This is a genomic window from Sorangium sp. So ce363 (assembly GCF_051520435.1).
GTDB lineage: Bacteria > Myxococcota_A > Polyangia > Polyangiales > Polyangiaceae > Sorangium > Sorangium cellulosum_B.
This window is the reverse complement of record NZ_CP150333.1, coordinates 4,242,230-4,299,100: the sequence shown is the minus strand read 5'-3', so window position 1 is coordinate 4,299,100 and position 56,871 is coordinate 4,242,230. Positions and strand designations below refer to the sequence as shown.

General features: G+C 70.1%; 53 protein-coding genes and 2 pseudogenes (2 of these 55 only partly in view). 20 read left to right on the top strand and 35 right to left on the bottom strand.

The features are described 5' to 3' along the window. The 4 genes from WMF12_RS16440 to WMF12_RS16425 all read right to left on the bottom strand — a co-directional run. Positions 1-883, bottom strand: the 5' portion of a protein-coding gene (locus tag WMF12_RS16440; protein WP_437872475.1) for a beta-ketoacyl synthase N-terminal-like domain-containing protein. Its footprint begins 179 nt before the window's first position; 883 of the gene's 1,062 nt are visible here — the first part of the coding sequence; the start codon lies at positions 881-883; the stop codon falls past the left edge of the window. Continuing rightward, entirely contained in the window at positions 880-1,911 is a 1,032-nt protein-coding gene (locus WMF12_RS16435; RefSeq protein WP_437872473.1) for a DUF2169 family type VI secretion system accessory protein, read from the bottom strand. Before WMF12_RS16435 ends, WMF12_RS16440 begins: the two co-directional genes overlap by 4 nt. A gap of 64 nt (positions 1,912-1,975) precedes the next feature. Next, complete coding sequence (locus WMF12_RS16430) at positions 1,976-3,433, bottom strand: YkgJ family cysteine cluster protein (protein ID WP_437872472.1); 1,458 nt, start codon at positions 3,431-3,433, stop codon at positions 1,976-1,978. Positions 3,434-3,547: 114 nt separating this feature from the next. Continuing rightward, positions 3,548-4,849: a DUF1566 domain-containing protein gene (locus WMF12_RS16425; RefSeq protein ID WP_437872471.1), complete on the bottom strand. Its 1,302-nt coding sequence runs from the start codon at positions 4,847-4,849 to the stop codon at positions 3,548-3,550. 563 nt (positions 4,850-5,412) lie between these two features. Between WMF12_RS16425 and WMF12_RS16420 the strand changes: the two genes are divergently transcribed. The 3 genes from WMF12_RS16420 to WMF12_RS16410 are packed head-to-tail and all read left to right on the top strand — an operon-like array spanning position 5,413 to position 9,079. Beyond that, positions 5,413-6,432 carry a sugar-binding protein gene (locus tag WMF12_RS16420; protein ID WP_437872468.1) on the top strand — a complete coding sequence of 340 codons (1,020 nt, stop codon included), beginning with the start codon at positions 5,413-5,415 and terminating at the stop codon, positions 6,430-6,432. Positions 6,433-6,464: 32 nt separating this feature from the next. Beyond that, the gene (locus WMF12_RS16415; RefSeq protein ID WP_437873860.1) at positions 6,465-7,967 is read left to right on the top strand and encodes a sugar ABC transporter ATP-binding protein; all 1,503 of its coding nucleotides are present in this window, start codon (positions 6,465-6,467) and stop codon (positions 7,965-7,967) included. Then, the gene (locus tag WMF12_RS16410; protein ID WP_437872467.1) at positions 7,964-9,079 is read left to right on the top strand and encodes an ABC transporter permease; all 1,116 of its coding nucleotides are present in this window, start codon (positions 7,964-7,966) and stop codon (positions 9,077-9,079) included. Before WMF12_RS16415 ends, WMF12_RS16410 begins: the two co-directional genes overlap by 4 nt. Positions 9,080-9,362: 283 nt before the next feature. Here WMF12_RS16410 and WMF12_RS16405 read toward each other — a convergent pair whose 3' ends face one another. Next, on the bottom strand, positions 9,363-10,367 hold the full coding sequence (locus WMF12_RS16405) for a hypothetical protein (protein ID WP_437872466.1): 1,005 nt from the start codon (positions 10,365-10,367) through the stop codon (positions 9,363-9,365). Positions 10,368-10,481: 114 nt separating this feature from the next. Here WMF12_RS16405 and WMF12_RS16400 point away from each other — a divergent pair, with 114 nt between their 5' ends. After that, positions 10,482-11,558, top strand: a complete 1,077-nt coding sequence (locus tag WMF12_RS16400; RefSeq protein WP_437872465.1) for a glycosyltransferase family protein — start codon at positions 10,482-10,484, stop codon at positions 11,556-11,558. 129 nt (positions 11,559-11,687) lie between these two features. On the opposite strand, the gene WMF12_RS16395 is transcribed toward WMF12_RS16400, so the two are convergent. Both WMF12_RS16395 and WMF12_RS16390 read right to left on the bottom strand, forming a co-directional pair. Further along, entirely contained in the window at positions 11,688-11,945 is a 258-nt protein-coding gene (locus WMF12_RS16395; RefSeq protein ID WP_437872464.1) for a hypothetical protein, read from the bottom strand. Positions 11,946-12,049: 104 nt separating this feature from the next. Beyond that, positions 12,050-12,841, bottom strand: coding sequence for a Stp1/IreP family PP2C-type Ser/Thr phosphatase (locus tag WMF12_RS16390; RefSeq protein ID WP_437872463.1), 792 nt, complete (start codon positions 12,839-12,841; stop codon positions 12,050-12,052). 57 nt (positions 12,842-12,898) lie between these two features. Between WMF12_RS16390 and WMF12_RS16385 the strand changes: the two genes are divergently transcribed. Both WMF12_RS16385 and WMF12_RS16380 read left to right on the top strand, forming a co-directional pair. Continuing rightward, positions 12,899-14,284, top strand: a complete 1,386-nt coding sequence (locus WMF12_RS16385; protein WP_437872462.1) for an aldehyde dehydrogenase family protein — start codon at positions 12,899-12,901, stop codon at positions 14,282-14,284. A 104-nt stretch (positions 14,285-14,388) separates the two neighbouring features. Next, entirely contained in the window at positions 14,389-14,817 is a 429-nt protein-coding gene (locus WMF12_RS16380; RefSeq protein WP_437872461.1) for a VOC family protein, read from the top strand. Between the two features lie 132 nt (positions 14,818-14,949). On the opposite strand, the gene WMF12_RS16375 is transcribed toward WMF12_RS16380, so the two are convergent. From WMF12_RS16375 to WMF12_RS16365, 3 genes are all read right to left on the bottom strand, one after another. Then, a complete protein-coding gene (locus WMF12_RS16375; protein WP_437872460.1) occupies positions 14,950-17,655 on the bottom strand; it encodes a hypothetical protein in 2,706 nt (901 codons plus the stop codon). A 305-nt stretch (positions 17,656-17,960) separates the two neighbouring features. After that, on the bottom strand, positions 17,961-18,572 hold the full coding sequence (gene rpsD, locus WMF12_RS16370; RefSeq protein ID WP_437552965.1) for a 30S ribosomal protein S4: 612 nt from the start codon (positions 18,570-18,572) through the stop codon (positions 17,961-17,963). Positions 18,573-18,739: 167 nt separating this feature from the next. Next, positions 18,740-19,522 carry a class I SAM-dependent methyltransferase gene (locus WMF12_RS16365; protein ID WP_437746570.1) on the bottom strand — a complete coding sequence of 261 codons (783 nt, stop codon included), beginning with the start codon at positions 19,520-19,522 and terminating at the stop codon, positions 18,740-18,742. A 445-nt stretch (positions 19,523-19,967) separates the two neighbouring features. Here WMF12_RS16365 and WMF12_RS16360 point away from each other — a divergent pair, with 445 nt between their 5' ends. Continuing rightward, the gene (locus WMF12_RS16360) at positions 19,968-20,510 is read left to right on the top strand and encodes a PadR family transcriptional regulator (RefSeq protein WP_231864867.1); all 543 of its coding nucleotides are present in this window, start codon (positions 19,968-19,970) and stop codon (positions 20,508-20,510) included. A gap of 17 nt (positions 20,511-20,527) precedes the next feature. Here WMF12_RS16360 and WMF12_RS16355 read toward each other — a convergent pair whose 3' ends face one another. The 4 genes from WMF12_RS16355 to WMF12_RS16340 form a co-directional block, all read right to left on the bottom strand. Beyond that, entirely contained in the window at positions 20,528-21,058 is a 531-nt protein-coding gene (locus WMF12_RS16355) for a GNAT family N-acetyltransferase (protein WP_437872459.1), read from the bottom strand. A 131-nt stretch (positions 21,059-21,189) separates the two neighbouring features. Beyond that, complete coding sequence (locus WMF12_RS16350; protein WP_437872458.1) at positions 21,190-22,323, bottom strand: UTP--glucose-1-phosphate uridylyltransferase; 1,134 nt, start codon at positions 22,321-22,323, stop codon at positions 21,190-21,192. A gap of 256 nt (positions 22,324-22,579) precedes the next feature. Further along, complete coding sequence (locus WMF12_RS16345) at positions 22,580-23,530, bottom strand: Uma2 family endonuclease (RefSeq protein WP_437872457.1); 951 nt, start codon at positions 23,528-23,530, stop codon at positions 22,580-22,582. A gap of 97 nt (positions 23,531-23,627) precedes the next feature. Further along, positions 23,628-25,157 carry an O-antigen ligase family protein gene (locus tag WMF12_RS16340; RefSeq protein WP_437872456.1) on the bottom strand — a complete coding sequence of 510 codons (1,530 nt, stop codon included), beginning with the start codon at positions 25,155-25,157 and terminating at the stop codon, positions 23,628-23,630. A 260-nt stretch (positions 25,158-25,417) separates the two neighbouring features. On the opposite strand from WMF12_RS16340, the gene WMF12_RS16335 reads away from it, so the two are divergent. Beyond that, entirely contained in the window at positions 25,418-26,023 is a 606-nt protein-coding gene (locus WMF12_RS16335) for a polysaccharide biosynthesis/export family protein (RefSeq protein ID WP_437872454.1), read from the top strand. 177 nt (positions 26,024-26,200) lie between these two features. Further along, complete coding sequence (locus WMF12_RS16330) at positions 26,201-27,379, top strand: hypothetical protein (RefSeq protein WP_437872453.1); 1,179 nt, start codon at positions 26,201-26,203, stop codon at positions 27,377-27,379. A 97-nt stretch (positions 27,380-27,476) separates the two neighbouring features. Here the strand turns inward: WMF12_RS16330 and WMF12_RS16325 are convergent, their stop codons facing one another. Further along, entirely contained in the window at positions 27,477-28,013 is a 537-nt protein-coding gene (locus WMF12_RS16325) for a VOC family protein (protein ID WP_437872452.1), read from the bottom strand. A gap of 123 nt (positions 28,014-28,136) precedes the next feature. Between WMF12_RS16325 and WMF12_RS16320 the strand changes: the two genes are divergently transcribed. Together WMF12_RS16320 and WMF12_RS16315 are read left to right on the top strand one after the other, a co-directional pair. Beyond that, the gene (locus tag WMF12_RS16320) at positions 28,137-29,156 is read left to right on the top strand and encodes an AraC family transcriptional regulator (protein WP_437872451.1); all 1,020 of its coding nucleotides are present in this window, start codon (positions 28,137-28,139) and stop codon (positions 29,154-29,156) included. A gap of 515 nt (positions 29,157-29,671) precedes the next feature. Then, a complete protein-coding gene (locus WMF12_RS16315; protein WP_437872450.1) occupies positions 29,672-30,442 on the top strand; it encodes an SDR family NAD(P)-dependent oxidoreductase in 771 nt (256 codons plus the stop codon). Positions 30,443-30,633: 191 nt separating this feature from the next. Here WMF12_RS16315 and WMF12_RS16310 read toward each other — a convergent pair whose 3' ends face one another. The 18 genes and pseudogenes from WMF12_RS16310 to WMF12_RS16225 all read right to left on the bottom strand — a co-directional run bounded on the left by WMF12_RS16310 (position 30,634) and on the right by WMF12_RS16225 (position 47,647). Beyond that, entirely contained in the window at positions 30,634-30,954 is a 321-nt protein-coding gene (locus tag WMF12_RS16310; protein ID WP_437872449.1) for a hypothetical protein, read from the bottom strand. Positions 30,955-31,496: 542 nt separating this feature from the next. Continuing rightward, complete coding sequence (locus WMF12_RS16305) at positions 31,497-32,267, bottom strand: transposase (protein ID WP_437872448.1); 771 nt, start codon at positions 32,265-32,267, stop codon at positions 31,497-31,499. Positions 32,268-32,669: 402 nt separating this feature from the next. Then, the gene (locus WMF12_RS16300; protein ID WP_437872447.1) at positions 32,670-32,852 is read right to left on the bottom strand and encodes a hypothetical protein; all 183 of its coding nucleotides are present in this window, start codon (positions 32,850-32,852) and stop codon (positions 32,670-32,672) included. Continuing rightward, positions 32,849-33,934, bottom strand: a complete 1,086-nt coding sequence (locus tag WMF12_RS16295) for a hypothetical protein (protein ID WP_437872446.1) — start codon at positions 33,932-33,934, stop codon at positions 32,849-32,851. Before WMF12_RS16295 ends, WMF12_RS16300 begins: the two co-directional genes overlap by 4 nt. A gap of 685 nt (positions 33,935-34,619) precedes the next feature. Next, positions 34,620-34,787, bottom strand: coding sequence for a hypothetical protein (locus tag WMF12_RS16290; RefSeq protein ID WP_437872445.1), 168 nt, complete (start codon positions 34,785-34,787; stop codon positions 34,620-34,622). A gap of 140 nt (positions 34,788-34,927) precedes the next feature. Further along, positions 34,928-36,241: an IS3 family transposase gene (locus WMF12_RS16285; RefSeq protein WP_437872444.1), complete on the bottom strand. Its 1,314-nt coding sequence runs from the start codon at positions 36,239-36,241 to the stop codon at positions 34,928-34,930. Beyond that, positions 36,238-36,489, bottom strand: a complete 252-nt coding sequence (locus WMF12_RS16280; RefSeq protein WP_437872443.1) for a transposase — start codon at positions 36,487-36,489, stop codon at positions 36,238-36,240. The genes WMF12_RS16285 and WMF12_RS16280 overlap by 4 nt, the downstream gene beginning before the upstream one ends. A 230-nt stretch (positions 36,490-36,719) precedes the next feature. Continuing rightward, complete coding sequence (gene ltrA, locus WMF12_RS16275; protein WP_437851711.1) at positions 36,720-38,027, bottom strand: group II intron reverse transcriptase/maturase; 1,308 nt, start codon at positions 38,025-38,027, stop codon at positions 36,720-36,722. Positions 38,028-38,915: 888 nt separating this feature from the next. Then, on the bottom strand, positions 38,916-39,245 hold the full coding sequence (locus tag WMF12_RS16270) for a hypothetical protein (RefSeq protein ID WP_437872442.1): 330 nt from the start codon (positions 39,243-39,245) through the stop codon (positions 38,916-38,918). A gap of 122 nt (positions 39,246-39,367) precedes the next feature. Next, positions 39,368-40,792 carry a cytochrome P450 gene (locus WMF12_RS16265; protein ID WP_437872441.1) on the bottom strand — a complete coding sequence of 475 codons (1,425 nt, stop codon included), beginning with the start codon at positions 40,790-40,792 and terminating at the stop codon, positions 39,368-39,370. Between the two features lie 29 nt (positions 40,793-40,821). Then, on the bottom strand, positions 40,822-41,493 hold the full coding sequence (locus tag WMF12_RS16260; RefSeq protein ID WP_437872440.1) for a TetR/AcrR family transcriptional regulator: 672 nt from the start codon (positions 41,491-41,493) through the stop codon (positions 40,822-40,824). A gap of 102 nt (positions 41,494-41,595) precedes the next feature. Further along, positions 41,596-41,724 (bottom strand): annotated as a pseudogene (locus tag WMF12_RS16255) (hypothetical protein); the annotation flags it as partial. 6 nt (positions 41,725-41,730) lie between these two features. Beyond that, positions 41,731-43,125, bottom strand: coding sequence for a transposase (locus WMF12_RS16250; protein WP_437872439.1), 1,395 nt, complete (start codon positions 43,123-43,125; stop codon positions 41,731-41,733). A gap of 1,031 nt (positions 43,126-44,156) precedes the next feature. Further along, entirely contained in the window at positions 44,157-44,306 is a 150-nt protein-coding gene (locus WMF12_RS16245) for a hypothetical protein (RefSeq protein ID WP_437337454.1), read from the bottom strand. Between the two features lie 146 nt (positions 44,307-44,452). Beyond that, complete coding sequence (gene ltrA / locus WMF12_RS16240; RefSeq protein ID WP_437872438.1) at positions 44,453-45,643, bottom strand: group II intron reverse transcriptase/maturase; 1,191 nt, start codon at positions 45,641-45,643, stop codon at positions 44,453-44,455. 266 nt (positions 45,644-45,909) lie between these two features. Then, complete coding sequence (locus WMF12_RS16235) at positions 45,910-46,494, bottom strand: IS630 family transposase (RefSeq protein WP_437872437.1); 585 nt, start codon at positions 46,492-46,494, stop codon at positions 45,910-45,912. After that, a complete protein-coding gene (locus tag WMF12_RS16230) occupies positions 46,424-46,876 on the bottom strand; it encodes a helix-turn-helix domain-containing protein (RefSeq protein WP_437872436.1) in 453 nt (150 codons plus the stop codon). Before WMF12_RS16230 ends, WMF12_RS16235 begins: the two co-directional genes overlap by 71 nt. A gap of 444 nt (positions 46,877-47,320) precedes the next feature. Further along, complete coding sequence (locus tag WMF12_RS16225; protein ID WP_437872434.1) at positions 47,321-47,647, bottom strand: hypothetical protein; 327 nt, start codon at positions 47,645-47,647, stop codon at positions 47,321-47,323. A gap of 189 nt (positions 47,648-47,836) precedes the next feature. Here WMF12_RS16225 and WMF12_RS16220 point away from each other — a divergent pair, with 189 nt between their 5' ends. The 3 genes and pseudogenes from WMF12_RS16220 to tnpB form a co-directional block, all read left to right on the top strand. Further along, positions 47,837-48,193, top strand: coding sequence for an ArsR/SmtB family transcription factor (locus tag WMF12_RS16220; RefSeq protein WP_437872433.1), 357 nt, complete (start codon positions 47,837-47,839; stop codon positions 48,191-48,193). A 37-nt stretch (positions 48,194-48,230) separates the two neighbouring features. Further along, positions 48,231-48,704: an SRPBCC family protein gene (locus tag WMF12_RS16215; RefSeq protein WP_437872432.1), complete on the top strand. Its 474-nt coding sequence runs from the start codon at positions 48,231-48,233 to the stop codon at positions 48,702-48,704. A 179-nt stretch (positions 48,705-48,883) separates the two neighbouring features. Continuing rightward, positions 48,884-49,060, top strand: a pseudogene (gene tnpB, locus WMF12_RS16210) (IS66 family insertion sequence element accessory protein TnpB); the annotation flags it as partial. A 309-nt stretch (positions 49,061-49,369) separates the two neighbouring features. Here tnpB and WMF12_RS16205 read toward each other — a convergent pair. Next, positions 49,370-49,927, bottom strand: coding sequence for a dihydrofolate reductase family protein (locus tag WMF12_RS16205; RefSeq protein WP_437872430.1), 558 nt, complete (start codon positions 49,925-49,927; stop codon positions 49,370-49,372). Positions 49,928-50,794: 867 nt separating this feature from the next. Then, entirely contained in the window at positions 50,795-51,418 is a 624-nt protein-coding gene (locus WMF12_RS16200) for a hypothetical protein (protein WP_437872429.1), read from the bottom strand. Between the two features lie 376 nt (positions 51,419-51,794). Here WMF12_RS16200 and WMF12_RS16195 point away from each other — a divergent pair, with 376 nt between their 5' ends. The 6 genes from WMF12_RS16195 to WMF12_RS16170 all read left to right on the top strand — a co-directional run. Continuing rightward, positions 51,795-52,367 (top strand): Kelch repeat-containing protein, encoded by a 573-nt coding sequence (locus tag WMF12_RS16195; protein WP_437872427.1) that lies wholly within the window; start codon positions 51,795-51,797, stop codon positions 52,365-52,367. A 392-nt stretch (positions 52,368-52,759) separates the two neighbouring features. Then, on the top strand, positions 52,760-54,217 hold the full coding sequence (locus WMF12_RS16190) for an ATP-binding protein (protein ID WP_437872424.1): 1,458 nt from the start codon (positions 52,760-52,762) through the stop codon (positions 54,215-54,217). Positions 54,218-54,478: 261 nt separating this feature from the next. Then, the gene (locus WMF12_RS16185) at positions 54,479-55,042 is read left to right on the top strand and encodes a DUF99 family protein (protein ID WP_437872423.1); all 564 of its coding nucleotides are present in this window, start codon (positions 54,479-54,481) and stop codon (positions 55,040-55,042) included. Beyond that, entirely contained in the window at positions 55,029-55,727 is a 699-nt protein-coding gene (locus WMF12_RS16180) for an RNA ligase family protein (protein ID WP_437872422.1), read from the top strand. The genes WMF12_RS16185 and WMF12_RS16180 overlap by 14 nt, the downstream gene beginning before the upstream one ends. Further along, positions 55,724-56,866: a non-canonical purine NTP pyrophosphatase gene (locus WMF12_RS16175; RefSeq protein ID WP_437872421.1), complete on the top strand. Its 1,143-nt coding sequence runs from the start codon at positions 55,724-55,726 to the stop codon at positions 56,864-56,866. Before WMF12_RS16180 ends, WMF12_RS16175 begins: the two co-directional genes overlap by 4 nt. Next, positions 56,863-56,871, top strand: partial view of a nucleotidyl transferase AbiEii/AbiGii toxin family protein gene (locus WMF12_RS16170; protein ID WP_437872419.1) — the 5' end (the start) only. Its footprint extends 723 nt past the window's final position; the window shows 9 of its 732 coding nt (coding positions 1-9); its start codon is at positions 56,863-56,865; its stop codon lies beyond the right edge, outside the window. Before WMF12_RS16175 ends, WMF12_RS16170 begins: the two co-directional genes overlap by 4 nt.

The following is a 56,871-nucleotide window of genomic DNA, read 5'->3' as shown; positions in this document are numbered from 1 at the left end:
GCGGATCGCAGAAGAGCTGCTGCGTACGCACCGACGCGGCCTGGAGCTCGAAATGGCGGAAGGTCTCGAAGGTGATATCGGTGAGCACCCAGCCGGCGCGCAGCCCGCGCTCGGCGAGCGGCGCGAGCGCGGCGCGGAGCGCGGCGGTGAGGCCCGTGGCCTGGAACGCGGACTCGTCATTGTCCGGGCGGGCCCTCTCATGCGCGGTGGAGAGGCCGACGATCTGCCCGAGCTCGCGGAGGAGCGCGCGCCGCGCGACGTCGGGGCGCGTGAGGACCACGAAGGCCGCGCACTCGCCGGGGACGAGGGCGTCGAGGTTGTCCGGCCGGAAGAGCCGGCCCGCGGCGTCGAGCGCGGCGATACGCGCGGGGTCGTAATCGGTGTGCACGCCGCCGAGCAGCGCCGCGTCGATCGTGCCTCGCGCGAGCGCGTCGCACAGCTCCGGCAGCAAGAACCCCGGCGCCGCGGGGCCGCGCGTCGAGACCTTGACCGCGATCTCCGGCGCGCACCCGTACGATTGCGCCCGCGCGGCGAGCTCGGCGGCGACCCGCTGCGCCGGGGCCTCGCCGCCCGGCGGCCGCTGCCCGAGGTGCTCGTCGAGGCACAGGCCCATCTGCATGCGCAGCCCCCGCGCCGCGGGGCCGAGCTTCTCGAGCGCCTCGCGGAGCGCGCGCTCCGCGAGCAGGACGGCGCGCGCCGCGCCCGTGACCCGCGGATCGAGCGTGGGCAGGAAGCACATCGTGACGGGCTCGCCCTGCCCGTCCACGAGCGGCGACTCGCGCATCGCCGCGGCCGAGGCGCGGTGGGAGAACGCGGTGTCGATCGAGCGCAGCCCGACGGGCGTGACCGCGCCCGCGGCCACCATGACGGCGAGGGGCCTCACGCCCGCCCCCGCTCGCGCACGATCACGCGCGCGTCCTTCATCCGCCGGGGCGCCTTGACGTGCGCGCGCCAGACCATCTCGACGGCCACCGGCTTCTGCGGGCCGGTGGCGTAGAGGTCGACGAGCACGGTGTCGAGGTGGGGCGCGAAGGCGACCGGCGCGCGATCCTTCACGTGGAACTCGATCTCGACCTGCACCTTCGGGAGCTCGAAGCTGAGCGCCCCCTCGGGCGTGAGGTTGAGCGCCCGCACCGGCTCGCCGCCCGCGAGCGGCGGATCCGCGATGAGGCCCGGCGAGGCGCAGAGGTTGAAGCGGTGGTCGAAGTCCTCGGGCAGGAGCGGCGCGCGGTTCTCCCGCCACGCGGCGTCGTACGTCCCGGCATACCCGCGGCGCGGCTCCCAGTGCCGGCCGACGGCCCCGATCCCCGCGGGCGGCGGCGCAGACTTCGCGGTCCGGATCGGGTACGAGGGATCCTCGATGGCCGGCGCCGGCTGGTGGGTGAGCGAGGCCGGCGCGCGCGTGACGCCCGTGCCGATCGGGTTGCGCGGCTCCTCGAGGGGCGCCGCGGGATCGTCGTCGTCCCGCCCGCCCCAGGCGTGGTCGTAGCGCATGTCGATCTGCTCGATGGGCGCCGGCGCGGTGAGGGCGGCGCCCTTGTCCACCCAGAGCCGCTTGCCGAACACGACGAGCGATTTCTTGAGCGGGCCGACCTCGACGCGCACGTCGAAGGAAGGCACGGCCTTGCCGTTCGGCGCGTACGCCGTGGCCACGAAGATCACGTCGGTCGCCGGCTTGAACAGGCAGACGTCGGCGGGGTACGCGACGCTCTCGGGCTTCTTCTCCTCCCAGGGCAGGTCGGCGAGGCGGACCCCGCGCGTGCGCTCGGGGGGCGCGAGCTCGAGGCTGCCGTCGCCCTGGAGCTCGAAGCTCGCCTTGACGATCGTGACCAGCTGCTCGCCGTCCCGGTCGACGAGCAGCTGTGGGTGCGCGGCGAAGTCCGTCTTGTTGTCGAGCGGGGGCTGGCTCATCGCGGACGCATTATCGACAGGATCGGAGGCGATGTCTCTCCGAGTTCGACGGTGGCGCGCGCGATCACCCGGCCATGGCCGCCTCGGCGGCGTAAGCGTCGAGGCCGTGGCCGCGCAGCGCCGCCTCCACGAGCGCGATCGGCTCGGCGCAGGCCGGGTCGTCCGCGCCCTCCCCGGCGACGACCGCCGGCAGCGCCCGGGCCACGACGAGCCGCACGGCGCGATCGCGGAGCGCCAGCGAGAGCGGCAGCGCCCCGAGCAGGCGGTGGCCATGCAAGGCCGCGCGGAGGGCGAAGCGCTCCCGGTCGGGCGCGCGCACGGGCGAGAGCAGCAGCGCAGCGAGCAGGTCGGGCTCGCCGAGCGCCAGGGTCGCGTCCGCGATCCACCGCGTGGCCCTCCGGGCGAGGTCCCGCTCGCTCCGCCAGGCGGCGTCCTCGCGCGCCCGCCGCGCCGCGCGGCCGTGGAGCGCGGCGAGCCAGGGCGCGAGCGCCGCCGGATCCAGCGGATCGGGCCGCTCGAAGCGCGCGATCGCCCCCTCGGCGAGGCCCTCGACCTCGAGCGCGGCGGCGAGCGAGAAGAGGCCCGCGGCGACGTCGGGCGGGGGCGTTGCCGCGGCGAGGCGCCGCGACCAGGCGACGACCTCGGCGCGGGAGGCGGTCGCGCCGGGCGCCACCTGCGCGCGGTCCGGCAGCCGGGCGACGTCGATGCGCTCGTCCAGATCCCCCCGCGTGACGAGCCGCGGATCGAGCAGCGGCGCGCCGCCGGGGCGGCCAACGCTGGCCAGCACACAGGCGCACTCCACGGCGACCGAGACGCGCACCGACTCGCCGTCGTCGATGAAGCTGGTCGGGAAGGTGCGGCACCCGAGCGGCTTGGCCTCGGGCCCGCCCTTCGCGTGGAGCGAGCAGCGCCCCTCGCCCTCGAGGTAGGCGCACCGGCCGTCCCGCATCGCCACGACGGAGGCCGCGCACGGCCACGTCCCGCGCTCCGGCGTGAAGACCCGCTCGTGGCGCGCGCCCCCGCTCAGCACGTCGGGGCGCAATGCCCGCGCCCGCGCGGCCTCCTCGGGATCGAAGAGGATCGAGGCGTAGATCCGGCAGCAGCTCCCGCGGCCGTCGCAGTGCAGGCTGAAGTCGGGCAGCACCTCCAGCGGGCGCTCGCGGGGATCGCGCTCCCCCGGGTCGAGCGCGGGCGCCGCGGGCGCCACGGCGCTCCAGGGCCCCGCGTCCTCGCCGGCGTCATCCGCTCCCAGCAGCCCCGCGGCGTGGAGCTCTGCGAAGAACGCCTGCGCCGCGGGCACACGCGCGTGTGCGCCCTCGCGGGCCGCCGCGATGACGATGCCCTCGACGTCGCGCGTCCCGTCGGCCGCGGAGAGCAGGACCCACTCCCGTGGGCCGAGCTGCAGCAGCTGCCCGGTGCGGGCATCGTGGAGGATGACGCGCTCCTCCTCGCCGACCAGGTGGCGCCGCGCGAGCACGTGGGCGGCGAGGCGAGGGCGCGCCGGCGGCGTGCTCGTGCTCACCCGAGCCAAGCTATCCGACGCCGGCGGCAGCGCGCCACCGAAACGAGGCGCCGCGGCACCGGCCGTCGCCGCCGCGCTCTCCCCGGGCGGAGCGCGACGGCCGCGGGGGCGCCCTCAGCGCACGCACTTCACCCACGCGGCCGTGAAATGGTTCCACTTGCCGCTCTCTCCGGCGTTGAACCCGGTGAAGCCATCGTCGAAGTTGAGCGCCCAGGCCGCCGAGGCGTTCCCCACGGCCGCGTGGGAGCTCCAGTACCAGTCGTTGCTGCGGGCGCCGTACTGCGTGTCGGGGAACATCGTGCGGTTGATCGACGGCGCCACCTGCGCCTCGTCGACCAGGGTCGCGAGCTCCCGGATGCTGGGCAGGCGCCACGTGTGGCCGTTGAGATCGAGCGTCGCGCAGTAGCTCTCCGCCTCGGTCCAGGCGAGCGTGGCCGGCGAATACCCCTGCTGCCAGACGAGGCCTGTGTACATGTCCATCACCTCGCCGGGCGACACGACGGCATACTGGTCGGGCGGGGCCACGGCCGGGCTGCTCGGCGCCTCGCCCTCGCCGTTGCCTCGCACGCAGCGCAGGCTCGCCGCGGTCGCCTTGGAGTAGGCGTTGCTGACGATCCCGTCGCTCAGGTTGAAGGCCCAGGCATAGTCGCGCCCCGCGCCGGCGCCGGCCTGCCGGATGGTGAGGATCCAGTCGGACGACGTCTTGTGGAAGCCCCCGCGCGCCCCCGGGAACGCGCCCCTGTCGATGGCCGGGCTCCGGGTGAAGTCGACGATCGACGTCATCTCGATGCGCGTCGGAAGGCGCCAGTCGGAGAACCCGCCGAGCGTCAGGTCGTCGCAATAGCCGATCGCCTGCTCCCACGTGTACGCCTCGGAAGGAGGGGTCTCTTGCCATTCGAGGCATGTGACCTCGTCGCGCACCACGCCGCCCCCCACATCGGTATAACTCGCGGGGTTGGGCAGGCCGCTGCCCGCCGGGTTGGGCATGGGCCAGCACGCCCACTTGTGCGTCCCGCAGGCCGCGGCCCTGCTGCACCGTTCGGGCGCTCCGCCCGCGCCGCCGCTGCCCGGGCCACCGCCCTCCCCGGCCGCTCCGCCGTCCCCCGGCGCGCCGCCGCTCGCGGTGCTCTCCGCGCCGTCGCCCTCCCCGCCTGCTCCGCCGTCCCCCGCTGCGCCGCCGCTCGCGGTGCTCTCCGCGCCGCCGACCCCGGCGCCCGTCTCCGAGGCTCCGCCTGTCGCGAGCGCGCCGCCCGTCCCCCACCCGCCGCTCCCCGCGATCGCATCGGGGTCGCCGCCCTCCTGACCGCACGCCGCGGCCGCGAGCACCACGCCGAGCGCCACCCCCGTCCGGGCACGCGCCGCTGGGACGGACATCACCCAGGTCGCGTCGACGACCCACCGCTTGCTTCGATTCACAGGCACCTCCGCGCGCTCAAGCCAATGCCGCAAGACAAATATGTTCGAACCGCACCAACCTATCACACGCTGCGCGAGGGTCGCCAAAGCACGTACCGGAAGAACGGCAACTTCCTGCCAGTCGACAGAAATCGCCCAGCGCCGTCATCTCAGCGCGTGCTCGATGTGCTGAGTCGCAGACCCTGCGCGCCTTCGGCAGGCGCAACGCCCCTGATCGCACCGGGCGACCGCGCGTTCCCGTGCCCTGACAATTCTTCGATCAGCCTTAACCCGTGACGTCCCGCGCGCAGAGCACCCACCGATCGTAGTTGACACCGAAAATGTGAACGTTCACAGTGCATTCCCGCGGGCGTCCTTTGTCCTCCAGATCCATTCCGATGGTAGAGACCGAGGAGTGGTTCGGCCTCCAGGGACGCGGAGGGTAGACCCCAGCCACCGGGGCGCACTGTGGGAAGAACGCGCCGCCAGCTTTGCGGCAGATCACGGGGACAACGGCCGGGTAAGGGCGACGCCACGCGTGATGTCGACACGTTCTTGAGAGTGAATCAGCAAGGAGACCAGCCGTGAAAGAGACGAAGTCCTGGGGCAAGGGTTGGGCGGCCGTGGCGCCCTTCCTGTTGGCGCTGCTCGCGATGACGGGGTGCAACGAGAAGAGCGAGGGGACGGGCGCCGCGCCAGCCGAGGGGGGCGGCTCGAAGCCGAAGATCGTCAAGCTCGCCTTCGTCACCAACAACGCGTCCGAGTTCTGGAAGATCGCCCAGGCGGGCGTCCGGAAATATGAGCAAGAGAGCAAGGTCCAGGTCGACGTGAAGATGCCGTCGAACGGCACCACGGAGGAGCAGAACCAGATCCTCGAGAACCTTTCGAGTCAGGGCTACGACGCCATCGCCGTGAGCGCCATCGCGCCGGCCGATCAGGTCCCGGTGCTCAACAAGGTGGCCGAGAAGAGCAAGCTCATCACGTTCGACTCGGACGCCCCGGCGTCGAGCCGACTGCTCTACATCGGCACCAACAACCACGAGGCCGGCAAGGCGCTCGGCGCCCACATCGTGAAGCTCCTCCCGGACGGCGGCAAGATGGCCGTGTTCGTCGGCACGCTCTCCGCGGACAACGCGAAGCAGCGCCTGCAAGGCATTCAGGACGCGATCGCCGGCAAGAACATCGAGATCGTCGACAAGCGCGAGGACAACACCGACCGCGCGAAGGCGCGCTCCAACGTGGAGGACATCATCAACGCGCACCCGGACCTGAAGCTCGTCGCAGGCCTGTGGTCTTACAACGGCCCCGCCATCGCGGCGGCCATCGAGGCGCTCGGGAAGAAGGGCAAGGTCCTCGCGGCGGTGTTCGACGAGGAAGAGGAGACGCTCACCGCCATCGAGAACGGCACGATCTCGGCCACGGTCGTCCAGAAGCCGTTTCAGTTCGGTTACCTGGCGAGCAAGTGGGCGCATGAGCTCTCGGTCAAGCCCGGCACGGCGATGGGGCAGATCCCGGCCAACAAGAGCATCGACACCGGCATCGACGTGATCGAAAAGACCAACGTGGCGACCTTCAAACAGCAGCTCGCCGAAATGAAGAAGTGAGCGTGACAGCGTCCGCTCCGGATCTGCTCGCGATGCGCGCGATCACCAAGCGGTTTGCCGGCGTGGTCGCGCTCCAGGGCGTCTCTCTCTCGCTGAAGCCGGGCGAGGTGCTGGCCCTCATGGGCGAGAACGGCGCCGGCAAGAGCACGCTCATGAAGATCCTCGGGGGCGCCCTGCAACCCGACGAAGGCGAGATCCGCATCGACGGGAAGAACGTCGCCATCGAGAGCGTGCGCGCCGCCAAGCGCCTCGGCATCGCGCTCATCCATCAGGAGCTGATGCTGGCGCCGAACCTGGACATCGCGGCCAACATCTTCCTCGGCAACGAAGGCGGCGCGACAGGGCTGCTCCTCCGTCCGCTGCCGAAGGGCGACATGGCCGCCCGCGCCAGGGAGCTGCTCCTGCGCGTGGGCTTGCGGCTCTCGCCCTCGACCCCGGTGTCCGCGTTGACCGCCGGTCAGATGCAGATGGTCGAGATCGCCAAGGCGCTCGCCCTGAGCGCGCGCATCCTCATCATGGACGAGCCGACCTCGTCGCTCACGAGCGGTGAGTCCGAGCATCTCTTCGGGATCATCCGCAAGCTCCGGGCGGACGGCATCGGCATCGTCTACATCTCGCACCGCATGGAAGAGGTCATGACGCTGGCGGACCGGGTGACGGTCCTGCGCGACGGCCGCCACGTCGGAGACCTCACGCGCGCGGGAGCGACGCGCGAACGGATCGTCTCCATGATGGTGGGCCGCGAGCTCAGCGCGCACTACTTCCCGGAGAAACGGCCCCGTACATCGACCGAGCCCGTGCTGGTGGTCGAAGGGCTCGTCGTGCCCGGCGCGCCCGCGCAGATCTCCTTTTCGGCCGGACGCGGGGAGATCCTCGGCTTCGCCGGCCTGGTCGGCTCGGGCCGCACGGAGCTCATGCAGACGATCTTCGGGGTCACGCCGGCGCTCGGGGGACGCATGACGCTCGAAGGCAAGGAGTTTGCTCCTCGAAAACCCAGGGACGCCATCGACCGCGGCGTGTACCTGGCGCCGGAGGATCGCAAGCGCCACGGCCTCGTGCTGCCGCTCAGCGTCGCAGAGAACACCTCCCTGCCCGACATCGGCAACTACAGCCGCTGGGGCTTCCTGAACAGGGAGACGGAGCGCCGGGTCGCCGAATCGGAGGTGGAGCGCTTGAGGACGAAGACGCCCGGCATCCGTCAGCCCGTCGTGAACCTCTCCGGCGGAAACCAGCAGAAGGTGGTGCTCGGGAAATGGCTGGCCATGAACCCGCGCGTGCTCATCCTGGACGAGCCGACGCGGGGCATCGACGTCGGCGCCAAGGCCGAGATCTACCGCCACATGACCGCCCTCGCGGATGAAGGCATCACGATCTTGATGGTCAGCTCGGACATGGAAGAGATCATCGGAATGAGCGATCGCGTCGCCGTCATGCACGAGCGGCGCATCAAGGGCGTATTGCCGCGGGAACGGCTCAGCCAGGAGCGGATCGCGACCTTGATGACGGGCCACGCCGACAAGGAGGATCTGTCGTGAGGCGCGAGCTTGGGATGACCATCGCGCTCGTCGTGATGTGTCTGGGCCTCTACATCTCGAACCCGGATTTTCTCGGGCAGTCGAACTCGATCAACACCCTGCGGCAGATCTCGATGCTCGGGATCTTCGCGATCGGCATCGGGTTCGTCATCATCGCCGGCGGCATCGATCTGTCGATCGGGTCCGTGATCGGCCTGACGGGCGTCCTCATCGCCAAGCTCTCGTCGAGCCAGCTCGGCGGCCTGGGTTACCCGTTGTGGATCGGCATTCCGGTGGCGCTCGGCGTGGCGCTGCTGTTCGGTCTCGGCCAGGGCCTCTTGATCACGCGGCTCAAGCTGCAGCCGTTCATCGTCACGCTCGGCGGCATGTTGTTCCTGCGCGGCGTCTCGCAGACCATCGCCGGGGGGGGCACGCTGAGCCTCGGTGGCTCGCCGCTGCTCACCCTCGCGAACGGCGGGCTGCTCAAGAGCGGGAGCGACGCGCTCGTCCCGTATCCGCTGCTGATGTTCCTCGCCGTGAGCGGCGTGGCGGCCTACGCGCTGCACTTCACGGTGTTCGGCCGTTACGTTTACGCGATCGGCGGCAATCGCGACGCGGCCGAGTACTCCGGTATCAACGTAAAGCGGGTGGAGACGTCTACCTATGTGATCTCGGCGGGCCTCGGCGGCGTGGCCGGCGTCTGTTACGCGTCGTACATCGGGCAGATGTCGCAGCAGGTCGGCATCGCGTACGAGATGTACGCGATCGCCGCGGCCGTGCTCGGCGGCTGCTCGCTTCGCGGGGGTGAAGGCACGGTGCTCGGCATCATCATCGGCTCCGCGGTGATGCGCGTCATCGACAACGGCATCAACATGTTTCAGCTGCCGTACGAGGACGCTGACCGCATCCAACGCATCTGGCGCCTGGACCCGAACTGGACCTTCATCATCATCGGCGCCGTGATCCTCGTCGCCGTGATCCTCGACCAGATCGTGCACATCGTGCAGACGAAACGGCGCATCCGGCATGCCTCCGCGGGCGCCGCCGAGGCGGCGCCGAGCCTGCAGGCGGCCGTGGCGGTCAGCGCAGCGGAGCCGCCTGCCGCGAGAGCGCCCGATCGCGAGAGCGTCTGAGCTTTCCGGCGATGGGGGACGAACCGCCAGGTCGCCAGGAGCGCCCCGCCCTGACCCTCAGGGAAGTCGTTGCCTCCTCAGCCCGGCGGTCCGGCCCGAGCGGCGCCGGAGCTCGTGACCCCTGTCGCCCGCCCCGTCTCGGCGCCATGACGGGGCCATGTCAGTGCACACGAAGAAGACGTCTATCGGCCTGTCCGGCAACAGCAGGCCGAAGAACAAGAACAAGCGGCATCACTGGAAGCGCTACCGCGGCCAGGGCAAGTCACACCACGGGTGATCGCCGTCAGGGCGAGGTGAGCCGGCGAGCGCAGCCCGCCGCCCGACCCACGAGCGCGGCGGCCGCGATCACGCCGCGCGCCCGCAGCGTCTCCCGCGGCAACCTCACCTCGGCCGGCGGCGCGACAAACGCCTCGAGCCAGGCCTCGGCCGGCGGCCGCGCCAGCACCCCGCCGAGGTCGAACAGCGAGAGATCCGGGACCCCGGCCGCCACCGCGGCGGCCACGTCCTCGCGGAGCTCGGCGACCGAGCGGTAGACCGGCTCGTCGCCGAGCGCGCCTTTGCCCACGGCGCCCAGCGAGGCGCCCGCCCTCGGACCGAACCGCCGGGCGGCGGCGCGGCCCCCCCAGGCGAGCAGCGCGAGCGCGTCCTCCCGGCCGAGCGCGCCGCGCGAATACCCCTCGAACAGCGACGTGTACAGCATCGCGCCGACGCGCCCCCACGGCGGCGCGGACACGGGCGTCCCGAGCAGCCGCTCCCAGCCGCGCGCCGGCCCGTCGGTCAAGACGAGCGGCACGATCGCGGCCGAGGTCGCCACCCCGCGCGCGTGCACCGCGCCCGCCAGCTCCACGTACGCGCGCTGCGCCTCTTCCCACCGCGGGCTCGCTCGCGCTCCCCGCGGCCCACCGCCGAGCAGATCGAGCGCGCCGCGCCCCCCTGCGAGCGCCCGCCGCACCGCCTCGATCGGCGGCTCGAGATCGAACACGACCTCCGCCGCGGCCAGGCGCCGCGCGTCGAGCGCGTCCAGCAGCCGCGCGACGAACGCGCCGAACGCCGCCGCGTTGCCGGCGCTCGCCCAGCGCCCGTCCTCGTCCGCGATCATCGGCCACACCGCGACCGCCACCCCCGCGTCCGCGCACGCCGCCACGAGATCCGGCAGCCCCGCCGCGGTCTCCGGCCGCACCGCGATCGAGAGCTCCAGCGCATACCTCCGCAGCAGCGCGAGCGTCCCGGGCGCCCGCACCACCTCGAGCGGCAGCAGCTCGCTCCAGATCCGGCGGCGGGGCGTCACGCCCGCCGCCCGCGCCGCGGCGCCGCCTGCGCTCGGCCGCCGCACGCGCCGCCCGCGCCGCGGCGCCGCCGTTTCCTTCCGAACGCCCCAAAGCCCCCGCTACACTCGCGCGTCATGAAGATCCTCTATGGCGTCGTCGGCGAAGGGATGGGGCACGCCATGCGCTCGCGCGTCGTGATCGAACACCTGCTCGCGCAGGGACACGAGCTCGAGATCATGGCGTCGGGCAGGGCGACCGACTTCCTGTCCAGGCGCTTCGCGGGGGTGAACCGCATCCACGGGCTCCACATGATCTACGAGGAGAACCGGGTCCGGCGCGGCAAGACGCTCTGGTCCAACGTGCTCTCCGGCGCGACGGGCACGCCGAAGAACATCGCCGCGTACTTCGAGCTCATCAAGGACTTTCGCCCCGAGCTCACCGTCAGCGACTTCGAGTCGTGGACGTACCTCTACGCCAAGCTCCACCGGCTGCCGATCCTCTCGGTCGACAACATGCAGATCATCAACCGGTGCACCCACGACGCGGAGATCCTCGCCGGCCACGAGGCGGGGTTCCAGCTCACGCGCGCGTTCGTGAAGAGCAAGCTGCCGTTCTGCAACCATTACGTCATCGCCACGTTCTTCCGCCCGCCGGTCCGCAAGCAGGAGACGACGCTGGTGCCGCCGATCCTCCGCCCCGAGATCATCGCCGCGAACCGCCGCCCCGGGGAGCACCTGCTCGTCTACCAGACCGCCGAGGGGAACGACGCGCTGTCGGCGACGCTCGCGAAGACCGGGCTCGAGTGCCGCATCTACGGGATGCGCCGGAACATCACGGAGGAGCAGGTCGAGGGCAACCTCCGCTACCGCCCCTTCAGCGAGGAGGGCTTCATCGACGACCTCGCGTCGTGCCGCGCCGTCATCGCCGGCGGCGGGTTCACGCTGATGGGGGAGGCGGTCTACCTGCGCAAGCCGATGCTCGCCGTCCCCCTCGGCCGCCAGTTCGAGCAGGTGCTCAACGCCCGCTACCTCGAGCGCGAGGGGTTCGGCCGCGGCGCCGATTCGCTGGACGAGCCGGCCGTCGTCGCGGATTTCGTGAAGGCCATCCCGGCCTGTGAAGAGAAGCTCGCGGGCTACTCCCAGGACGGCAACCGGCAGCTGTTCGAGGTGATGGACGGCCTGCTCGATCGCGCGCACGCCGGCGTGCTCTGAGCGCGGCGGCCGGCGCGCCGCGCTCGCGGCCGGCGCGCCGCGCTCGCGGCCGGCGCGCCGCGCTCGCGGCCGGCGCGCCGCGCTCGCGGCCGGCGCGCCGCGCTCGCGGCCGGCACGCCGCGCCCTCCCCTACTTCGGCCTGCAGGCCTTGAGGTCCGAGCCGGTGATCCCGTTGCACTCCTGGTCCGCGGGGCAGTCCGTCTGCTCGACGCACGTCTTCAGGCACTCGAGCGCCGCGCTGTCGTCGGGCTTGCCGCAGACCGAGCCGTCCTCACACTCGCCCTCCGCGCCCTCTTCGTCGCACGCCTCGCCGAGCGCCGCGCCGCCACAGCCCCACGCGAGCAGCGCGCCGACGAAGAGCCCCATCCCGATCCACCTGGTTCGCATGCATGACCTCCCTTGTCTTCAGCCCACTTGCAGGCGGCAGGGGCGCGGCGCCGCTCACGTGATGACGCGGCGTGCTCCCGGCTCCCTCCGCACGCAGCCCGATGCTACCGCACGCTGCGGCTCTTGACGCCCTGGCGCTGGCTCCACGACGCCGATGCCGTCTCCTCGATCCGGATGAGCACGGCGGTGATGTTGTCGCGGCCACCGTTCTCGTTGGCGCAGTCGATGAGCTTGCCGCACGCGTCGGCGAGCACGGCGTTGTCCTCGACGATGCGCGCGATCTCGCGATCGTCCACGAGCCCGTGGAGGCCGTCGGAGCAGAGGAGGAACACGTCGCCCGCCTCGACGCGCTCCGCGCGCAGGTCGATGTCGACGCTGGGGCCGATGCCGAGCGCCCGCGTGATGACGTTGCGGGGCAGGTAGGCGAGGTCGCGCTCCGTGAGGTCGGGCCGCTCGAGGAGCGCGTCCGCGATGAGCGAGTGGTCGCGGGTCAGCTGCGAGATATCGCCGTTGCGGAGGAGGTAGCAGCGGCTGTCGCCGGCGTGGGCGACGTAGAACTTCCGCTCCCGCGGCGAGAACGCCGCGGCGACGACCGTGGTCCCCATCCCGCGGTAGAACCGGGAGTCGTCGGCGTGCGCGAAGATGCGCGCGTTCGCGTACGTCACGGCGGCGCGCAGCCTGTCGCCGGTCGACGCCTTGCGCCGCTTGCCGTTCGCCTCGCGGAAGTAGCCGGCGATGGCGCTCGCGGCGATCCGGCTCGCGACCTCGCCGGCCTCGTGCCCGCCCATGCCATCCGCGACGACGTAGACGTTGAACTCGGGGAGGAGGATGTATCGGTCCTCGTTGTGGACCCGCTCCCTGCCGACGTCGGATAGACCTGCCGCGGTGGCGCGCATTCGCCCCGAGTCTAGACGACGCTTGGCCCCCCAGGGAACTGGGTTAATCTCCCCGCCATGTCCGACCTCGTGATCGACAACCCGTATACCCTCGAGGAAGCCGTCCGCCGGCCTCTTGCAGACGAGGCCGCCGTCGACCGGCTCCTCGACACCGCGACCGCCGCCGCGCGGCGCTTCTCGCGCACATCCATCGCCGAGCGCGCCGCCCTGTGCCAGCGCGCGGTCGAGCACATCGAGGCCAACACCCCGTCGATCGCCGCCGACATCACCCGCATGATGGGCAAGCCCCTGCGTCAATCCCGCAATGAAGTCGCGGGGATGGCCAAGCGAGCCCGGCACATGATCTCGATCGCCGAGGGCGCGCTCGCCGATGTGATCCTACCGGAGCTCCCCGGGCTCGAGCGGCGGATCGTGCGCGCTCCGCTCGGCGTGGTCTTCAATCTCCCCGCCTGGAATTATCCGCTCCTCACCGCCGTGAACGTGGTCATCCCCGCGGTGCTCTCGGGCAATGTGGTGCTGCTCAAGCACTCGCCGCGCTCGCCGCTCTGCGGAGAGCACTTCGCGACGGCGTTCGCGGAGGCCGGCGCGCCGCCCGGCCTCGTCCAGGCCTTCCACTGCGACCACGCCACGTCCGAGCGCATCGCGTCGGACCCGCGGGTCAACTTCGTCGGTTTCACCGGTTCCGTCGAAGGCGGACGCCGGATCTATGCGGCCACATCGAAGAAGGTGGCCGTCGACGCCGGCCTGGAGCTCGGCGGGAAGGACGGCGCCTACGTCGCGGCCGACGCGGACCTGGAGAAGGCGGTGGACGGGATCGTCGACGGCGCCTGTTACAACGCCGGACAGAGCTGCTGCGCTGTCGAGCGCGCGTATGTGCACCGCGACCTCTATCCGAAGTTCGTGGAGGCCGCGCTGGAGCTGATGAAGCGTTACGTCCTCGGCGATCCGACCGACGAGCGGACGAACCTGGGTCCGATGGCGCAGCCTCACGCGCCGGCGTTCCTGGAGGCGCAGGTGAAGCAGGCGCTCTCCCGGGGGGCGAAGGCGCTCTGCGGCGGTCGGGCGACCCAGGTCGACGGCCGCGGCCGCTTCTTCGAGCCGACGCTCCTCGTGGACACGGCGCCCGATCTCGACGTGATGCGCATCGAGTCGTTCGGGCCGGTGCTGCCCATCGTGCCGGTCTCGTCCGACGAGGAGGCGCTCGCGCTGATGAACGACAGCGATCTCGGGCTCACCGCGTCGGTCTGGACGCGCGACCGCGAGCGCGCCGCGCGGCTCGCGCGCGAGCTCGACGTCGGCACGGTCTACATGAACCAGTGTGACACCCTGGATCCGGCGCTCCCGTGGACGGGCGCGAAGAACAGCGGCAAGGGCGCGACGCTCTCGACGCTCGGGTTCATGCACCTGACGCGGCCGAAGTCGATCAATTTCAAGATCGGCTGAGCTCGCGGGCGCGCGGCGCCAACACCGCGTCGCGCGCAGCCCGCGAGCCGATGAGCTCGAATGAGTCTGCTTGCACCGGGGGCGATGTGCGGTATCCCGAGGCGATGGAAATTCGAGAGATCTATCGCGGGCGCCTCATCGATCATGTTCAGCTCGTCGTGGCCGACCTAGCGGCAAGCAAGAAGTTCTATCGGGCCGTCTTCGAAACGATCGGGATCCCGATCGGAGGCGAGGCCGACGATTACTTCTGGGCCGACGAGCTCTTCATCTCGAGCGTGGACTCGCCGGCCGCGGCCGGCGTGACCACCGGCCGGACGCACCTCGCCTTCCAGGCGAGCGACCGTGCGACGGTCGATCGGTTCCACGCCGCCGCGGTCGCCGCGGGCGGCAAGGACAACGGCGCTCCGGGCAAGCGCCCGTACCACCCCGGCTACTACGCGGCGTTCGTGCTCGACCCGGATGGGAACAACATCGAGGTCGTCCACCACGGCACGGCGAACAGGTCGTCGGACGCGGTAAAGATCACGTTCTGATCGCGAAGATGTCGCGAGAGCGTTGAAGAACCGACAGAGAATCGATTGAAGTCGGCACGGGCGCCAGCGCACCACCGCTGCTCCTCCCGCGCTTCTTTCCCTGCGTCCCTCTCGGCGCCTCCTCGCTTCTCCTCAGACCGACTGCCCCGCTGGCTCGCCGTCGATACAGACCCGCTTCCTGGCGACGGGCCTCGGCGCCACGTCATTCAGGACCACCCCGAGGATGCGGCGATCGCCGAGCTGCTCGGCGGCCCTCGTCAGCGACGACGCCCGGGTCAGCGAGGCGCGCGCGACGAGGACGATGCCGTCGGAGGCGTCCTCGATGACGTTGGCGTCGCCCGAGCCAAGGACCGGAGGGCCGTCGATGACGACGTAATCGTGGTAGCGCCGCAGCGTGCGCATCGCGGCCTCGAAGTGGACCGAGTGGAGCGCCGCGGGGTAGCTCGCCTCGGGCGATGGCTCCGCGAGCACCGAGAGCGACTGGCTGACGGCGATGACGCCCAGCGGGCGGATCTCGCCCGCCATCCGCCGCCGGAGCTGCTCCGAGAAGCTCGCGTGCGCGGGCAGCCGCAGGCCGAGCGTCGCCGCGACGCGGGGGCACGCGAGGTGGCCGTCGACGAGCAGCACCCGGGCGCGCTCGGCCTCGGCGAGCGTCATCGCGAGGCGGACCGCGAGCGCGGTCTTGCCCTCGGCCCGGCCGGGGCTCACCACCGCGACCGCGAGCGGCTCGCCCGCCCGCCGCTGATCGAGCCGGTGCCGGAGGACCCGGAGCGCCGCGAGCGCGGGCGCAGGCGCCCCCCGGAGCAGCTCGAACACGCCGTGCCCCTCGGGATCGAGATCCGCGCCGATGATCTCCACCTCGGGCCCGTCGAACGCGGGGCCGCCGGCGCGCGCGAACGAGCGCACGCCCACGCAGGCGAGCGGCGCCTCGGGCGCGCTCCAGGACGACCGGTCGATCCCCTCGCAGTCGCCGAGGTCGAGGCCGTCCCGGAGCGTGTCCTCCGGGGCGGCGCCGGCCGGAGCGGCCTCTTCCGACGCGCCGGGCGGCTCTGCGCCGTGCCCGAGCCCGCCGGGCGGCTCGGGGCCGTGCCCGAGCCCGCCGGGTCCAGCCGCGCCCGGTCCAGCCGCGCCGGGCGGCTCCGTGCCGTAGCCGGGCGGCTCCGTGCCGTACCCCGGCTCGCCGCGCGGCTCTGCGTAGTACGCGGGCACGATCGTGCGCTCGCGGAGCGGCGGGCGCGCCGGGAGCTCCGGCATCGCGGCCAGCAGGGCTGGGCCGCCGAGCGCGTGGATGTCGCCGCCGTCGTAGAGCGTGTCGTTGAGCAGCACCCGGGCCCCGGCGACGCCGAGCGCGAAGAAGAACGTCACCGCGGCGCCCGCGAAGAAGACGCGGCCCCGCCCCCGGTCAGGGCGGCTCGGCAGGTAGGCCTGGTCGAGGACGTCGAGCTCGGTCTCGCTCTTGTTCTCGGCGGCGTCCGCGGACAGGTCCGCCGCCCGCTCGTTGGCCTGAACGGTCTTCAGGTACTCGCGCGCCCGCTCGAGATCGAGGCGGAGCCGGTGCCACTCGGTCTCGAGCTCGATCACGCGCTCCTCGGCGCCCCCGTCGGCCGCCCACGGCGGCGCGCGCGGCCCCTCGCCCCTGGCCGCGCTCTCCGCCGGCGCGCGCGGCCCCTCGCCCCCCGCCGCCACCCTGCCACCTCCGGCGCGCGCGCGCAGGCCCGCGATCTGCCGGAGGAGCGCGGTCCGCTCCGCCGCGAGCGCCGCGCGCCGCGACGGCGTGAGCGCGCGCGCCTCGCCGGCCGGCGCCTCGGTGACGCCCGCGCGCACGAGCCCGAGCGCGCTCTCGGCAGCGGTGAGCTGGCTCTTCGCCGCCTCGACGCGGCGCTTCGCGGCGACGGCGTCCGGGTGGATCGGGGTCACGGTCGTGAGCTTCTCGGCGAGCGCCGCCTCGGCTGCCGCGACCGCGGCGACGGCGGCCGAGCGGGCCCGCTGCGCCTCGACGACGCTCTGGGGCAGCGGCTGCCCCGGCGCCGCCGCTGGCGATCGCCCGGCCCCGAGCAGCGCCTCGACCCGGGCGAGCTGGCGCTCGAGCGCCGCGAGCTGCGGGTCGACCGGGCGGACAGGCTGCTCTGACGACAGAGCGCGCGCTCCAGCCGCGGGCGCGGGGGCGCCGGGCGAGCCGAGCGGCTGGGGCGCCGGTGCATACGGAGAGTCGTTGAGCCCCCACTGGAACTGCGGATTCCTGGCGAGGAACGTCGCCAGCGCGCGGCTCGCCGCGTCGACCTTGGAGCTGGCCTCGGCGAGCTCCTTCCGCAGGAAATCGCGGGTCATCGTCGCCGTGCCGAGGCTGTCGCGGCGGTAGTCGTCGAGCAGGATCTGCGTGAGGCGGGCGGCGACCTGCTGGGCCACGTGCGGATCGTCGTGGGTGAACGAGACGACGTACGTATCGCTGCTCTGCGCGCGGAAGCCGACGTGGTTCTTCATCTCCTCGACGGCCTCGACCATCGAGCGGGCGGTCTTCTCCGGGTAGAGCCCGAACGCCTCGACGACGCCCGCGAGCGTCCCGCGCGCGGTGAGCGCGTCCTTGAGCTTCGACCCGAGGCGCGCCGCGCGCGCGGTGCTGCTCTGGAGATCGCGGCCGGTCTGGATGGTATCGCGGTAGAGGATCGTGGCCTCGCTCCGCCACACCCGCTTCGTGGCGAGCGCCAGGGCGAAGGAGATCGCGAGTCCGACGGCCATCATCGCGGCCGCTCCGCACCAGTACATCCGGACCCGGCCGAGGACGCTTATCGCGCGGTCCAGGCGCTCCCGGGGTGTGCTCTCCGTGCTCAGGCTGGCCATGGTATTCCTCGCCCGTGTGGGCAGCGCGTCCGGCGCCGCGCGGCGCGGAGGGCGCGCGCGGGGGCGCTCCGCCCCCGCACGGCAAGGCGCGTGCTCGCGGGCGCGTCACCCCGGGACGCACCCGGCTCGGCGCCACCACACGCGCTGACCGCGTGAGCGAGGGCCGATGCCGACGAACGCCATGGACATTCCGCGTCCAGCGAGCGCGGCTCGCTTCGCGGACGCTCCCGGGAAGGCGGGCGCTCGTCGCGACCGCCCCGCGTCGAGGGAGGCGGGCTCGCCAGCGCGGCGAGCCCTGGTCCTCGTCACAGCCGCTGCGAGTAGTACTCGATGATGAGCTGAACCGCGATGGGGAACGGGATGCTCGTCTCGTCCGGCAGCGCGGCCACGCGCGCCTGCCGGGCGTCCTTGTCGACCGCGAGCCACGTGGGGGCTTCCATGTCCGTCCTCGCGAGGCCCTCCACGACGGTCCGGTGGTCACGGCGCTTCTCGCTCACGCTCACCGTCTCTCCGGTGGTGACGCGGTAGGAAGGGATATCGACGCGCTTTCCGTTGATGAGCACGTGCCCGTGCGCCACCAGCTGTCGCGCGGCCGGGATGGTGCGCGCGAAGCCCGCGCGGAAGATGACGTTGTCGAGCCGCCGCTCGAGCAGCTCGATGAGCTTCGTCCCGGCGGCGAGATCGCTCCTGCGCGCCTCGAGCATGAGCGTCTTCAGCTGCGTATCGGTGAGGCCATAGTTGAGCCTGACCTTCTGCTTCTCGCGGAGCCGCAGGGCGAACTCGCTGAGCTTCTTGCGGGCCTGTCCGTGCTGCCCGGGGGGGTAAGGCCTCCGCTCCGTCTTCTTGGCCGACAGCCCGGGAAGCTCGACCCCGAGCGCGCGCATGACCTTGACGCGAGGTCCGGTGTAACGGCTCATGCCCGGGCCCTCCCCAGGGACGCGCGCGCGTCGCGATGGTGGAGCGCGGCGCCGCAGGGCGCCGGTGCGTCAACGTAGTCCTGGATGTTCATCGAGCGTCTCTGTCCTTGTGCATGGGTCTTGCTGTTACTTGTTATGGAGGTGTTATCGACGGTGCGATCGAGGGCTCACACGCGCCGGAGGTGGCGGAGGATCGGGAACTGCGCTTTACGGAAGAAGCGCGCGAGACCATTCGTGGTCCGGATGCGGGCGCCGAGCGGCTCAGGATAGTCGTTATCGCCCAGGACGCGCAGCCATGGAAACGTCTCGACGACGCCTCCCTCTCGGTGGAGCTCGACGTGACGCGCGCCCCTCGCCGCGGTGGGACGGAGCTGGAGGCACGGGCTCGCGTCGAGCAGGAGCTCGACGTCCTTGGCGAGGCGCAGGGAGACCTGGGTCAAGAAGGCGCCGATCCGCTCGGGGCCGAGATGGGAGAAGAGGCCGAGGCCGAGGATCAACGTGGGCCAGTCCTGCGTGTCGGCGAGCTGATCGATCCAGTGATCGCAGCCGGGGGACGCCGTGGCCAGCGCATACCGCGGCGTCCGCGGGGCGCGCCGGGACTTCCACGCGACCACGCGGGGAACGTCGATGTCGATCCAGTGGAGCTGCCCGTTGTCGACGCGCGAGAACCGGGTGCACGGCCCGGAGAAGAGCCCGATGGCCAGCCCGTCCGGGTGACGGCGGAAGAAGTCGTCCACGACGTCGTCGACCAACCGCGTGCGGGTCGCGAGGGGGCGGAGCTCCTGTTCCGTGAAGCCGGCGCGCTCGACCTCGAGCACGCGGGCGAGCTGGCGCGCTTCCTCGTCGTGGAGCCCGAGGTCAGGAAACGCGTCGGAGGCGTACGCGCACGCGGCGACTCCCGCGAGCTCGCGTCGAGCAAACGAAGGGGCAGCGTCGATACTGAAAATCATTTTCACTTTCGTTACAGGGACGAGCGTCCTGTGTCAAGCAGCGAACAGCCGCGACCTCACCCAGGTTGAGCCTGCGGCGACCCCACCCAGGTTGAGCTGCGGCGACCCCACCCAGGTCGCCCTCGGCGCCTCTCCCCATCGCTGCGTCCTGCGGCCCTGCTAGGCGCGAAGCCTGCGGTCGTCCGCCCCGCCTCTTGACGGCCGACAGTCGAGAGCTATCTTTTAGATATATCTTTTAGAATATCGACCCGGCCGCCGCAGGGCAGCCGGGCCGTGGAGCCGGGGTGGCCTGCGCATGAGCGCGTGGCAGCTGAGTGTTCGCCGCCGTGGTGGTCCGCCGCCGAGCCAGAGAGGGATTTTGTCTATGTTCTGGGGATACGAACATCATCACTGCGCAGGCCCGCGAGGGCCGAGGGGGGGTCCGTTCGGGAGGGGTCGGCCCGGCATGGGTGGCGGCCCGCCGGGCTGGTGGGGCGACTGGTTCGGAGGTCCGCCGCTCCGCGCCGATCGCGGCGGCGTGCGCTATCTCGTGCTCGACGTGCTCGCCGAGCGAGCTCGCCATGGCTACGAGGTCATCCAGGCGATCGAGCAGCGCAGCGGCGACACCTACCGGCCGAGCCCGGGCGTCATCTATCCGACGCTGCAGATGCTCGAGGAGCTCGGCCACGCGCGCGTCATCGAGGCCGAGGGGCGCAAGATCTACGAGATCACCGACGCGGGGCGCGAGGACCTCAAGGCGAACCGCGAGTACGTCGACGAGTTCTACGAGCGCTTCGTCGAGACCTCGTGGGAGCGCTTCGCCGAGGATTTCGGCGACGTCATGAAGCGCATCGGCTCGCTCATGAAGATGCTGCGCCACGCGATGCGCCGGGGGCGCATCACGCCGGCCGTGCTCGCGCGCACCGTGAAGGTGCTCGACAAGGCGGCGGCCGAGATCGAGGAGCTGCTCGCCGAAGATCCGGAGGGGCGCGCCGGTCGGCGCCCGTGATCCTCGCCGCCGTGGAATCAGGGCGCGACGCGCTCAGGCACGCTCTCGAAGCAGAACACCCGCCAGGCGTGTGGCTGGCCAGGACGCACGATCTCCATCACAGCGCCGCTCGTGAACTCCGCGACGACGCCGCGCCAGAACGCCAGAGCGCCCCGGTTCCCCTCGGCGACGCGCACGGTCCACTTCCCGGGAACACCGTTCCATAGGAGGCACGCCGCCTGGCGGCCCACGCCAGAGCGGCGATAGCGGCGAAGGACGAAGAACTCGGCCACATCGAGGGTGTCCGGGTCCTCCACCGCCGGCGAACCGCGCGTCGCCAGGACAAATCCCGCGACGCGCCCGCCGCATCGAATGAGGAACGCGAACCGCCGCTCCCGCTCTGACCAGTAGAGAGGGAGCTTGGGGTAGCCGAAGCGCCCGTCCTGCCCCAGCTCGACGGCGGGGAACACATCGCTGAGATCGTGAATGTACAGCTCGAGAAGGTTGGACAGGATCACGGCATCCGCCGGCGTCGCCGCGTCCAGAGAGACAGTCTGCGCATCTGCCATATCCAGTTCTCCCGTCCGCCAGCGCGCGCTCGGGCGCTCCTCGGCGGCGCGCAGCGCCTCGTCACACGCGTCGATTCACGACGACAGGCACCTTCGCTCGCCAGCCGCGCGACGCGGCCTGGGCCCTCGGTTCAGCCGAGGAAGCCGCGCGCGCGGGCGATCGCCTCGATCGCCGGCCTCCGCCGCTCCAGCTCCTCGACGTCCTTGACGGGAAGGAACCGGGCCGCGAGGCCCTCGCGCGGGACGCGAACGAACCGGGCGGGCAGGCCGAAGGTGACCTCGTTCAGGATGCGCTCGAACTGGATCGCCTTGCGGTCGCCCACCTTCTTCTCGACCTCCACATAGATCCAGTCCAGCGCGAGCGCGTCGAGCGCCTCGGCGCTCGCCAGGAAGGTGTTGGTGTTGAAGACGGGCACGACCTTCGGATCGAACCCGACCGGCAGCCGGAAGTCCTCTGCCATCACCGGTCGGCCGTTCCACCGCAGCGGCCCGCCGCCCTTGTCGCCGCCCTTGTCGACCACCTCGACGGAGAGAGGCCCGCCGTGGCCGAGGTGCCAGCCCAGGAGGACCGGATCGACGGTCGCGCCGAGGTTGTCGAGGTTGGCGATCCACACGATCTTCCCGCCGCGGGCGATGAAGCGGCCGAGGAGGCCGCTCTCGCGGAGGGCGTCCGGGAGATCGCCGTGGCCGGTGGCGTAGACGCTCGGCTCGCCCGCATCGTCCAGGAACAGCCCGCCTTCCGGGGTCAGGCGCAGCGAGACGTGCTGCTCGAACGTGGCGCAGAGATCGCCCGGCTCGTCGAGGCGCGAGCCGAGCGCCTCGCGGATCGGTCCGTTCGTCGCCTCGCTGGTCATCAGCCACAGCGGGACCGGGACCCCTGTGGTGCGCCGGAGGTGATCGCTCTCGGCGAGGCGCAGATCGAGGAAGGTCCGACCCGGCAGCACCTCGACGAGCGCCTTGACCACGCCGCCCATCCGGGTGGCCATCCCGCCGGCGAGGACGCAGAGGGCGACCTCGCCCCGGCGCAGCGCGGCCAGGCCCGCCTCGCGGCAGCGGGCGTGCTCGGGCGTGCCCTCGGCGGGCAGGTCGGCGATATCGCCGGGCGCGGGCGGCTCGACCGTGCCCTGGAGGCGGTTGCGGGCGTCCCGGTCCTTGCCGATGGACGCGGCCCACCGGGCGACGCGATCGGGGTCGAACCCGCGAGCCCGGAGGCGAGCGAGGACAGGGCCAGGGAGCGCGGCGATCTGCTGGGTGAGGGAAGACACGGTGTCATCAAAAGACCACGAGGCGATGCGCGAGGCAACGGCATCGTGCAACCGGTGACGCCATGCAGAATGGGCGCGCCGCCTGCTTGAGAGGCATCTCGCGCCTGCGCACACACCCGAGATCCGGATGGCGCTGAATGCGTCGTACGTGGCTCCCCGATGCCGCGTCGCTCGCCTGAAGATCGCCAGTTCCATTCAGAGAATGGACCCTCTTCAGGAAATCACGCTGACCCGGGAGCCCTCGGTCCGGCTTCCGTCAGCGGCCGGTCGACTCCAGGAACAGCTCCTCCACCGCCGCAGCGGTCGCCGCGCGCTGGAGCCAGCGTCCCAGGACGTCCACGTCCGTCTCGCCGAGGATCCGGCCCCGCGCCTCCTCGCTCGCCGGGACACCGCGCGCGTCCAGCAGCATCAGGATCGCCGCCGACAGCTGCCCCACCGCCTGCTCGGCCCGCGCCTGCTCCTGCTCGGCCCGCGCCTGCTCCTGCTCGATCCGAGCCTCGGCGGCCTCGATCATCCCCTCCAGCTTGCCCACCAGCTCGCTGGCGGTGACCAGCTCAGCGGTATCCGCGTAAAAGCGGAGACGCCCCGCCTCCACTGCCAGATCCAGATCGAGGACCTCCGATCGGTACCGCCCGGCGCGCGAGGGGATGCTCTCGTAGCGCCGCACGCCGGTGGGCGGTAACCGGTGAGCTTTCAGGTGCCCGCGCGGGATGTCGTAGATGAAGTACTCGCGGATCCCGAGGGTCGCGTAGCGCGCGACGTTGTCGACGAAATCCTTGCGCCAGTTGCCGGCGTAGTGCACCTCGATCGCGAGGTCGATCCCCTTGCCCTCGGCGCTCACCATCCAGCAGAGGCGCGGGCTGGGATCGACGTCGGTCACCGCGATCACGTCGGGCGTGAAGCCCTTCTCGCCCGGATAGTGGGCCTTCATGTCGGCGCCGACGTAGACGCGCCGCCCGCGCCGGCCGAACCAGGCGCGGAGCGTGTCGCGGGCTTCCACCTTGGCGTCGAAGTGCGGGTCCCCTTCGGCCATGGCCAGGCGCTCGTCGATCTCCTCCTGGGACATGGAGTCGACGAGCGCCGCGATCGCCTGCTGGCGCTGAGCGGGCGACATCGCGGCCCACTCGGCCTCCGTCGGGGCGCGCGGCGCCTCGGCCGGGATCGGCGCCGCGGCGGGGTCGACGGGCTTGCGGATGGGAGCCGACATCCCGCCCAGCATACCACCATTCCAGGGCGCTCCCGTCGGACGACCTGCCAGGCCGCGCCGCCGCCGGCCCGGGAGCGCCCGGCGCTCGCGGGCGCGCTCACCCGAGGAACCGGAGCAGGACGTTGAGCAGCACGAGCACCAAGGACATCCCGCCGCACACGAGCGCGACCTCCCGCCCGGACACACGCACCACGACGCGGCTGTCCTCGGCCCGCGCGGCGCCGTAGAGCGCGGCGGAGGCGCCGAACACCATGTAGAGGATGTCCTTGTAGGCCCACGAGAGGAAGAAGATGCCGATCAGCGCGCCGCACAGGCTCACGAAGATCGCCGGCGCGAACCGCCTCGCCGTGGGGCCGACATCGACGTCGCCCAGCCAGATCGACAGCGGCACCTTGATCGACGCGTACAGGACGAGCGCGAACAGGCACATCCCGAGCAAGCCCGTCTCGGCCGCGGCGAGGAGATAGGAGTTGTGGGCGGTCAAGCCGAGCGACGACTCGTCGCCGAACTGCCCCGCGCCGACGCCGATCCCCTTCGTCCGGCGGATCATCTCGAACGCCTCCCGGAGCAGCTCGACGCGCTCGCCCGAGCTCTCGCTCGCCTCATCGCCGCTCCGGCCGCCGAGCAGGAGCATGGGCGGCCCGACGAAGCAGGCGGCGATGACGCCGAGGGTCCCGCTCCGCCGGATGAAGCTGATGCCGAGGACCGCCAGGTACACGATGACGCCCGAGCGCGAGCGCGACAGGACGACCATCGCGCCGATCGCCGCGATGACGGCCGTCACGGGGAGCGCGCGGAGCGCCCCCGCAACCCGCGAGATCAGCCGATCCGTGAGCAGGACGGGCAGCGTCAGCGCGCGGCGCGCCCCGCAGGCCCGCGCGGACCCTGGCGCAGCGCCGCCGGGCGGCGCGCCCGCCGATAGGGGCGGGCCTCCGCGGACGGACCTACGCGGCCGGCGCGGGCCGGTGCGCCGCTCGGCGAGCGCGATCGCGAGCGGGATCGACATTCCGGCCATCAGCGAGAGCTCGTTGGGATCGGCGAGCGAGCCGCGGTAGCGGACGCGGCCATCGATGGTCGACGTGCCGAGCGGCCCGGGGCGCTCGCACCGGTAGTTGCCATCGGGTACGGGCGCCTCGATGCGGCAGTCGAGGTTGGTCTCGCAGGGGCGCCCATCCGGCTCGAGCTCGCCCTTGCCTTCCCAGTCGTCGGGAGCCGCGATCATGCAGCCGTGGGGCTGGAACGCCTGCACGATCGCGACCACGGTCGTGAGGACGGCGCAGCCGACGAGCGTGATCGCGAGCGCCCGCAGCCCTCGCGGCGAGGCGGCGGCGACGGCGACGGCGACGAAGATGCCCGCGACGGTCGCGAGCTGCATTCCGCGCTCCTCGAGCGCGGCCGGGCGCTTCAGCGCGGTGGTCAGCGCTGCCCAGGCGAGGAACGCGAGCGCATAGACGACCTGAGGCGCGAGCGTCGGTTTGAGCCGCCGCCACACGACGTCGAGGGCGACGCAGAGCAGGGTGATCCCGAACGCCGCGTGCACGAGCGGAATCCCCGAGAGCGCGGGGATGAACTCCTGCGGCTTGATGATGACGAGCGCGCACAGCGCGCACACGACCCACGCTGCCATGGTGTGGCGCGCCGTTCGCGTGGCGCGCGCCGCGCACAGGCGGCCCGCGCCGCGCCCTCGTGACGGCCGCGCAGAGGCGCCCTGCGCGGGCGCGATGAGGCGCGGCGCGCATTCCCCCCTTCCGCGCGACGGATCTAGCACCGCGGGCCCGAGCGGCACGCGGGAAGAGCGCCAGTGCGCGCGCGAGGAGCAGGCGCGGAGCGCGGCGGCGGGATCGGCGCTTGCTGGAGCGCCATCGCATCAAGGAGGCTGGAAACCGCATGTGCTCCCGCTGTGTCCGGATTGCCCTGCTCTGCTCCGCGCTCACGGTCCTCATGGCGCTCCCGGGCTGCGGCGCGCGCGCCCCGCGGGTCGATTTCGATGCGGAGCGCCGCGCGACGAGCGCCTATGCGGTCGGCCCCGGCGACGTGCTGGAGGTGCGCGCCTGGAAGAACGAGGCGCTGAGCCAGCGCGTCACGGTGCGCCCCGACGGGTTCATCACGATCCCGCTCGTCGGCGACGTCCTGGCGTCGGGGCGCACCGTCATGGGCATCGCCGAGGACATCGCGACGCAGGCCGCCAAATTCTATCATGAGAAGCCGGTCGTCAGCGTCGAGGTGGCAGAGCTCCACAGCTACCGGGTCTACGTGATGGGCGAGGTGTCGCGTCCTGGCGAGTTCACGCCGAGGGCGCAGATCACCGTGCTCCAGGCGCTCGCCCTCGCGGGCGGATTCACGCGCTTCGCCGATCCCGACGAGGTCGTGATCGTCCGGCGCGACGCGATCGGCGAGCGCAGGATTCCGTTCGCCTTCGATGAGGTCGTCGGGAAAGGCGATCTCCGCGGGGATCTGCCGCTGCAAACGAACGATACCGTGGTGGTGCCGTAGAAGGCCCGCATCGGGGACACGTCGTTCCGGGAGCAGGCTTATCCGCATGCGGCTGCGGCGCGCGGGTGGGTAGCGTTCACGTCGCAAAGAGCCCGTCGCGCTTCGATGGGCGTCCTCCCCTGCCCCGACGGACGTCGTTGGATGATCGCCGCACCAAGTTCTGGCATCCTGGGCACGATGCGCCCCGAGGCCACGCCGCTCGTCGCCGTATTGACCCTCGCGTTGCCGGTGATCGTCGCGGCGTGTGCCCCCGCGAGCCCCGGCCCCCCGGGCCCCGCAGGCAAGGCCGCGGCGCCGCCAGGCACGCCAGCCCTCGCGGTGGCCAGCGTGCCCTCTGGCCCGGGGACCCCTGAGCCTGCCAGCGCGGCGTCCGCGGGGGCAGCGCAGGCCCACGGCGCGCAGGACGCCGCGCCCTCCCCCGCCCCAACCGAGCCGGCCCCCGCCATCTCGGCCGACGAAGCCGAGGCGATCCTGTTCCCGGGCGACGCCGCCGCCCACCGGGACGCCATCGACGCCTGCCGGCGCGGGAGCGCCGGGACGGCGGCCGCGCCAAGCCCGGGGCACGAGCGCATCCGCTGCCTGCTCGCGCTCCGCTACCAGGGCGACCCGCAGGCCGCAGCGAGCGCCACCGCGCTGTTCGACCAGAACGGCAGCGTCGCCGGGCTGGAGCGGGAGCACATGATGGACGGCGGTTACCGCGGCATGCTCCACCTCGTCCCGGAGCTGCCGGTGCGCGCCGAGCGCCGCCACCTCGAGTGGACGGTGTCGGCGATCGCCGACTTCGACGCCTTCGTCGCGGATCTCGCGGCCACGGCCAGCTCGCCCGTGCGCTACCGACACCGCGCCCTCGCGCTCAAGTACTTCCGGTCCGTGCGGGCGCGGACGCCTTCCGCGTACGCCTCGGGCTGGACGGTCGCGTACAACCTCTCCGGCTCGCTCCACCGCTCCGCGGACGACGTGCGGGAGACGCTCTTCCACGAGCTATTCCACCTCAACGACGGCGCGCACGGCGGGTGGTCCCAGGCCGCGCTCTCGCCGATCTACGACGGGATCATCGCGCGCTGCGGGACGAGGATCACCTGCCTCACGCCGTACTCGCCGAACGAGACCATCGTGAAGGGCGGCACGTATTACTCGTTCCAGCCTGGGAACGGCGTGGTGGAGTACGCCGCCGAGCTGGCGATCCGCTACTACCGCGAGCAGCGCGCGGCGCTCCGCGGCAAGCGGCTCGCGAAGGCGCCGTTCAAGTGCGGCCCGCCGGAGAACGCGCGGGCGTGGTCGCTGCTCGCCGGAGAGTTCTTCGGCGGCGCAGATCGGGTCTCGCCCTGCCGGGAAGGTCCTCCGGCAGCGCCCTGAGCCACACCGCAGCACGCGCTCTCATCGTCCCACGCGCGGCGCATGCCGTGACGATGGGGCACAATCACCCTCGGAGCCTCGGTCGCGCGCGGGCGCATCACCCCACCTGCGACCGGTGGACGATCGAGGGTCGCGGCAGCTCGAGCGGCGGCATGGGATCGAAGAGCGAGCGCTCCGCGTCGGCCACCTCCTCGGCCGAGAAGGGCCGGAGGGTCTGGCAGAACTCGACCATGATGCCGTTGGGATCGATCGTGCAGATCGAGCGGCAGAACTCGCGATCTCGCTCGGTCACCTCGAGGCCGTGCGAGAGCCACCGCGCGAGCATCCGACCGTAGAACTCGCCCGTCGGGGCGCTGAAAGCCAGGTGGTTCATCCACACCGGCAGCCCGAGCCCTGTCGAGAGATCGGTCCTGAAGCGCCCCCGCACCGTCTCTTCGTGCAGATCCCAGAACGCCAGCAGCGGACCATCGGGCTCGCTGGTCCGATACAGGGCGTGCCTCGCCCAGCCCCCGTCGCGGCTGCCCTCGTAAGGCACCGCGATGACCTTCACGAGACGGAACCCCATGGCCCGGGTATAAAACCGGTGTGTGGCGACCAGATCGCTGGTCGCCAGCGCGACGTGATGCACCGCCATCGTCCCCCCCTTTGCGTGCACGTCGAGGATGCCACGAGCCGGAGCGCTCGTTCAAGCTGGATTTCGAGCGCGGCGGGATCGGCCCTGAGCCCCCGGGCGGCTGCGCTATCCTCGGCGCACGCCATGTCCGACGGCGATCTCGTGTTCGCATCCATGCCCGCCGGGCTCATCGCCTTCGCCTCGTCGTGCGGAGTCCCGCAGGAGGATCTCCTCCGGGCTGCCGGCGTCGCGCCCGAGGTCCTCGCCGCGCCCGACGAGCTCGTGCCGTATGCATCGCTCTTCTCGCTGTGGGAGCTCCTTCTCCAGCGCCTCCCCGGCGAGCCGCTCGGGCTGCGTTATGCGCGCTGCATCCCGGTGTCGGTCGTCGGCATCGTGGGGCACGTCCTTCGCCACAGCGAGACCGTGCGGCAGGGCGTCGCCGTCTATGGCCGCTTCTGCCGGCTGATGGACCCGTACCTCCGTATCACCCTCGAGGAGCACGGCGGGGTCGCACGCCTCGCGCTCGAGCACGAGCCGCGCGTCGTCGCCATGGCCGAGCCGATCGAGATGATGATCGCGACGCTCGCGCGCTTCATCGCGCTCTACCTCGGCGGCTCGGCGCGGCCGATCGAGGCGCTGTTCCGCCATCCTCGCCGGCACCCGCCGTCGCTCTACGAGGAGGCGATCGGGGCCCCCGCCCGCTTCGAGGCGGGCGCGATGGGCCTCGTCTACGAGGCGCGTGTGCTCGACGCGCCCGTGGTCGGCGCGGACCCGTCGGTCCGCGATTACCTCGTTCGCCAGGCCGAGCAGCTGCTCGCTGCGCGCGCCGCGCCCGCCAGCGCCGCGGCGCTCGACGCGCGCGTGCGCGCCCGCATCGACGAGCGGCTCGACCGCGGCGACGTGGACCAGGAGGGGATCGCGCGCTCTCTGGGCATGAGCACGCGGTCGCTCCAGCGCGCGCTCAAGGACATCGGCACGTCGTTCACGGCGCAGCTCGACGAGGCCCGGCGGGAGAAGGCGCTCGATCTCGTCCGGCGGCCTGACCTCGCGCTCCAGGAGATCGCGTTCCTGCTCGGCTATGGCGAGCCGCGCCATTTCTACCGCAGCTTCCGTCGCTGGACGGGCACGACGCCGGGAGAGTACCGGCGCGCCCGCGTCCGGTAGCTCCGTGGGTCAGAAATCCCGCCAGAAACACCGGTCGATGACGAGCGGTCGCCGGAAACAGTAGCAATTTTGATAGTTTCCGCCTGTCTCCCCGCCGAGGGCGGCTCCGGTGTGGCCCAACGGGGCAGGAGGTCCACATGCCTGGGGGCAGCGCGGCGGACGGGGGTGGTCGCGGGTTCGGTGCTCGCGGACGCGTCCGCGTCGGGCGTCGCTTGGGGCGAGCTGGCCGCTGCTGCGCTCTGCACAGGCGCGCTCGCTCGGGGGCTGGCGCACGCGGCGATGAGGCATACCGCGGCGACGATCAGGATCGATCGGTGGTGCATAGGTTCGAGCCGCGGAGCGAGGAGCGCCGCATTTGTGACCGCCGCGGCGGCCGATTTCGGGTTGAATCCTCTTCGCGCCGGCGAGGCGTGTCGAGGTGCTCGTTGACAGCGCGCGTCGCCCGGTGTTCCCGCGTATCGATCGCGGGCCGCGGTGGTGCGGCGTCGCCCGCGGCTGATACAACGGAGGACGAAATGGCAAAGGTCTTTACCACCGGATCGTCGGATGGGCTCGGCTTGATGGCGGGTCGCCTCCTGACCGAGCAGGGGCATGGGGTCGTGCTCCATGCGAGGAGCGAGGCACGCGCGGAGGAAACGCGGGTCGCGCTGCCGCAAGCCGAGGCGGTGCTGGTCGGCGATCTTTCGACGCTCGCGGCCATGCGCGACGTCGCGGATCAGGCGAACAAACGGGGACGGTTCGATGCGGTGATCCACAATGTCGGGATCGGCTACCGCGAGCCGCGCCGCGTCGAGACTGTCGACGGCCTATCGCAGCTCTGGGCCGTCAACGTGCTTGCGCCTTACGTGCTCACCGCGCTCATGCACAAGCCCGACCGGCTGGTCTATCTCAGCTCAGGCATGCACACCGGCGGCGACCCGAGCCTGGACGACCTGCAATGGTCCCGGCGGCCTTGGAACGGCAGCCAAGCCTACGCGGACACCAAGCTCCATGATGTGCTGCTGGCCTTCGGGGTCGCGCGGCGCTGGCCCGATGTGCTGTCGAACGCGCTCACCCCAGGGTGGGTGCCGACCCGGATGGGCGGCCCGGGCGCGCCGGATGACCTCAACCAAGCCCACCTGACCCAGGCTTGGCTGGCGGTGAGCGATGACCCGGGGGCGCGGGTGACCGGCCGCTACTTCTACCACCAGCGGCCCAGAGACGTGAACCCGGCTGCGCAGGACCCCGAGTTGCAGGACCGTCTCCTCGATCACTGCCGCGATCTGTCCGGCCTTGCGCTGGCGTGAAGCGTCGCGAGGGTCGGGCGCAACCGGCGGGCCCTGCGGCGTGGCCTCACGGGGATTGCCGGGATCGACGGCGGTCAGCTTCGATCGCGCTCGAAGCGCACCCGCGCGGTGGAACCACGGCACCGGGGATGCCGTGTCGGGCTACCAGCTCCTGCAGCGTCTCCTGGAGTTCCGTCACGTGAGGGCTCCCGTCACCCGAGGCAGGACCGGACCGCCGCGGCCAGGCTCGACGCCCGCAGTTCGCCGATCCGGAAGCACCAGAGGTTCATGACGTAGCCGAAGCCGACCTCGGCATCGGGGTCACCGAAGGCGATCGATCCGCCGGAGCCCGGGTGGCCGAACGACTTCGGCCCCACCAGTGGCATCGGCGGGCAGGCACGCCAGAACCCGAGCGACATGTTGAAGGAGCGGTCGGCCGGGATGTCCAGGTCCGACGGCAGTCCGTGCATCCGGGTCTTGTCGGTCTGGACCTCGATCGCCCGCTCGACGGTGGCCGGATTCAGCAATCGCACGCCGTCGAGCTCGGGTCGGTGCAGTCGACATCATGGGTCCAGGCGCCGCTTGGGCTGCCTTCTATGGAACGTAGTGTCAAGACAGATCCCTCCCGATCGCCGACCGTGCTCCTCTTTCACGGAGGCGTCCGCTCCCAGTCGGCATGTGCGGCGTGGCTTGTCCGGGTGCAGGGGGCAGCTGCAGCACGGCTTGCCCGCTTCCCGGCCATCCACGCGTCCGCGGCCGGCGTCGGAACCGCTAGCCAGCGCGGAAGACGGTCGCCCTTCAGAGTGGCGGCTTGGCTCGTTGGCATCCCCGGCGACGTCGAAGCGCTCGTGTTCTCGCGCAAAAAGCGGGAACCATCCTTCTATCAGGACCTCTGTCGGCCATCGCTTCCATTCGGAACTCCGAGGGGGCATAGCCTTATCCTGGGACATCCGGAGACATGCTCCGGTGCCAGCAGCCCAATGGACGCTCACCCTCGAACCATGCCTGTCTCCGGGTACTGCGCCCACAGGAAGCCAATCTTCGGCCGGGGCGTGTCTGCACATGAGGCAGGCTATCAGCTTGGCTTGCGACGCTTCGTCGGGTCGTACTCCTCCTTGCTCTTCCACATGGACAGAGCGATGGCAGCGATCTTGCGCGCCAGGGTGAGCTTGGCCAGGTTCGGTTTCGTCCCCGCAGCGAGCAGTCGCTGGTAGTCCTGGTGCAAGGGCTCGTTCTTGAGCATGGTGATCACCGTCGTCGCTGCGCCCTTGAAGACGTTTTTGAGCACATGGTTGTGGCTGTCGTTGAGCCCTCGCGTCTGCTTCACCTCGGCCCGCTTCCAGCCGCCGCCCTCGCGCGGCACCCAGTCCGACGACGAGCGCATGACGACCCCCAGGCCGCAGTACGACCAGAATTGCCGTGGGGTCCGGAACCGCATAGGGGACACCACGACGGGGATGAGCTGGGCGCTCCGAATCGGTCCAAGGCCAGGGCACGTCTCCAGCACGCGGCTGATGGGGTGCCGGTGAGATTCTGCGATCGCCCCCGTGCGCAGATCGTCGGCGAGCTTGTATGCGTCTCGTGCGTCGTCCTTCGGGCCCCGGCTCTCGCCAATCGCTGCCACCACCACGTCCTTCGCATGAGGCGAGAGGATCTCGTAGAGCCAAGCGCTCTGGGTGCCCTCCTCCAGCGCCACGTACTTGTCGCCGGCGATCATCTTGAGGCGTTCCACAAGAGCTTGCCCGTCAATCTCCACGACGTGCGTCCCCAGCCGCCTGCCGCTCTCGCTGAGCACGGCGAATGTCGTGCTGGTGGCATGCACGTCCAATCCGATGTATCTCTTCATCGGCGCTCTCCTTTCTGGGTCCTTGTCTGCCAAACCCAAGGTCCCCAAAGGCGGAGGGAGAGCGCCATGCTGCCATCGCATGAGTTCGCGCGGCCGACAGCTCCTCACGGCAGCCGACCTCGTGTTGCCCTCCCTCCTGCCCCGAGCTCGAGCCCCCAGCGGAGCGCCCCTCCGCCGTCGCCCACGCTACCGTGCAGGCACCGCGCGCAGCGCGGATCCAGGCCGCCGCAGGCGCCCGCTCAGCGGGGCGAAGCGCCTTTCGGCGCGCGAGCGCGGTGCCACCCTCGCCAGGCGACGGCGGAGCTCCTCCGACGTGTCCGGTTGCGCGGCCACGGTGGGCAGGTGCGGGAACCAGCAGGATCGACCTTGCGGACGCCACGTTCCTATGATGCCTCATCCCATCTAGGGGGCCGCTTTCACTCCACAGCCTGCGGGGTATACGGCGAACGGAATGAGCAGGCCGGCCAGGATCTGAATCGCTGGCTCCTCCCCGGTGCGTTTGAGCAGCAGGTGGTTGAGCTTGCAGATCAACCATGGGACGGCCACGCCGATAACGACGCCGCCGCCGGCGACGACGAAGCTCAAGCGACTTGTCGAGGCAGCGCCGCCACGTTCTCGGCGGCGCTCTTCAGCCTACCCGCGCGGCTTGAGCGGTGGAACGCGCTGGCGAAGAGCAGGAAGCCCACGCCGAGGGCAGTCGAGGAGCCCCACGTCCACACCCAGAGCAAGCCCGTTTGGGCCGGCGTCTTCTGGCCGTTCGGCTGGTAGCAGTAGTGGGTGCGGTGCTGTTTGCGGTAGCCGGGTCCCGCCGAGTAGATGCCGCCGTCGGGGCAGGCGATCTCGTTCGCGCCCAGCGTGAACGTGGCGCGCTCGGTCGCGTCTTGGAACGTCATGCTGCTGCTGGCGGCGGATATGACGAGGGTCAACATCATGATGGGGACGAAGGCGAGGCCCATGACGAGGGCGTGGGTCGCGCCGCTCCGGCCGACGGGGACGGGCACGGCGGGCGTGGTGACCGAGCGGTGGGCGACGTTGGCCCGGAGCTGATCGGCCACTGAGATGGCGGCGGCGAGGCCGTCGGCCGAGGTGGGCGCGAAGGCGAGCCGGGCATGGCCGTCGCGCACGTGGAGCGCGACGAAGGATAAACGATCGAGGTTCGCGAGCACGGCCGGCGTGGCCCACGCGAGGAGATGGCCAGCCTGGTCGCGGTAGCTCGGCGACCCAGACGCGGAGGACGACGGCGCGGGAAACACGCCGAAGCGCGCGTCGAAGCGCGCATCGCTGGTGAACGCCGGGTGCGGCGGGAACGCCCCGAACACCGGCTGCGCGAGGGCGCGATCGCAGACGACCTGATCGGGCACCGCGAGCGGAGCGCTCACGACGACGGCACGAAAGAGCATCGGGGCGGTGAGGAGCGTGGTGCCGCCGATGGCGAGATCGGCCGGCGTCTGCGCGGACACGCCGTCGGAGCGTGTCAAGGAGAGCGCGACGAGGTGATTCTGCGGCGGCGGCAAATCGAGCTCGCCGGTAACGGCGAGGCCGCGGGCGCGGAGCGCGTCCCCTAGCTTCTGTTTGCTCCGCCGGAGCTGGGCGCCGGCCCTCGAAAAAGCAAATAGGCTGACGATGAAGACGAGGGCAGCAAGAGTGGGGAGGACCAGGGCGAGCACCGGTTAACGTTAGCACTCGGCGTGGCTCAGGGGGCGCGCGTCGGCCGCTTCGCGAGACGTCTGCCCGCGGGCATGGCGAGTTCGTCGAGGCGACGACGCTGGGCCTCGCGTGCTTGTGAAGATGCAGTCGACGAGCGCGTGACCGTGGTGCTATTCGTCGGGGGGCTTCTCCCATGCCCCGCCTCTCCCGGCGCCTGCTCCTCGTCGCCACGCGCCTAGCCTTCGCCGTGCTCGCGCACGCGTCTCCGCCGCCTCCCCTCTCCCCGCAGGCTGTGGAGTGAAGGCTGCCTCATCGTCGATGCATGGATAAGTTGTTGATAGAGCGTCGCTTCTCCAGGGGGTGTCGGATCGCATAGAGAACCTTCTGTCACCTGAGCGGCCAGGAAGGCGGCGTCTACTGCAAGCGACTCCAGGGCTTGAGCACGTGCGCGAGGTGCTTGCGGTCCAGGCGGAGCCGAGGGAACGCGGATTCGATGGGCATCTTCGGGATCCGGGCGACCTGCTGACCTGCGCCCGCTCGTCAGCCAGGAGGATAACGAGGCGCTCCCGGGGCGTGGACAGCAGGAGCTGGTTCAGCAGATCGCACTACTCGACGGGCCCGTGGGGCCCGAACGGCGCCTGCTCCTCGGCCATGTGGTGCGGATCCGCGAAGACCACCTCCCGCCGGCGGTAGGCCTTGCGCGTGCTACCGGCGCGAGCGCGCTCGCCCCTCCGGTATCGCCGACAGCCCGAGCAGCCGACCGAGCGCCTCGTGAACGACCCGGGCCGCCACCTCATCCCCGAGGGCGACGGCGCGGCTTAGGGTGCTGGCGAGCGAGGCGACCACCGCAGCCCGACGCGACAGCTCGGTCACGGCGAGCTCCCCAAGCCCGGGGCTTGGCCGTTGGACCAAGCCGCTTCGCGGCAGCTCCTGTCCCTGCTGAGGTCGGCCGCGACGACGACCGCGATGAAGACGCCGCCGGTGGGTGTCAAGATAGTTGTGCAGTAATTCGGTCAGGTTCTCATGAGTGCTTTGGCCTCGTGGGTGTGGGGGTTGAGGGTCACAGGGCCGATCGGCGTCCAGTTGCGAGTCTGACCGGTCCAGCGCAGGGGCGTCCTGCGGCGAGCTCGCTGGTAGAGGGCGTGGCGGGCGGCGAGCAGCGCTCCGTCGCGACCGCGATGACGGTCGTCGGGCGTGACGAAGCGGATGCTGCTGTGCAGGTGCTCGCCATTGTACCAGGCGACGAAGCGCTCGACCCAGTGGCGCGCCTGCTCCACGGTGGCGAACGGGCGGCGTGGGTACTCGGGCCGGTACTTGAGGGTGCGGAAAAGGGCCTCGGCGTAGGGGTTGTCGTCGCTGACGCGAGGGCGGCTGAACGAGGGCACGACGCCCAATCGCTGGAGGGTGGCGAGCATGGTCGAGCCCTTCATCGGGCCGCCGTTGTCCGCGTGCAGCACCAGGCAGCCAGAGCCCACGTTTTCGCGGCTAAAGGTCTGCTCGACGAGGCGAGCGGCAGCCAGCATCGACTCCTCGGCCTCGACCGACCAGCCGACAATCTTGCGGCTGTAGACGTCCACCACCAGGTACAGGAAGTAGAACGCTCCGCGCACCGCGCTCCTCAGGTAGGTGATATCCCAGCACCACACCTGATTGGGTCGTTTGGCGACGAACTCGCGAGGACGATGGGCGCTTGCCGGTCGAGCCGGATTGCGGTGCGCGAGCAGCCCACGTTCGCGCAGGACGCGGTAGAAGCTCGACTCCGAAGCGATGTAGACGCCACGATCGGCCAGGCGCGGGACGATCTGCTTGGGCGAGAGGTTGCGGAACTCGGGGCTGTTGGCCGTCTCGACGATGCGCCGGCGCTCCACCTCGGTCAGCTTGTGCACCGGGGCGTGGTGCGGTCCGGCTCGGCCGTCCTCGCCGCCGGCCTCCCCTCGCCAGCGGGCCACGGTCCGCGCGCTGAGCCCGAGCACGCTGCAGGCCGCCTCGAGCGTGGCGCCGCCCCGCACGGCCTCGTCGATGAGCTCGAGCGTCACCTGTCGGTCTCCGGATCCGTGTCGTCGTCCCCGTCCCCCCAAATTGCTTGGACTTTTTTTTGCAATACCAGCAGCGCCGCCGCCTCGGCGAGGGCCTTGTCCTTGCGCCGCAGCTGCCTCTCCAGCTCCCGAACGCGCCGTGACGGGGCCGGGCCGTGGACCTGCCTTCGCCGGCCCGCCCAGCGCCTCCAGCGCGGCCTTGCGCCACTCGGCGAGCTGCGCCTCATGCAATCCCTCGCGGCGGAGATACTCGCCGAGCTCCCGCTCGGAGAGCGCCGCCGCCTCCGTCATCGCGCGCAGCTTCTGCTCCGGGGTCCAGTCCTCGGGGCGGCGAGCGACGGCAGGGGGCGGAGCGGCGGAGCGGCGGAGCGGCGAGCGTCGTCGGACATCGGCGCCACGCTACGAGCATCACGAAGCCAGCGCGAGAGCGTCGTCTGATGCACCCCCGTCTCGGCGGACAGCGCCACCGCCGTCGGTCCTCCTGGAGCGAGAAGCCGCTGGACGATTTTTCTTTTGAAGGATTCTGAGTACTCTCTCACCTCAAAGCCTGTCTCCGCTCCCCGACAACGGTGGCCTGATCCTCCGTAAGCGGATCAGACCGGGCGGTCGGGTCGGGGGCCGGCGCGGTGGCTGTAGGATCGGGGAGTCGCTGTGTCCGGCGGCTTTCGCGATGGTGCCGGTGCCTCAATCCGTCCTTGGCTCCGTTTCCGGCCCCCGCCACATCGAACCGGACAGGCGGATTTCCCGCATCCGGCTCGCCGCGGAGGCGTCATCCTCGCGGGGTTATGGGTCCGCTCGACTGGCGCGCGCTGCCTGCAAGGGCGTACGAGAGCCGATAGTCCGAGAACAGACCCCAGCTTCCGTAGATGACCTCGCGGCTCCACCGCTTCCAGCCGAAGCCCGTTCGCTTCTGCCGTCGCGACACGAATCTTCGTACCTTGCATTCGACCAGGTAGCGGACCTTGTCGAACGCCTGCCGAGCGTTGCCCACGCGGAAGTAGTTCACCCAGCCGCGGACCACGCTGTTGACGTGCGCAACCGCGACCGGTACGGGCGAGGCCCGGCGGATGCGGAGCACCTCGCCGACGGCTCGGAGCACCTGGGTGACCTTCTTCGCTCGGGGCGTCAGCAGTGGATATCTCGCCCCCGTCCGCAGGCTCCGCGTCCATCGGAAGTCGAAGCCCAGGAAGGTGAACACGGCGTCGCGGTCGCTCAAAGTGACCACCCGCGACTTCTCCGTGTTGAGCGACACGCCGATCGCCTCCGCCTCCTCGCGGATTCGTTCCAGCGCGCGGTCGGCCCATGCCCGCCCGCGGGGCGAGTCGGGCGCAAGCACGACCATGTCGTCGAGATACCGTACGTACGTCAGCAGGGCCTTCCCTCGGTTCAGGGCATGATCCAGCTCGTTCAGCGCGACATTCGCCAAGAGTGGTGAGAGCGGCGATCCCTGGGGAACGCCGCGCTCTCCCGTGCGCACGAGGAACTGCTTGATCAGCGCGAGCATCTCGCCATCGCAGACCCTCCGCGCCACCTTCGCCAGGAGCCGGTCGTGCCGGATCGTGTCGAAGTAGCGGGAGAGGTCGACGTCGACGACCCGGTGCTGTCGCCGCCGCAGCCCCTCGCGCACCTCCTTGAGCGCCTGATGCGCGGAGCGGCCGGGACGTGCCCCGTAGGAGCTGTCCGAGAAGTCGGCCTCGAAGATCGGCTCGAGGATCATCCTGACGGCGGCCTGGACCACGCGGTCTCGAATCGTGGGAATCGAGATCACGCGGACTTTCTCGCCCTCCTTGGGGATCTCTCGGCGTCGCAGCGGTGCGGGACGGTACGTGCGGCCCCCCAGCTCCGCGGCGAGTCCCTCAAGGAACTCGCCCCGGCCGGCGGCCTCGATCTGCTCGAATGTGACGCCGTCGATCCCGGGCGCCCCGCCGTTGCGGCGGGCCTCCCGGTAGGCGGCCTCCAGTGTCTCGAGCTTCGCGAGGTGCACGTACAGTCCCCAGAAGCGGTGGTCGGGCGCGGACTTCGCCCGCAGGCCTATCCTCGATCGGAGCTCTTGCAGTGTGATCGTGGGCTTTGTCATCCCGCGTGCCTCGCTCCTCCCTTGGAGTGCCACCGGCAGGGCCCCTTTGCTCCACGGGCATTACCCCGCTTCATCGCTACTACGAGCCCATCCGCCAGGCGCTCACCTTCGCCGAGCTTCGCCTCGTCGGCTCGCACGGCTACCTTGCTTCCGCGGTTTTTCTCCGCGGGGTGAGACGCCCTTCCCTGTTTCCATCCATGGCCTTGCGCGCGTGCCGCCGCCCTCTACCCCGCCGGGCGGGCTCCTCGCGGGTCGGTTTCGGGGAGCCCTGCTGCCTTCGCCGAAGTTGTGACGGCTCGGCACCCGGAGATTTCAGTTGACGGGGCCTCAACCGGGCGTTCACGCCTCGTTGCGGCCCGCGCGCTCGCTCACCCCGCCGTGCGGGGCTTTGTCGGTGGGCTTCGCCCGCGGGATCTCCCCGTCGGGCGCCACCCAAGCTACGCGGCTTCGACCTTCTGCCGCTTCGGGACTTTCACCCTATGGTTCCATGGATACCTCCAGGCATCACACAACTTCTCTGACACGGGGGGGGAGCGCGTAGGCAAATCAAGCCGGATCGCAGCGCGAGGACGTGTAGCGCGGCAGAGCGGCGCGTAGGCAAATCAAGCCGGAGCGCGTAGGCAAATCAGGCCGGATCGCAGCGCGTAGGCAAATCAAGCCGGATCGCAGCGCGTAGGCAAATCAAGCCGGATCGCAGCGCGAGGAAGTGTAGCGCGGCAGAGCGAAAGGGTGGGACCGCGAGCGTCGTGATGGCTCGGTCCTGGGTCGAAAGAGCGTGGTCCGGGCGGCGCCGCGCGCGCTAAGGGGCGCATCGGCGTGCCGTGGGCACACGTGTCCGTCCGGGCGTTGGTCTGGCCCGGGAGGCGCGTCGCGAGACGCTATACGGCGTCACCGAGCGCCTTGCGGCGCACAACGGTGCTTTTCCAGTACGGTGGTCCCCGGTTGGGAGAGCGGCGCGTGGAGGTAGGCAGCGAAGGTCTTCGGGTCGTCCGGAGTAGGGTTTGGCCGGATCGCGCTCTTGCCGGTCGGGATCACCCGAGCGTCGACCTCGGCCTCCCAGATGACGTCGAGCCGATGCCCCTGCGCGTCGTCGTCCACGCAGGCAAGCGAGACGATGGATGCCGCCTCGGGAGCGGTGAGCACGCTCTCCACGAGGAAGGTGCGCTGGCGTACGCGGACGAGCGTGCCAGCGGCGAGCGGAGGAGATTCGGAGGACACGGCGGGAGGATCTAGGGGATGCTCGCAGCGCGCAAGCGGAGACTTCCCGCCGAACGATCCGGGAATATCCTCCGAACGGGTGGAGCACCTACCCCCTCGCGCGGGGAACCCGGAGCGATCGTTCACGCGCCGGCGCGCGCCGCGCTCTCGACCCCCACGCGGGGCGCCCGCCGGTCCAGGGTCATGGGGGCCCCGCCCGCCGGCAGCGACAGGATGTGGAACTCCGGCTTCGGCGCGTACCCCTCGGCGAGCCTGGGCCTGAACCGCTGGGCGAGCGTGGCGAGCACGAGCACCGCCTCCATCAGCGCGAAGCCGTTGCCGATGCACTGGCGCGGCCCGCCGCCGAACGGGATGTAGGCGAAGCGCGGCCGCCTCTTCTCCGCCTCCGCGTCCGCCCAGCGCTCCGGGAGGAAGTCGTCCGGCCTCTCCCAGTAGACCGGGTGCCGGTGGAGGACGATGGGGCTGATCACGACGGAGCCGCCCTTGTGGACGCGGTAGCCGCAGACGACATCGTCCTCGCGGACGTGCCGGGGGATGATGTACGCGGGCGGGTAGAGGCGCATCGCCTCCTCGATGACGCCCTTCGTGTACGGGAGATCGGGCACGTCCGCCGCGGCGGGCGCGCGGCCCGCGAGCGCCCGATCGAGCTCCGCGTGGAGCTTCTCCGCCGCGCTCGGGTGCTGATCGAGCAGCACCCAGACCCAGGCCAGGGCGACCGCGGTCGTCTCGTGCCCGGCGAGCAACATCGTGACCACCTCGTCGCGGAGTTGCCCGTCGTTCATCCGCTCGCCGGTGTCCTCGTCGCGGGCGTGCATGAACATCGAGAGGAGGTCGTCGGTCTCGCGGCCCTGCGCGCGCCGCTGGGCGATGATCTCGTCCACGACGCCGAACATCGTCCGCCGCGCCCTCCGGAAGTCGCGGTCGTACTTCGTGGGCAGGATCGGCGGCAGGAGGCGCATCTTGCTGTGCCGCTCGGTGAGCTGCGTGCTCAGCACGTCCCACGCCTCGGCCACGACCGCCGCCCTGGCCGAGAGCGCGGCCCCGAACAGCGCGTCGCCGACCACCTTGAGCGTGATCTTCGCCATCTCGGCCACCATCGAGACGCGCGCCCCCGCCGCCTCCGCTTCCCAGCGCTCCGCCGCCTCGACCGCCGCGGCGGCCATGAGCTTGCTCATCGCCGCGATGCGCTGGCGGTGGAACGCCGGCTGCGCGAGCCGCCGCTGGCGCCGCCAGAAGCTCCCCTCGCTCGTGAAGAGCCCGTCGCCAAACAGGCGCCGCAGCATCGCGAACGAGGCGTGCTCCTTGGTGTAGTTCGACGCATTGTCCAGGAGGACGCGCTTCACGCCCTCCGCGCTCGAGATGAAGTACGAGTCGGACAGGGCGTAGCGGTAGCGCGCCACGTCGCCGTGCTCTCGCCGGATGCTCGTCCAGCGCTCGTAAGGGTCGACCCGGTGGCCGCGCAGCACCGTGAGCAGGGAGACGGGCTCCGGCCCGGTGGCCTCCTTCGCTGCGAGGAACTCGGCCTTCGATGCGTTCGCGCTCTCCATCGGTGCACCTCCACTCGCTGCCATGTCCGCTACTCCGCGCGCGCGCCCGCCGGGGCGGCGGGCGGCGAGAGGTCCTCGTCGAAGGCGCCCGCGAGGATCTTGCGCATCTCGCGGGCGCCCTTCGGCGTGCAGTAAGGCTCGAGGAGGGCGGTCCCGACCTTGGCGTAGTGCAGGATGATCGCCTCGTCGTCGTGCCAGCCCTGGAGCTCGGCGGCGCGGAGCCAGCCGCTCGAGATCATCTGCCCCTGCTCGTCGAGGTATCTGGCGCGCGAGACCGCGCGCCGGTCGAGGTAGCCGCCGCTCACCAGGCCGTCGATCAGGGCGTCGTGCCGGCGCCGCCGCTTGATCCGGAGCGCGGCCTCGAGCTCGAGGAGCTTCGGCGACGCCATCACCGCGTCGACGTAGCTGAGCAGCACGAACCGGTAGCGCAGGATGTTCCGCATCGTCGCCACCGCGGACCGGTAGAGGACGGAGAGCGAGATGGCGGGGGGCAGCTCCGTGAAGATGTCGCGCGCGTTCCGCTCGTGGAGCTCGAGGATGAGCGCAGAGACCAGATCGTCCTTGGTCCGGAAGTGGTAGGCGAGGTTGCCGGGGCTCATGTCGGTGGCGCGCGCGATGTCGCGCACGCCGACGCGGTGGAGCCCGCGCTCGTTGAACAGCGCGCGCGCGGTGTCGAGGATCCTCTGCCTCGTCTCGGACACGGCGCCGAGAATAGGACATTGTTCTAAATCCGGCAACCCGCGCAGCGACCGACCGACCGATCCAGCGCGATCGTTCGTCCGAGTCGCTCGCGACCGCTTCGCCTACCGGCGGGCGGCCGCCGCGCGGATTGCCGGGCGCGGCTCCCCCGCCTCCCGCTCGATCAGCGCCCGCTTGCGCGCCACGCCCCAGCGATAGCCCGACAGGCCGCCGTCGCGCCGCACCAGCGCGTAGGCAAATCAAGCCGGATCGCAGCGCGAGGAAGTGTAGCGCGGCAGAGCGAAAGGGTGGGACCGCGAGCGTCGTGATGGCTCGGTCCTGGGTCGAAAGAGCGTGGTCCGGGCGGCGCCGCGCGCGCTAAGGGGCGCATCGGCGTGCCGTGGGCACACGTGTCCGTCCGGGCGTTGGTCTGGCCCGGCGTCATCGTCCGCCTTCGTAGACTCTTCTGGCTTCGCAGGGCGCGGTCCGATGCGCTTGCGCCATGGACTCGCCGACGCGAGCACGCCCGCGTACTTGACGGTGTGAAAGCGCGGCGGCGGAACGCTGGCCGCGAGGCGGCACAAGAGCGAGAGCGGATCCATGTCCACCGCGACAGTCCCGTCGGCGAAGGCGCGCTTGAGCGAGAGCCGCACCAGGCCGTCCTGCTGCGGCTCGACGCGCTCCTTTGCGATCGGGGGTCGCAGCACGTAACGCAGCAGCGCCTCCCTCGCCGCGGCATGGTGCGCACCGGCGCGCGTCGCTGCGTGCAAGGTGAAGCCATCGAGCGCAGCGCACAGCGGCTTGTCGTACGCGAGCGCGCTCGGACAATACGACGAGAGTCCGCGGAGCCATTGCGGGCCGGCGGGCGGCTCTCGTCCCGAGACGGCGGAGGCACAGAGCACGGCCTCGGGCTCGTCGTCCTCCTCGACGTCGTGCTCGATCTCGAGATGCCCGTGCCGCCGGAGGTAACGGAGCATCCGCCCGACGGCGTGCTCTAGGACCTGACCGACCTCGCCCGTTCGCAGGTGACCGAGTTCGTTCCACACGAGCTCGGTGCCGTCTTCGTGATAAGCCCCGTCGAGGAAGACCACGTGCAGATGCGGATTGAGCCGCATGTCGCCGGACGTGCGTTGCACGACGGTCACCGCGCCGCTCTTGACCGCGCCGCACGCGCCTCGGCGCGCGGCGCGCTTTTCGTAGAACCGCTCCACGCTCTCGACGAAGATGCGGGTCAGCACGCCGAACAACGCCCCGTCCTGGGCGAGCCTGCGCCGCCACGGAAACGGAAACGTCAACACCCACTGCCGGAACGCCACCTCGGGCAGGACGTCCTCGATCAGGTTCGCCGCCGTGGCACACATGCGTCGGCCCAGACACGACGGGCAGAAACCGCGTCCTTTACAGCTGAAGGCCACCAGCCGACTCTCTTCGCAGCGCTCGCACCGGAGCCGCGCGAACCCGCGGCAGAGCAGCCCGCAGTCGAGGTAGGCTTCGAGCTCCTTCTTCGCGTGCTTGGGTATCCGGACGGCGATGGCGCCGTCGTCGATGGCCCCGTACAGCGTCTCCACGTTGTCGCGCACGATCTCGTAGAGCGTCGTCTTCTCGGGACGACGGCGCTCGTAGACGACGCCCGTGGTGCGAGCCGCGCTGGCCACACGGCGCCGACACCGCACGCCGCACGCCACGCGGTGAGGGCGCGTTTTCGCCGCGAATTTCGACAACCCGCCGGGCTATCGCCCATGGCGGCGCCATGGCGGAGTGGCGGGCCGGGGGCCGGCGGGCCGCGACGCTCGCTGCCGCGGCGGCGGAGGCGCTCGCCGAGCCCCCGGCTCGCGCTCGATATGTCGGCGCGCGAGAACGTAGAGCGCGAGCGCGCAGCGTTGCAGGAGGAGAGCATCCGGGTGCAGCAGAGCCGGCTAGCGGAGCTGTCCACGCCGATGATCCCGATCACCGAGCAGGTGTGTTACCGAACTGGCTAGATGATGGTCCTGGGCCCTTTTTCGCTCGCGCTGGTTGATGGCCATCCGGTGCCCGGAGCCCCCGCCGGAGGCTCCGTTCGCCCATCGCCCGCACGGGACGGTCGCCGGAGCGCGGAGGGCGGGTCAAGGGCGGCGTAGTCGCCGCGCCCCGGCGCGGGCACCCTTGACGCGCCTGAGCACTCCGGCAGCCACGGCCGCGGGATGGGCCGACCATCACGGCCGTGACCGGGAGCGCTCACCCCCGCGATGGCCATCGAACAGCCTGCGCGATCGAGCATCAACCATCGTGAGCGTCAACAAGGTGATGGTCATGCCTCGGGACCATGGATGAGCAGCGTGCCAGGCACGTGCTTGAATCTGCGCTCTCCGGCGCCGAGGCGCATGGTGCGCGTGCCGCCTCCGTGCCAGCATGCAGGAGCCTCTTCGCCACTCGTTTTCCCACCGCTCCCCGTGGCGTCCGCAGTTCCGCCATGGCGTCGCCATGCAGCATCGCGGCGAGAGGGTTGTCGCCTGCGCACGCCGCCGCGCTTGCCTCCCGGCACAGGCCTGCTGCCTGCCGGCATCACTTTCCGGATGCCTCCGGGGCGCTTCGGCACGCAACCGCAGCGCGCGGGCGATCCCAGTAGAGCCTGCGGGCACTGGCGAGCGGCAAGGCTCCGGCAGCGAGTCGACGCGAGCGGCGGGCTCGACGTTCGGCCCAAGCTTGCTCACCCCTCCGGTGCCACCGGCAGCCCGAGCAGCCGACCGATCGTCTCGTGAACGACCCGGGCCGCCACCTCGTCCCCGAGGGCGACGGCGCGGCTCAGGGTGCTGGCCAGCGAGGCGACCACGGCCGCCCGAGGCGACGGATCGGTCACGGCGAGCGCCCCAGGCCCTGGGCTTGACCATTGGGCCCGGGTTGGGCCCACGCCTTCCGAGGGGCTGCGATCCGTCGATTGCGGTAGGGACGGCCCTTCACCTTGTGGGCTCGGGCCGCCCCCCGCGCGGATCCCAGCGAGCGGCACTACCGCACTGGGCTCTTGCCTCGGGTTCTGACGCGGAAGCGCTCTTCTGGCCAGGGATGCAGAATGCGTACAGGGGGGATCCAGCGCTGCCCGAGTCGCTGCATTCGTGCCCAGGTGGTGCGGTCACGCTGACTTCGGCGGCGGAGCGCGCGATGCCAGTGACGGGTCACCTGGGTACGGAACCACTGCAACGATTGACCGTTGGACGGAACGGCGTAATACATGAAATGTCCTTGCACTACACTTCGCAGCCACTTCCCCTGCTCGGGGATGAGGTGATGTCGGCGCCGCTGCAACTCGGCCTTGACCTCGTGCAGCTTCTTCCGCATCCGCTCCCGCATGGTTCGCCGTACGATGAGAAACTTCCCCATCCAAGTCTTTCCGCAAATGTGCGTAAAACCCAGAAAATTGAAGCTCTCCGGCTTTCCCTGACCTTTCTCCTGTCGATTGGACGCCGCGTAGCGCCCAAACTCGAGGATGCGGGTCTTGTCGGGGTGCAACTCCAGCGCGAACTTCCGCAATCTCTCGCGGAGATCTTGCAGGAACTGCTCGGCGTCCGTGCGGTACTGGAAGCCAACGACGAAGTCGTCCGCAAAACGCGTGATGATGACGCTCCCGCGCGCATGCCGACTCCTCCATTGCTGGACCCATAGGTCGAGGACATAGTGGAGATAGATGTTCGCCAGCAAGGGTGAAACCGTTGCTCCTTGCGGAGTACCCTCCTCCCCTCTCGTCCACTCCTCACCCTCTATCACTCCTGCGTTCAACCATTTCTGGAGGAGACGCAGCATCCTCTTGTCCGCGATTCGGTGCTCGAGGAACTTCACCATCCACCCGTGATCGATGGCATCGAAATAGCCACGGATGTCGGCATCGAGCACCCAGCTCACCTTGCATCGACGAATCCCGACGGCGAGAGCATCCAGCGCATGGTGCTGGTTACGCTGCGGCCGAAATCCGTACGAGAAGCCGAGAAAATCCGCTTCGTAGATGGCGTTCAGCACTTCGACGACGGCTCGCTGGACGATCTTGTCCTCCAACGAGGCTATGCCGAGCGGCCGCTGCCGCCCGTCTGCCTTCGGAATGTACACCCTCCGCGACGGTTTTGCCCGGTACGCCCCACTGCGCAGTCGCGCGTGCAGATCCAGGAGGTTGTCCTCCAGGTTACCCGCATATTGCTCCCACGTCACCCCGTCGACTCCGGGTGCCGCATTCCGTTGCAGGGCAATGAATGCGGCTCGAAGTCGGTCGATGGTGAGATGGTGGAAGAGCGCCGTGAGCTTCGCTTTCCTGTCCCGTTTTGCGACTTCCCGTACGCGATCCAGCGCACTGGGCACGCTTGTCCGGCGCTGCGTCCGGGGCGTGTTTTGCTGGTTCGCGTTCCCCTTGGCCAGACCCCTTCCCTCCACGGCCTCCGCGTCCGGTTGCCCGGCCTTGTTCGGCAGCTTCGTCGGTACTAGAGCGGGGAGCAGGTCCGAGGGATACAGTACCCGCAGTGGTTGAACCAGCCGCGTGCGTCCGTCGGAGTGATCGCTCCGATCGCGTGGCCCATCGACTTGTAGACGGCTGAGGGCGTTCGAGGTGCATCCGCTCGGATCGACTCTTTGATCTTGGAACCACAATTCTCGACCGGAGAAAAGTCCGGGGAGTAGGGCGGCAGGTACATCAGCTTCGCGCCTGCGCCTTCGATCGCTTCGCGAACGCCCCGCGTGCGGTGTGACCCGAGGTTGTCCGCGATGACGACCTGGCCTGGCCTCAGCACGGGCACGAGCTGCCCCTCGACGTACGCGCGGAAGGCTACGCCGTCCATCGTGCCCTCGAACGCGAAGGGAGCGACGACACCGTCGAGGCCCAGCCCGATCGTGAGCGTGATCGTGGGGTCAGTGTTGATCGGCACCGCACCGTGGGCACGGACTCCCCGTGGCGCCCATGCATGCCTCCGCGTCATGCCCAGATTGGTCCCAAATTCGTCAATAAAAACCAATTCTTGTGGATTGAGTCGAGCGAGCTTCTTCGCGAAGGCCTGGCGAGCCGCTGTCACATCTTCCGTGTCGCGCTCGGCTGCGTGGAGCGCTTTTTTTCCGGGTGATGTTCAGCCGCCGCAACGCCCGGCCGACGGTATGGCGGCTGGCTACGATGTGATCACGGCGCGCGAGCTGGTCAGCCAAATCGTCCAGGGTCGCGTCGGAGGACGTCGCCACGAGCGACCTCAGGTCATCCAGCGCTTGCCCGTCGATCTTCGGTCGCGGCCCGTTGGCGCGAGGGCGCGGCGCAACGCTGCCGGTCGTCCGGTAGAGCGTGAGATAGGACTGCACGGTTTTCGGCGCGACTTCGAACTGCTCGGCCAGGTCGCGTACCGATCCTTCCCCATTCTCGTACGCCTTGACGATACGCTCTCGAAGGTCGAGTCCGCAGGGTCGCATCCTTGCTGCCCTCCCGCCAAGGGGATGCAAGCAGCGTGCACCCCGGACCTGCTCCCCGCTCTATGGGCCTGTCTGACCTCCCCTGGCCGTTCATCATCGGCTTACGGCCTTGGCCTTTCCTTTGCGTCCCACCTCGCCATCGAGGGCGGGAGGCCAGGGGATCTCCCGGTTCTCGCACACGGAGAGTCCGCACATGCTCGGGGTCTTCGACCGCGCGGGGTCGCCCAGGAGCTCGCGCTGGCGCTCCTGGTCGTGTGGCCTTCCGCTTGCGTGAACAGCGTCGGCACCCCGATCGAGGGTATTTCGCGGCTCAATGTCCCTGCCTGCGCGTACCCCTGTCAACGCTTCGCCGACCTCCTCACGGATGCCCGCGCATGACTCGGGGCCATCATGGCTCGCTACGCCTTTGATGTAGGTCTCTTGCATACCCATCTCCGTGCCGGTTTATCCCGGCGCACTCACGCTCTCCCAAGATCCCGGAGGATCCGACGGATCGCGACGGTTCGCCCCCGCGGAATCGTCCCGCCAGGATTCCGGTGCGGTGTCGAACCGTCGCGATACGTTGCTTTCGGCGGGATTTCGGGGGGGCGTGACGACGGATCGCACCCCCTCGAGGAGCTCGATGTAGTGCTTGGTGGTGGGCTGGTAGACGAGCCGCACGAAGGCCTTTCCCGCGCTGTCGGTGAAGGCCGAGGGCAGCGTGAACGCGTACGAGACCTCGTCGTAAACGCGATAGCCGCCCGCGCCGTCGTCGGGGATTAGGTAGTCCAACCGCCTGCTGGCCCCGTACCCCCGCGGCGGGGGGCGCGTTGGCCCGGCGAGGCGGGGTGGCGGCGCCGAGCCGAATTCCGCTGTCACTGCAAATGATCGCAAATTTATGAATCAAAGTCGGCTCGCGACGGAGCACGCGCTCGATCTCCTCTTGCACGACGCCGACTCGCGCGTTAGATGCTGAACCACATGGTTCAGTATTCGAGTGCCCGCCTCGATGCTTCCTTCGCCGCGCTTTCCGACGCGACCCGGCGCGGCGTTCTGGAGCAGCTCGGACGAGCCGACGCTTCGATCACGGACCTCGCCGAGAAGTTTCACATGACCCTCACGGGCATGAAGAAGCACGTCGGCGTCCTCGAGCGGGCCGGGCTCGTCACCACCGAGAAGGTCGGCCGCGTGCGTACCTGCAAGCTCGGCCCGCGCCGGCTCGACGAAGAGACGGTGTGGATCGAGAGGTACCGCCAGCTCTGGGCCGCACGCTTCGACGAGCTGGACAAGGTCATCGAGGAGCTGAAACGAAAGGAGAACGTCGATGGACGCAAGTAAAGAGAGTGAGCCCCAATTGACGAGTAATCGCACGACGGTGGAACCGAAGTCCGATCGCGAGATCGTCGTCACACGGACCTTCGATGCCCCGGCGCGCATCGTGTTCCAGGCGTGGACCACGCCGGAGCTGTTCAGGCGGTGGTGGATACCGAAGTCGATGCCCGTGCCTCTACTTTCCTACGAAGCGGATATTCGCGCCGGCGGCAGCTACCGCCTGGTCTTTGGTCACGATGCCGCGCAGCCGATGGCGTTCTTCGGCACGTACCTCGAAGTGACACCGCATTCGCGCATCGTGTGGACGAACGACGAAGCGGGCGACGATGGCGCCGTCACGACCGTGACCCTCGAGGAAAAAGGCGGCAAGACGCTGCAGGTGCTGCACGAGCTCTATCGATCGAAGCAAGCGCGCGACGCCGCCCTGGCCTCGGGCGCGTACAGCGGGATGGGCGAGACGTTCGAGCAGCTCGAGGAGCTTCTCGTCACGCTTGGTACGACGGCGCGATCGTCCTGAAGCCATCGCGCGGGAGGGGCGCCGGGGAGCGCGACGAGCGCGGTCCTCCTTCTCGGCGCTGCGCATTCACCGGGCGGCGCGAGGCGCACGAGGGTCGCCGCCTCGGCACGGTCGTCGGCTTCGTTCTGACGCGGAAGAGCGAGCTCCGGAAGAAGGGGATTAAGTAGTCCAACCGCCTGTTGGCCTCGTACCCCCGCGGCGCGACTCGGCTGAAGGCGCTCTGGTTCGACGTCAACGGCTACTGCCCACTGTACAAGCGCTTGCACCGCGCAGTGTTCGAGCTGCCTGCGTCGAGCGGCGGCGCGCTCTCCGTACAGATCGATGCGCGTCGTCTCGCCAAGCTCTTGCGCGGTAGCGCGCGTGAGTCCACGCGAAAAAGTCGACGCGGGGATAGGGCGTCCAAACATCGTCAGCGAGCGCGCAACCGCCCAGCTGCGCGCCCTCGCGCTCTGTCCCGAGCCGGCCTTCGTGGTGCCCGCCGAGGTGCGCCGCGCGCCGCGCGGCTGGTTCGCCATTCGCCGGCGACCCGCCGATCCTGTACGCCGCGCTCGCCGGCCGCGCCATCCGCGGCGCGATCACCCCGAACATCGCCGCGGTGCTGCGCGGTGAGAAGGCTCCCGACGACGCGCTGGCCCGCGAGCTGGGCGCGATGGGGCTCCTCTGAGTCAGCGCGCGCGCCGGTAGTGCATCGCCACCGCGCCGCAGCGGAGCGGCTTGGCCGAGACCAGCTCGAGCCGCCGCGTGGCGGGCAGCCCGCTCTGGTACAGGGTCGGGCCGTGGCCGGCGAGCTTGGGGTGGACGAGGAACTTGTACTCGTCGATGAGATCCAGCCGATCCAGCTCGGTCGCGAGCTTGCCGCTGCCGAGGAGCACGCCGGCCGGGGTCGCGTCCTTGAGCTTCTGCACGCCCATGCGCAGATCGCCGGCGATGTGGTGGCTGTTGGTCCACGGGAAGTCCTTGCGCGTGGACGACACCACGTACTTCGGCTTGGTCTCCAGCTTGACCGCCCACTCGCGCATCGCCGGAGGCGCCTCCTCGTCGCCGCGGGCGACCGCCGGCCAGTAGCTCTCCATCATCTCGTAGGTGACGCGGCCCCACAGCATCGCGCCGCTCTCGTCCATGAGGCGGCTGAAGAAGGCGTGCGTCTCGTCGTCGGCGATCCCCTCCTGGTGGTCGACGCAGCCGTCCAGGGTGACGTTGATGGCGAAGGTCAGCAGTCCCATGCGGCGAGTCTCCTTCAGAACGAGGCATCGGTCAATGTTCCGGTAGTGCAATGCGCACCGCGAGGTTCCCGGCTTTGTCATCTCGCAAGACTCTCGAGTCCGTGTAGTCGCAAAGCACAGGCCCGATCTGACGTTCTGGCAAGATGTGCAGCTGCAGGGATTCCTGAGTCCCCCCTACTCTGGGTGGGACGTTTTCGGTAGCGGCCCAGGGGACAAGTCGGCTCACCTTCGAGGAGACTTGGGTCTCCTGCGTCGCCAAGGTTGATGTGAGCTTGTCTACCATCAGCGCAACGTCAAACCGGGTGCCTGCGGCTGCAGTGCCAGCGCGTGGGCAAATCAAGCCGGACCTGGAGCATCAAATCGCGCGACGCTGGAGGCCTCATGTACTGATGTCAACGCCGTCGATCCAGATCGAGGCGCGCTCCGCCTCGACGAGGGCGCCGAGCGCGTAGGCAAATCAAGCCGGATCGCAGCGCGAGGAAGTGTATCGCAGCAAATCGAAAGGGTGGGACCGCGAGCGTCCTGATGGCTCGGTCCTGGGTCGAAAGAGCGTGGTCCGTGCGGCGCCGAGCGCGCTACGGGGCGCATCGGCGGATCGCGACGGTTCACCCCCGCGGAAGAGTCCCGCCACAAACACCGGTCGAGGACGGGCGGTCGCCGGAAACGATAGCGATTTCCATAGCGTCCGCCTGTTTCACCGCCGAGGGCGGGGCCGGTGTGGCCCAACGGGGCCCCCTCCGCCGCTGCGTCGTCCGCGGTGAAGGGCCTGTCAAGCGACGGTAACTTCTCTCGGGCGGAGATCCGCTCAGCCGCCTCCCTCGGCGCTGCCGTGCTTGCAGGAAACCGATCGCGTCAAAACGCCGACGCTCACTCCACGGCGAGTTCGACCGGCCCCGCGGCAGGGAACGAGAATGTCTGCTGCTTGATCGCATGATCGATCCCCACACACATGCCGTGGGTGCAATCCTGGTCACCCCAGAAAGTTACATGCGCGGTCAGGGTGCCAGCATCGAGCGCGACGAGCTTGTCGCAGGCTGGGGGGGATTCGCGGCCGGCTTGACATTCGGCGGGCAGATCATGGTGCTCGAGGACCCGGCCATCCCAGGTGAGCTCGACGCTCTCGTTCGGCCCGAGGGTCTTCAGCTCGCTCGAGAAGCAATCTAGCGGGCCCTGGTCGTCGTTGTCCATGTACCACCCGCAGGTGGGCCACCCGGACAGACCGGGCGATTGCGGCATCGCATCGCCCTCGCTGACCCTGAACGCCCTCGAGCATTCGCCGTTGTCGTCGTAATAGATCGGCGATGCGCGCTTGTTCGTGAGTTTGAAGACCACGTTCCCCGGCGACGCCTCGTCACGCAATTCGTCGCACTGAGATGAGGCCCCGCCGTCGCCGCCTTGGCCCCCCTCCCCGCCGCCACCGCCTTCACCGCCGCTGCAGCCAAGAAGCGCAATTCCCAAGAAGCTGAGCCAAACAACAAGACGACTCTTCATGGGGACGCGCGTTAGCACGTTTCATGCCATGTGCCATCGAGCGTCTAAATGACTGATTTTGCAAGTATTATCCCCTGGCGGCGACGGACAGCCGTGTGCCGACGTGGGCCAGGACCGGCCGCGCTGCCCTCCTCAGCCGCTTGAAGCCAACATGGCCCCGCGACCCGGCGGCATCCGTGCCAACATGCAGGAGCCCTTTCGCCGCTCCTTTTCTCACCGCTCCCTGTGCCGTCTGCAAGTCCGCCATGGCGTCGCCAGGCATCAGATCTCGTCAAGGCCAAGGTCGCGGCAGGGATCGCGAGCGTCGAGAGAGATGGAATCCTCTCTTCCAGCGAGGTTCGCGCGCGGCTCAAGGCCAAGATCCGAGCGAGCTCAGGTGTCCGCTGAGTGGTCGCACCGCTACAAGAACGGTTGGAAGCAGGTCGCGACCGGCTCGCCCGCCCCGCGCGCTCGAGCCCACCATCCGCTCGTCTACGCCGAGGGCTGGAACGCCCTGCTCGTCTATGGGGGATACACGAACGACGCCGTGAACGGGACCGGCCTGTTCACGCCAGAGAATTACCTCGGCGACCTCTGGAGGTTCGACGTCGACACGGAGACCTGGGATCAGCTCGTCTTCGACGAGGCCGCCGGACCGGGCCACCGCGACAACGCGAAGCTGATCGCCGATGAGCACGAGGGCCGCATCTGGCTGTTCGGGGGCAGCCAGTTCGACGGTACCACCCTGTCCGATGTCTGGTACTTCGATCTCCACGCCGGGACCTGGACCCGCGTGGACACCGCGATGACGGGGCCGGCGCCGGCGCCGAGGTTCGGCCAGTTCTACTTCACTCGGAGAACCGCCACGGCCTACGAGCTCTACATCTTCGGGGGAGCGACCGCGGAGTTCGCGCCAGTGCTGCTCAACGACATGTGGAGATTGACGATCCCCCTCGACTGCGGCGGCTGAGTCTCCCCAAAAGCTTCGAATACGCCGGTCTCAGGCGAATTCGAAAACCTCGCCCTGGTCACGATCTCCTGAGCTCCACAGGCCGGACTGCCGGGCTGAACATCTTCCCTGACGTAGAGGGCCTGCGCCCCGGTAGCCATGCGAGAGAACGCAACCATGCGACCAAGCAGCCGCACGACGCCGAGCACGCTCCGCGGCATGGTGACGTGAACGGCGAGTTGCCACGTCAGCAGGCTCGTGCCTTGGCGCAGCTCTCGTGTTACGAGGTTGGTGTCCATGGGGGATGCTGGAGCGCCGGGCGCCACGGTCGCGAAAGAACGGTTCCGCAAGTGGAACGACTTCGTCCGTGAGCTGGATCTCGCCAACCCGCTGCGCCGTCTCGTACTCGACTCATGGGAGCGCAGTTGGGCGGCGGCGGTCGACCCGTTCGTCCGCCCTTCCGGCGGATCAACGACGAGGAGCTCGCGAGGAGGCTGGAACGGAGCGCCGACCTGGTCGGGGCCGCCATCCCTCACCTGCACTGGGCCGCCGCGCTCCTACGGGCGTCGGAGCCGGCCGTCTACGTCGTCGACGGGGACGGCATCGTCCTTTACTCGGTCGGCACGTCTCGTTCGATGATGGAGACATTCGGCCTCCTGCCCGGATTCGACTGGTCGGAGCGGGCGATGGGGACCAACGGCGCCGGCACCGCCATTGCCGCCAATCGCCCCGTCGCGATCGTCGGGCCGGAGCACTTCGCGAGCGCATTCGACGACTGCACGTGCACCGGCGCGCCGATCCACGCGCCCGACGGTACGATCATCGGCGCGATCGACGTCAGCACGTCCGTCGCGGCCGGCAGCCCCGAGCGGCTCGCGCTGGTGGCGCACATCGCCTACACCATCGAGCGCGAGCTGCAGGCGTCATGGGAAAGTCGCCGCCGCGAGGCCGAGGAGGCGGGCCGGATCCAGGCCGAGGAGGCGCGCGAGCAGCTCGCCCGCCTGCAGGCCGTCACGGCCGCGCTCGCCCGCACGAGCACCGCCGGAGAGTCCGCCTGCGTCGCGATCCGCGCGATCGGCGCGATCCTGCGGGCCCAGGGCGCGCGGGCCTACCTGCGAACGGACGACCCGCGAGGGCTGCGCCTCGTGGCCTCGGCTGGTCGCCACGATGGCGGATCAGTGCGCTCAGGCGGTCGAGCGCAATTCCCTCTTCGAGTCGGAGATGCGCGCCCGCGCCGAGGCACAGGATGCGGTCCGACAGCGCGAGCGATGCTCGGCATCGTGGCCCACGATCTTCGCACCCCCCTCAGCGCGATCATGCTCCGGGCGGCCCTGCTGAAGCGGGAGCTGGCGTCCCGCGTCGACGAGGAGAAGTGGCGGGACGGCGTACGGATAATCGAGCGCGCAGCGCGCCACAGCAACCGCCTCATCGCCGACCTGCTCGACGTGGCGAGCATCGACGCTCGCCGATTATCGATCCTGCCCGCCCCCCACGAGGTCTCCGACCTCGTGGGGGATGCGACGGAAACGGTGCGCTTCGACGCGACCGGCCGCTCGTTGTCGGTGCACGTGGAGGTTCCGACGGATCTGCCGCGGGTGCTCGCCGATCGCGACCGGGTCGTCCAGGTCCTCTCCAACCTGCTCGGGAATGCCCACAAGTTCACGCCCGACGGCGGGGCGATCGGCGTGCGTGCCGCGGCGCTCGACGGCGAGGTGGGGATCCACGTCCGGGATTCCGGTGTCGGAATCGCGGCCGAACACCTCCCACGCATCTTCGACCCGTACTGGACGCGCCCGAACAACAGACAGCGCGGCACTGGCCTCGGTCTGGCGATTGCGCGGGGGATCGTCCAGGCGCTCGCCGATCGCTGAAGCGCATCCTACGTGCCGCCGGACTGGACCGGTGACTGGCCAACACGGTGTATGTATATAATATTACATAACCGAGTAAACCCGTTGGATCTGTTGCTTTTTTTGTAGAAGGGCCGGTGGATCGTACTGTTTGTACGTGATGTCATCTGTTGGTCGTCAGCGGAAATTTCCAACATGTCGAAATGGTTTTGAGCAGGCTCTCCTTCGCAGGCTGTTGACCGTGACGCCATTTGTTTAAAGTAAGCGCTCCAACGCCGAGTCATGCGCAGCCGACGAATTTCAAATGTGATTGGGTTCGACGATGCGCCGTTCGAGCGGGGGATGGGTGGGAAGGTAGCGCTCGTGGGGACGGTTTGTTCGGGGACGCGGCTCGACATCGTGGTGCGTGGGCACGTCGAGCAAGATGGCAGCGACGCCACCGGGGTGATGGCAGAGCTCGTGAAAGAGAACGAGTTGGTTCACGTGCGCGGCGTGCTGATGCAGGGCATCACGGTGGCGGGGTTCAATGTCGTCGACATCAACGCCCTGGCGGAGGAGCTCGGGGTGCCGGTGATGGTCGTGATGCGCAAGCGGCCAAAGATGCAGAAATTCCTCGAAGCGCTCGAACAGGTGAAGAGCGCGCGTGAGAAGCGGAGCGTGCTCGAGCGAGCCGGACCGATCGAGCCTTGCGCTGGCCTGTGGGTGCACCGCGCCGGCTTGTCGCTCGAGGAGGGGCGCGAGCTCATCGAACGGACCACGTTGCACGGCGCCATCCCCGAGCCGCTGCGCCTCGCGCACATCATCGCGGGAGGGACGACGCGTGGAGTGAGCCGTGGTCGAGCTTGAACGCCCGCTCGGTCGCAAGGCTTACTTCAAGATTCCGCACCTGCCCGGCTCTCGCACTGGCTCGTCCGACCGCACCGCTCCGCGCGAGCTTGCCGAGCGCTGTCTGGTCGCGCCGCGCCCCGGAGAAGAGGTGCTCGTGCAAGAGAAGCTCGACGGCTCCTGCGTCGCGGTCGCGCGCCTCGGCGACGCCGTGCTGGCGCTGGGCCGTGAAGGCACGCTCGCCGCGCGCTCCGAGAACCCCGGGCGCCAGATGTTCGCGGCCTGGGTCGAGCAGCGTGCGACCTCGTTTCGCGAGCTGCTCCACCCCGGTGGGTGGCTCGTCGGCGAATGGCTCGCGCTTGCGCATTCGACCCGTTACGAGCTCCGCCACGAGCCATTCGTGGTCTTCGACGCCTTTCATGAGGGCCGACAATGGACGTTCGACGAGCTCGACGCTCGGTTGCAAGGCGCATTTCCTCGTCCGGCGCTCCTGCATCGAGGTGGCGCGCTCGGCATCTCGGCCATGCTCGAACGGTTGGGCAGAGGCGGCCACGGCGCCATCGAGCCGCCGGAAGGCGCTGTTTGGCGGGTCGAGCGCGCCGGGCGCGTCGTCGGCATGGCGAAATATGTGCGCAGGGACAAGATCGACGGTGCGCTCCTTCCCGAGAATTCAGGGCATGAAGCGGTCTGGAACTGGAAGCCATGAAGACGGTCACCTTCGTCACCGGTAACGGCTGGCGGCACGACGAGGCGAAGCGCCTGCTGTCGGGGCTGCACGTCGAGCGCGCGCGCATCACGCTCGCCAAAGGCGACTCCGAGAAGCTCGAAGAGATCGCCACGGCGCGCGTGCTCGACGCCTTCAGGCAGCTCGAAACACCTTGCTTCATCGAAAATACGGGCATGTACCTGGAGTCGAGCGAGGCCTTCGCGGGGGCGCAGGTGAAGCAGCTGCTGCAAGAGCTCGGGCCCGCCGCTTTCAGCGCTCGCTTCGGTGGGCTGCGCGGCGTGACCCGCGTGGTGGTGGCGTACACGGCGGACGGCCGCAGCGTGAAGCTCTTCGCAGGTGAAAACTCCGGGAGCGTCGCGAAGGGACCGCGCGGCGAGCAGGGCTACGGCTGGGACCCTGTGTGGATCCCGGACGGCTTCGAGCGCACGTTGGCCGAGCTCCGGAGTTCGAAATATGTCGTCAATATGCGACTTTTGCCTTTTCTCGAGCTCGCCGCCGAGCTGCGTGGCACGGGCTTCGAAGGCGTGTTCGAGTCTCACGTGACCGTCGCCGCCTGCGACGAAGCCGCGTTCGCCAAGACCTGCGACGCGCTCGGCGTGAGGGCGCTGTTCATCTCGCTGCCGCGCGGCCGAACGCCGCGTCAGCCGATGACGGGAGCACACCACCGCGGCTCGCTGCAGGAGGTCCTGCTGGTCGTACATCAGCTGGCTCGCGATCTCGCGCAAGCTGGCTTCGAGGTCATCCGCACCAAGGTGGAGGCCGTCGGCCCGCATCGCGATCTGCCGCTCACGGACGATGTGGCCGCGCGGGCGCCGCGTACCAACTATTTCGAGCACCACGCCAAGGTCGTGCTGCCTTCGCCTGACAGCGAGGCCGAGGTTTCGCGCGCATTTGCCGAGCTGGGGGCCTACCTGTCGCGCGGCGCGCCACGTGCGGACGGCGTCGAGCTCCGCTTCGTCACGCTGCGCTCGTGGGGCTTGGGGCAGGCTTCGGCCGACGCGCGCTTCGATCAGGTGCTGGCGCTCGCAGCGCGGCTCGGTCTGCCTCTGCGCAATCGTACGCGTGAGTACACCGTCTATGATTCGGCGCTCGATGTGGACACGGGGTGGATGGCTTGAGCCTG

Excerpts from the sequence above, each read along its gene's own strand:
- WMF12_RS16435 (WP_437872473.1), bottom strand. The coding sequence starts at position 1,911 with ATGAGCCAGCCCCCGCTCGACAACAAGACGGACTTCGCCGCGCACCCA.
- WMF12_RS16415 (WP_437873860.1), top strand. The coding sequence starts at position 6,465 with ATGCGCGCGATCACCAAGCGGTTTGCCGGCGTGGTCGCGCTCCAGGGC.
- WMF12_RS16400 (WP_437872465.1), top strand. The coding sequence starts at position 10,482 with ATGAAGATCCTCTATGGCGTCGTCGGCGAAGGGATGGGGCACGCCATG.
- WMF12_RS16395 (WP_437872464.1), bottom strand. The coding sequence starts at position 11,945 with ATGCGAACCAGGTGGATCGGGATGGGGCTCTTCGTCGGCGCGCTGCTC.
- WMF12_RS16390 (WP_437872463.1), bottom strand. The coding sequence starts at position 12,841 with ATGCGCGCCACCGCGGCAGGTCTATCCGACGTCGGCAGGGAGCGGGTC.
- WMF12_RS16385 (WP_437872462.1), top strand. The coding sequence starts at position 12,899 with ATGTCCGACCTCGTGATCGACAACCCGTATACCCTCGAGGAAGCCGTC.
- WMF12_RS16380 (WP_437872461.1), top strand. The coding sequence starts at position 14,389 with ATGGAAATTCGAGAGATCTATCGCGGGCGCCTCATCGATCATGTTCAG.
- WMF12_RS16375 (WP_437872460.1), bottom strand. The coding sequence starts at position 17,655 with ATGGCCAGCCTGAGCACGGAGAGCACACCCCGGGAGCGCCTGGACCGC.
- rpsD (WP_437552965.1), bottom strand. The coding sequence starts at position 18,572 with ATGAGCCGTTACACCGGACCTCGCGTCAAGGTCATGCGCGCGCTCGGG.
- WMF12_RS16365 (WP_437746570.1), bottom strand. The coding sequence starts at position 19,522 with ATGATTTTCAGTATCGACGCTGCCCCTTCGTTTGCTCGACGCGAGCTC.
- WMF12_RS16360 (WP_231864867.1), top strand. The coding sequence starts at position 19,968 with ATGGGTGGCGGCCCGCCGGGCTGGTGGGGCGACTGGTTCGGAGGTCCG.
- WMF12_RS16355 (WP_437872459.1), bottom strand. The coding sequence starts at position 21,058 with ATGGCAGATGCGCAGACTGTCTCTCTGGACGCGGCGACGCCGGCGGAT.
- WMF12_RS16345 (WP_437872457.1), bottom strand. The coding sequence starts at position 23,530 with ATGTCGGCTCCCATCCGCAAGCCCGTCGACCCCGCCGCGGCGCCGATC.
- WMF12_RS16340 (WP_437872456.1), bottom strand. The coding sequence starts at position 25,157 with ATGGCAGCGTGGGTCGTGTGCGCGCTGTGCGCGCTCGTCATCATCAAG.
- WMF12_RS16335 (WP_437872454.1), top strand. The coding sequence starts at position 25,418 with ATGTGCTCCCGCTGTGTCCGGATTGCCCTGCTCTGCTCCGCGCTCACG.
- WMF12_RS16330 (WP_437872453.1), top strand. The coding sequence starts at position 26,201 with ATGCGCCCCGAGGCCACGCCGCTCGTCGCCGTATTGACCCTCGCGTTG.
- WMF12_RS16325 (WP_437872452.1), bottom strand. The coding sequence starts at position 28,013 with ATGGCGGTGCATCACGTCGCGCTGGCGACCAGCGATCTGGTCGCCACA.
- WMF12_RS16320 (WP_437872451.1), top strand. The coding sequence starts at position 28,137 with ATGTCCGACGGCGATCTCGTGTTCGCATCCATGCCCGCCGGGCTCATC.
- WMF12_RS16315 (WP_437872450.1), top strand. The coding sequence starts at position 29,672 with ATGGCAAAGGTCTTTACCACCGGATCGTCGGATGGGCTCGGCTTGATG.
- WMF12_RS16305 (WP_437872448.1), bottom strand. The coding sequence starts at position 32,267 with ATGAAGAGATACATCGGATTGGACGTGCATGCCACCAGCACGACATTC.
- WMF12_RS16285 (WP_437872444.1), bottom strand. The coding sequence starts at position 36,241 with ATGACGGAGGCGGCGGCGCTCTCCGAGCGGGAGCTCGGCGAGTATCTC.
- ltrA (WP_437851711.1), bottom strand. The coding sequence starts at position 38,027 with ATGACAAAGCCCACGATCACACTGCAAGAGCTCCGATCGAGGATAGGC.
- WMF12_RS16265 (WP_437872441.1), bottom strand. The coding sequence starts at position 40,792 with ATGGAGAGCGCGAACGCATCGAAGGCCGAGTTCCTCGCAGCGAAGGAG.
- WMF12_RS16230 (WP_437872436.1), bottom strand. The coding sequence starts at position 46,876 with ATGCGACCCTGCGGACTCGACCTTCGAGAGCGTATCGTCAAGGCGTAC.
- WMF12_RS16220 (WP_437872433.1), top strand. The coding sequence starts at position 47,837 with ATGGTTCAGTATTCGAGTGCCCGCCTCGATGCTTCCTTCGCCGCGCTT.
- WMF12_RS16205 (WP_437872430.1), bottom strand. The coding sequence starts at position 49,927 with ATGGGACTGCTGACCTTCGCCATCAACGTCACCCTGGACGGCTGCGTC.
- WMF12_RS16200 (WP_437872429.1), bottom strand. The coding sequence starts at position 51,418 with ATGAAGAGTCGTCTTGTTGTTTGGCTCAGCTTCTTGGGAATTGCGCTT.
- WMF12_RS16190 (WP_437872424.1), top strand. The coding sequence starts at position 52,760 with ATGGGAGCGCAGTTGGGCGGCGGCGGTCGACCCGTTCGTCCGCCCTTC.
- WMF12_RS16185 (WP_437872423.1), top strand. The coding sequence starts at position 54,479 with ATGCGCAGCCGACGAATTTCAAATGTGATTGGGTTCGACGATGCGCCG.
- WMF12_RS16175 (WP_437872421.1), top strand. The coding sequence starts at position 55,724 with ATGAAGACGGTCACCTTCGTCACCGGTAACGGCTGGCGGCACGACGAG.